The 44,641-nt window shown below is 66.8% G+C and carries 42 protein-coding genes; 13 read left to right on the top strand and 29 right to left on the bottom strand.

The genetic code is table 11. The features are described 5' to 3' along the window. Positions 1–370 precede the first annotated feature (370 nt). Positions 371–814, bottom strand: a complete 444-nt coding sequence (rpmE, locus tag B5F70_RS09910; protein ID WP_087205403.1) for a 50S ribosomal protein L31 — start codon at positions 812–814, stop codon at positions 371–373. Between the two features lie 251 nt (positions 815–1,065). Here rpmE and B5F70_RS09905 point away from each other — a divergent pair, with 251 nt between their 5' ends. The 3 genes from B5F70_RS09905 to B5F70_RS09895 all read left to right on the top strand — a co-directional run bounded on the left by B5F70_RS09905 (position 1,066) and on the right by B5F70_RS09895 (position 3,719). Beyond that, positions 1,066–1,353, top strand: a complete 288-nt coding sequence (locus B5F70_RS09905; RefSeq protein WP_087205402.1) for an ACT domain-containing protein — start codon at positions 1,066–1,068, stop codon at positions 1,351–1,353. Between the two features lie 159 nt (positions 1,354–1,512). Continuing rightward, positions 1,513–2,877, top strand: a complete 1,365-nt coding sequence (locus B5F70_RS09900; protein WP_241145973.1) for a citrate synthase — start codon at positions 1,513–1,515, stop codon at positions 2,875–2,877. 8 nt (positions 2,878–2,885) lie between these two features. Further along, positions 2,886–3,719 (top strand): HAD hydrolase family protein, encoded by an 834-nt coding sequence (locus B5F70_RS09895; protein ID WP_087205400.1) that lies wholly within the window; start codon positions 2,886–2,888, stop codon positions 3,717–3,719. Positions 3,720–3,769: 50 nt separating this feature from the next. Here B5F70_RS09895 and B5F70_RS09890 read toward each other — a convergent pair whose 3' ends face one another. Next, on the bottom strand, positions 3,770–5,602 hold the full coding sequence (locus B5F70_RS09890; protein WP_087205399.1) for an adenine deaminase C-terminal domain-containing protein: 1,833 nt from the start codon (positions 5,600–5,602) through the stop codon (positions 3,770–3,772). A 295-nt stretch (positions 5,603–5,897) separates the two neighbouring features. Between B5F70_RS09890 and B5F70_RS09885 the strand changes: the two genes are divergently transcribed. Continuing rightward, entirely contained in the window at positions 5,898–6,308 is a 411-nt protein-coding gene (locus tag B5F70_RS09885; protein WP_087205398.1) for a hypothetical protein, read from the top strand. Positions 6,309–6,558: 250 nt separating this feature from the next. Here the strand turns inward: B5F70_RS09885 and B5F70_RS09880 are convergent, their stop codons facing one another. Then, positions 6,559–9,675, bottom strand: a complete 3,117-nt coding sequence (locus B5F70_RS09880; protein WP_204557242.1) for a mechanosensitive ion channel domain-containing protein — start codon at positions 9,673–9,675, stop codon at positions 6,559–6,561. A gap of 15 nt (positions 9,676–9,690) precedes the next feature. Beyond that, entirely contained in the window at positions 9,691–10,554 is an 864-nt protein-coding gene (locus B5F70_RS09875) for a transporter substrate-binding domain-containing protein (protein WP_241145972.1), read from the bottom strand. Between the two features lie 163 nt (positions 10,555–10,717). Here B5F70_RS09875 and B5F70_RS09870 point away from each other — a divergent pair, with 163 nt between their 5' ends. The 4 genes from B5F70_RS09870 (at position 10,718) to B5F70_RS09855 (ending at position 15,124) form a co-directional block, all read left to right on the top strand. Then, the gene (locus B5F70_RS09870) at positions 10,718–11,119 is read left to right on the top strand and encodes a hypothetical protein (RefSeq protein ID WP_087205397.1); all 402 of its coding nucleotides are present in this window, start codon (positions 10,718–10,720) and stop codon (positions 11,117–11,119) included. Between the two features lie 135 nt (positions 11,120–11,254). Beyond that, positions 11,255–12,577 carry a putative ABC transporter permease gene (locus B5F70_RS09865; protein WP_087205396.1) on the top strand — a complete coding sequence of 441 codons (1,323 nt, stop codon included), beginning with the start codon at positions 11,255–11,257 and terminating at the stop codon, positions 12,575–12,577. Between the two features lie 15 nt (positions 12,578–12,592). Further along, positions 12,593–13,657: a LysR family transcriptional regulator gene (locus tag B5F70_RS09860; RefSeq protein ID WP_087205395.1), complete on the top strand. Its 1,065-nt coding sequence runs from the start codon at positions 12,593–12,595 to the stop codon at positions 13,655–13,657. Between the two features lie 27 nt (positions 13,658–13,684). Then, complete coding sequence (locus tag B5F70_RS09855) at positions 13,685–15,124, top strand: hypothetical protein (protein ID WP_087205394.1); 1,440 nt, start codon at positions 13,685–13,687, stop codon at positions 15,122–15,124. A 418-nt stretch (positions 15,125–15,542) separates the two neighbouring features. Here the strand turns inward: B5F70_RS09855 and tyrS are convergent, their stop codons facing one another. The 3 genes from tyrS to B5F70_RS09840 form a co-directional block, all read right to left on the bottom strand. Continuing rightward, entirely contained in the window at positions 15,543–16,757 is a 1,215-nt protein-coding gene (gene tyrS / locus B5F70_RS09850; protein WP_164476615.1) for a tyrosine--tRNA ligase, read from the bottom strand. A gap of 510 nt (positions 16,758–17,267) precedes the next feature. Further along, entirely contained in the window at positions 17,268–18,902 is a 1,635-nt protein-coding gene (locus B5F70_RS09845; protein ID WP_087205393.1) for a hypothetical protein, read from the bottom strand. Between the two features lie 9 nt (positions 18,903–18,911). After that, positions 18,912–21,008, bottom strand: a complete 2,097-nt coding sequence (locus B5F70_RS09840; protein WP_158094984.1) for a peptidase U32 family protein — start codon at positions 21,006–21,008, stop codon at positions 18,912–18,914. Positions 21,009–21,174: 166 nt separating this feature from the next. On the opposite strand from B5F70_RS09840, the gene B5F70_RS09835 reads away from it, so the two are divergent. After that, positions 21,175–23,373: a PBP1A family penicillin-binding protein gene (locus tag B5F70_RS09835; protein ID WP_087205391.1), complete on the top strand. Its 2,199-nt coding sequence runs from the start codon at positions 21,175–21,177 to the stop codon at positions 23,371–23,373. A 204-nt stretch (positions 23,374–23,577) separates the two neighbouring features. Here the strand turns inward: B5F70_RS09835 and B5F70_RS09830 are convergent, their stop codons facing one another. The 22 genes from B5F70_RS09830 to rplE form a co-directional block, all read right to left on the bottom strand. Beyond that, the gene (locus B5F70_RS09830) at positions 23,578–24,024 is read right to left on the bottom strand and encodes an ArgR family transcriptional regulator (protein WP_087205390.1); all 447 of its coding nucleotides are present in this window, start codon (positions 24,022–24,024) and stop codon (positions 23,578–23,580) included. A 99-nt stretch (positions 24,025–24,123) separates the two neighbouring features. Beyond that, positions 24,124–25,212: a glycosyltransferase gene (locus tag B5F70_RS09825; RefSeq protein ID WP_087205389.1), complete on the bottom strand. Its 1,089-nt coding sequence runs from the start codon at positions 25,210–25,212 to the stop codon at positions 24,124–24,126. A 119-nt stretch (positions 25,213–25,331) separates the two neighbouring features. Beyond that, the gene (truA, locus tag B5F70_RS09820) at positions 25,332–26,141 is read right to left on the bottom strand and encodes a tRNA pseudouridine(38-40) synthase TruA (protein WP_087205406.1); all 810 of its coding nucleotides are present in this window, start codon (positions 26,139–26,141) and stop codon (positions 25,332–25,334) included. A gap of 86 nt (positions 26,142–26,227) precedes the next feature. After that, complete coding sequence (locus B5F70_RS09815; protein ID WP_158094982.1) at positions 26,228–28,756, bottom strand: energy-coupling factor transporter ATPase; 2,529 nt, start codon at positions 28,754–28,756, stop codon at positions 26,228–26,230. Positions 28,757–28,880: 124 nt separating this feature from the next. Beyond that, positions 28,881–29,375, bottom strand: coding sequence for a 50S ribosomal protein L17 (gene rplQ, locus B5F70_RS09810; RefSeq protein ID WP_087205387.1), 495 nt, complete (start codon positions 29,373–29,375; stop codon positions 28,881–28,883). A gap of 30 nt (positions 29,376–29,405) precedes the next feature. Then, positions 29,406–30,347, bottom strand: a complete 942-nt coding sequence (locus B5F70_RS09805; protein WP_087205386.1) for a DNA-directed RNA polymerase subunit alpha — start codon at positions 30,345–30,347, stop codon at positions 29,406–29,408. Positions 30,348–30,391: 44 nt separating this feature from the next. Beyond that, complete coding sequence (gene rpsD, locus B5F70_RS09800) at positions 30,392–30,988, bottom strand: 30S ribosomal protein S4 (RefSeq protein WP_087205385.1); 597 nt, start codon at positions 30,986–30,988, stop codon at positions 30,392–30,394. Positions 30,989–31,009: 21 nt separating this feature from the next. Beyond that, positions 31,010–31,417, bottom strand: a complete 408-nt coding sequence (rpsK, locus tag B5F70_RS09795; protein ID WP_087205384.1) for a 30S ribosomal protein S11 — start codon at positions 31,415–31,417, stop codon at positions 31,010–31,012. Positions 31,418–31,430: 13 nt separating this feature from the next. Then, a complete protein-coding gene (gene rpsM, locus B5F70_RS09790) occupies positions 31,431–31,805 on the bottom strand; it encodes a 30S ribosomal protein S13 (RefSeq protein ID WP_087205383.1) in 375 nt (124 codons plus the stop codon). Between the two features lie 15 nt (positions 31,806–31,820). Continuing rightward, positions 31,821–31,934, bottom strand: coding sequence for a 50S ribosomal protein L36 (gene rpmJ / locus B5F70_RS09785; RefSeq protein ID WP_006363204.1), 114 nt, complete (start codon positions 31,932–31,934; stop codon positions 31,821–31,823). A gap of 134 nt (positions 31,935–32,068) precedes the next feature. Then, positions 32,069–32,287 carry a translation initiation factor IF-1 gene (infA, locus tag B5F70_RS09780; protein WP_087205405.1) on the bottom strand — a complete coding sequence of 73 codons (219 nt, stop codon included), beginning with the start codon at positions 32,285–32,287 and terminating at the stop codon, positions 32,069–32,071. Between the two features lie 802 nt (positions 32,288–33,089). Then, positions 33,090–33,878 (bottom strand): type I methionyl aminopeptidase, encoded by a 789-nt coding sequence (map, locus tag B5F70_RS09770; RefSeq protein ID WP_087205381.1) that lies wholly within the window; start codon positions 33,876–33,878, stop codon positions 33,090–33,092. Next, positions 33,875–34,501 (bottom strand): adenylate kinase, encoded by a 627-nt coding sequence (locus B5F70_RS09765; RefSeq protein WP_087205380.1) that lies wholly within the window; start codon positions 34,499–34,501, stop codon positions 33,875–33,877. Before B5F70_RS09765 ends, map begins: the two co-directional genes overlap by 4 nt. 25 nt (positions 34,502–34,526) lie before the next feature. After that, positions 34,527–35,810 (bottom strand): preprotein translocase subunit SecY, encoded by a 1,284-nt coding sequence (gene secY, locus B5F70_RS09760; RefSeq protein WP_087205379.1) that lies wholly within the window; start codon positions 35,808–35,810, stop codon positions 34,527–34,529. After that, positions 35,804–36,253: a 50S ribosomal protein L15 gene (gene rplO / locus B5F70_RS09755; RefSeq protein WP_087205378.1), complete on the bottom strand. Its 450-nt coding sequence runs from the start codon at positions 36,251–36,253 to the stop codon at positions 35,804–35,806. Before rplO ends, secY begins: the two co-directional genes overlap by 7 nt. 2 nt (positions 36,254–36,255) lie before the next feature. Then, a complete protein-coding gene (gene rpmD, locus B5F70_RS09750; RefSeq protein ID WP_087205377.1) occupies positions 36,256–36,438 on the bottom strand; it encodes a 50S ribosomal protein L30 in 183 nt (60 codons plus the stop codon). A gap of 2 nt (positions 36,439–36,440) precedes the next feature. Next, positions 36,441–36,971, bottom strand: a complete 531-nt coding sequence (rpsE, locus tag B5F70_RS09745; RefSeq protein ID WP_087205376.1) for a 30S ribosomal protein S5 — start codon at positions 36,969–36,971, stop codon at positions 36,441–36,443. 14 nt (positions 36,972–36,985) lie between these two features. Then, positions 36,986–37,348, bottom strand: coding sequence for a 50S ribosomal protein L18 (rplR, locus tag B5F70_RS09740; protein WP_087205375.1), 363 nt, complete (start codon positions 37,346–37,348; stop codon positions 36,986–36,988). 72 nt (positions 37,349–37,420) lie between these two features. Further along, on the bottom strand, positions 37,421–37,957 hold the full coding sequence (gene rplF, locus B5F70_RS09735) for a 50S ribosomal protein L6 (protein WP_087205374.1): 537 nt from the start codon (positions 37,955–37,957) through the stop codon (positions 37,421–37,423). 32 nt (positions 37,958–37,989) lie between these two features. Then, the gene (gene rpsH / locus B5F70_RS09730) at positions 37,990–38,388 is read right to left on the bottom strand and encodes a 30S ribosomal protein S8 (protein ID WP_087205373.1); all 399 of its coding nucleotides are present in this window, start codon (positions 38,386–38,388) and stop codon (positions 37,990–37,992) included. A 130-nt stretch (positions 38,389–38,518) separates the two neighbouring features. After that, complete coding sequence (locus tag B5F70_RS09725) at positions 38,519–38,704, bottom strand: type Z 30S ribosomal protein S14 (RefSeq protein ID WP_087205372.1); 186 nt, start codon at positions 38,702–38,704, stop codon at positions 38,519–38,521. A gap of 72 nt (positions 38,705–38,776) precedes the next feature. After that, the gene (gene rplE, locus B5F70_RS09720; RefSeq protein ID WP_087205371.1) at positions 38,777–39,334 is read right to left on the bottom strand and encodes a 50S ribosomal protein L5; all 558 of its coding nucleotides are present in this window, start codon (positions 39,332–39,334) and stop codon (positions 38,777–38,779) included. A gap of 418 nt (positions 39,335–39,752) precedes the next feature. Between rplE and B5F70_RS09715 the strand changes: the two genes are divergently transcribed. From B5F70_RS09715 to B5F70_RS09700, 4 genes are all read left to right on the top strand, one after another. Further along, entirely contained in the window at positions 39,753–40,286 is a 534-nt protein-coding gene (locus B5F70_RS09715) for a PTS glucose transporter subunit IIA (RefSeq protein WP_087205370.1), read from the top strand. 183 nt (positions 40,287–40,469) lie between these two features. Next, positions 40,470–43,001 carry a U32 family peptidase gene (locus B5F70_RS09710; RefSeq protein ID WP_241145971.1) on the top strand — a complete coding sequence of 844 codons (2,532 nt, stop codon included), beginning with the start codon at positions 40,470–40,472 and terminating at the stop codon, positions 42,999–43,001. A 2-nt stretch (positions 43,002–43,003) separates the two neighbouring features. Beyond that, positions 43,004–43,720: an RluA family pseudouridine synthase gene (locus B5F70_RS09705; protein ID WP_087205369.1), complete on the top strand. Its 717-nt coding sequence runs from the start codon at positions 43,004–43,006 to the stop codon at positions 43,718–43,720. 122 nt (positions 43,721–43,842) lie between these two features. Then, positions 43,843–44,641: IS3 family transposase (locus tag B5F70_RS09700; RefSeq protein ID WP_143753970.1), on the top strand; the 799-nt coding region annotated here is incomplete at its 3' end.

The raw sequence follows: 44,641 nt of genomic DNA, 5'->3' as shown, positions 1-44,641 counted from the left end.
CGCCAAGCTGCGCGCCTGGCCGGCCGAGGCGACGATGCCGAACGAGATCATCTCCATGCTCTCATTCTCCTCTGCCATATGTTTACCTCCCCTCCGCTGATCACCGCAAACTGCCGCGCGTGCGTACTATTCCCTACTGACAAGGCGCGGTAGAAAGCGCCCTTGCGAAGGGTATACCCGCTTTGCCGCATATCATAGGCACGAACCTACAGATTGATAGTAGGGGGCACGGGATGACCCTGTCCACGGGCAATCGGCTTGGCGGGGCGCATGAGGCCGCAAACGGTCGACACAGCAAGCATCCCTCGGTAGAAAAAAAGACCCCGCCGCTCATGCGACGGGGTCTTCACAAACCTATGAGAGGTGCATGCTACTCGGCAGCGGCCTCGGTCTCGGTGGCAGCCTCAGCGGGGGCCTCAGCAGCAGCCTCCTCCGCAGGAGCCTCAGCGGCCTTCTTAGCGGCCTCGGCAGCGGCCTTCTTCTCGAACTCGGCGGCACGCTTGGCCTTCTCGGCGGCCTTGGCCTCGCGCTCGGCGGCCTTCTTGGCAGCGGCCTCCTCGGCGGCCTTCTGGCGCTCGGCCTTCTTGGCGGCTTCGCGCTCGAGGGCGGCCTGGGCGGCGCCGCCGAACTTGTCGGCGAAGCGCTGAACGCGTCCACCGGTGTCGACGAACTTCTGCTGGCCCGTGTAGAACGGGTGGCACTCGTTGCAGAGCTCGACGCGGATCTCGGGCACGGTCGCACGGGTCACAAAGGTGTTGCCGCAGGAGCAGCGCACCGTGCACTCCATGTACTCGGGATGAATACCAGGCTTCATCAGGGGACTCCTTTCATGTCCGGGGCAGACGCCCGGACGATAAGGCGCCTTGGTTTCCGACCAAGGCAAAACACAACTCGCCTAGGATAGCACATCTGTCCATCGGCGCCGCCCGGGCACCGCGCGCCATGAGACTTCCATGAACGCGGCGGCCCGCGTACACGTGACGGAAATGTATGGCAGGTACAATGGGTAGACTGCACCAATATCGCATCGGCGCGCCAAGGCGCCGCTACCAGAAAGGACCGCTCATGGCAGAGCTCTCCCCCACCCGCGTCGTCATCACCGTTCTCGGCAAGAACCGCCCGGGCATCCTCGCTGCCATCACCGCCGTGCTCGGCGAGACCAACGTTGACATCCGCGACATCACCCAGAGCGTCATCGAGGACATCTTCACCATGACGATGCTCGCCGATACGAGCGCCTGCACCCTCGACTTCACCGGGCTGCAGCAGGAGCTCACCGCCGCGGGCGACGAGATCGGCGTGAGCGTGCAGATGCAGCGCGAGGACGTCTTCAACTTCATGTACCGCCTGTAACGGCACCCTGCCGCCGCGCCGATGCCAAAGGCACCGGGCGGAGGCGGCGCGACGATCCTGCGACAACCGCATCGCCCCCTTAGGGCTCCCGCGACCAATCGGAATGGAGGCACCGTGATCGACCAATATTACGACCATATCGCTCCGACCCAGCGCCATATGCAGAACTTCGCCAAGTCGCGGCGCCTCTCTACCGCCTCCACGCGCCTCTATGCCGGCGCCTCGATGGCCCCCTATCCTGAGGACCTCTACCGGGAGCACGACGTCAAGCGCGGGCTCCGCAACACGGACGGCTCGGGCGTGGTCGCGGGTCTCACGCGCATCGCCGACGTGCACGGCTACCGCAAGGAGGATGGGAAGTTCATCCCGGACGAGGGCAAGCTCACCATCCGCGGTTACGACATCGCCGAGATCATCGACCATGCCCAAGCCGAGGACCGCTTTGGGTACGAGGAGCTCGCCTATCTGCTGCTCGCGGGCGCCCTCCCCCGCGCCGACGAGCTCGAGAGCATCGGCGCGCGCATCGGGAGCCTGCGCCTTCTGGAGGAGGAGTACATCTCCGAGTTCCCGCTCGCCACCAAATCCAACAGCATCATGAACGTGCTGCAGCGCGCCGTCCTCATGCTGTACGCCTTTGACGAGACGCCGGACGACATCACCGCCCCGCACGAGGTGGACGTGGCACTCTCGCTCCTCGCGCGTCTCCCGCGCATCGCCGCCATCGCCCATATCACGCACGAGGCGGAGTCGAGCGGTATCCGCGTACAGGTGCCCGAGCCCAACGCCTCGGCATCGATGGCTGAGGCCATCTTGCAGGTGCTCCGCGGCGGGGACGACTACACGCACGAGGAGGCCATGCTCCTCGACGTCATGCTCATGCTCCACGCCGAGCACGGCGGCGGCAACAACTCCACGTTCACCTGCCGCGTGCTCTCCTCGTCCGCCACGGACGCCTACTCGGCCTACGCCGCGGCCATCGGCTCGCTTAAGGGACCGCGCCACGGCGGCGCCAACGCCAAGGTGACACAGATGCACGCCGACATCCGCGAGCACGTCGCCCATTGGGACGATGACGAGGAGGTCGCCGCCTATCTGGCGAAGATCCTCACGGGCGACGCCTTCGACCACTCCGGCCTCATCTACGGCATGGGTCACGCCATCTACACCATCTCCGACCCGCGCGCCCAGATCTGCAAGCGCTACGCCCGCTCGCTCGCCGACAAGAAGGGGCTGGGCGAGGAGTTTGCCCTGATAGAGCGCATCGAGCGCATCGCGCCGGGCGTCATGCGCGACGTACGCGGCATGACGAAGCCCATCTGCGCCAACATCGACCTCTACACGGGCTTCATCTACAGCATCCTCGGCGTGCCGGAGATTCTCTTCACCCCGCTCTTCGCCGTTGCGCGCATGGCCGGTTGGGCCGCGCACCGCATGGAGGAGCTCTACGGCGCGCACCGCATCATCCGCCCGGCGTACAACGCCGTTCTGGACGACGTCACCTACGTGCCCCTGGCGAAACGCTGAGGCACGCCATGATCTTCTTCTCCGATTTGGACGGCACGTTTCTGGACTCCCGGAAGCACGTGCCCGCGCGCTGCCGGGAGGCGCTCGACGCCATAGCCCGTGCGGGCGACCTCTTTGTTCCGTGCTCCGGCCGACCGCTCGCCGGCATTCCGCATGAGATTCTCGCCCATCCCGCCGTGCGGTTCGCCGTCAGCGCCAACGGGGCCTGCGTCTCCGAGCTCGACCCCGCGCACCCGGGCGCCGCCGCGGCACGCACCCTCCACACGGCGCTCCTCACCCGCGCGCACGCGCTCGCCTGCTGGGAGCTCGCGCGCAACCGCGACGTGACGTTTGACGTCTTTGCAGACGGCACGTGCTACCTGCGCCGCGACCTCTACGAGCGCATCGACGAGTTTGCGGGCGACCCCTACATGGCGCAGTCGATGCGCGACACGCGCACACCGGTGGATGAGGACGCGCCCGCAACGATCGCCCGCGTGCACCAGCTCGAGCGCGTCTCGATGTACTGGCACGACCCGCGCGACCGGGCCGAGCTCACGGAGGCGCTCAGCGCCATGGAGGGTATCGACCTCACCCGCTCCTACCCCATGAACATCGAGGTGATGGAGGCCGGCGCCTCCAAGGGGGCGGCCCTCGCATGGCTGTGCGGGCACCTGGGCATCGCGGTCGAGAACGCCGTGGCCTTTGGCGACAACCTGAACGACCTCTCGATGATTCTCGCCGCCGGCACGGGCGTGGCGGTGGCAAACGCCGAGGCCGAGGTGCGCTCGAGCGCGGACGCGGTCTGCGCGTCCAACGACGAGGCGGGCGTGGGGGCGTTCATCCTAGAGCGCTACGCGTAAGGGCCCGGCGCACGCACCCCGCGCGTAGCCCATCTCGGGCGCGGTGCTCCTCACACGTAGCTCATCGCGCTGACGTCGAAGACGCCCTCCGGACGGATGCGGAGCGCGGGGATGACGGGCAGCGGTAAAAAGATCACGCCCATGATGGGGTCGAGCGGCGGCTGGATGCCCATCTGCCGCGCCGCGGCGACGAAGGCGTCGTGCTCGCGGGCGACCTCCTCCGCCGTCTTATCGCTCATAAGGCCGCCAAGCGGCAGGTCGACCTTGGCCACCACCTCGCCGTCGCGCACCAGTACGTGCCCGCCCTGGCCCACGGCGCGCACCGCAGCGAGCATGTCGGCGGGATTATCGCCCACCACGCAGACGTTATGGGAGTCGTGCCCGATGGTCGAGGCGATGGCGCCGCGCGAGATATCGTATCCGCGCACCCAGCCGCACCCGATATGCCTGCCCGCAAGGCCGAGTCCCGCCGGGCCGTCGCCGTCGGCGCCCGCCGCCTGCGCCGCCGCGCCGCGGCCGTGGCGCTCGATGAGCATGATGCGGCGGAGACCCGCCTCGGTCCGGGGTCGGGCGCATCCGGTGATGGCCTTACCGGGGATGGCGTCGATGACCGCCTCGCCCGGCCGGAAGGGATACGAGAACGCCTCGAGCGAGAGCGCGGGCAGCTTCACGGACCCGCGGAGCTCGTCTGCCAGCGCACGCAGCCGCGCGTCCTCGGGCGCGACGGCGCCCACAAAGCACCCGGCCTCGGCCACCAGGCATCCCGCGGCGTACACGGCGGCGGGCGGCGCGGTAAACGTGAGGTCGTCCCACAGCAGGAGGTCGGCCCGCTTGCCCGGCGCGACGGCGCCGCGGCGCTCAGACGCGGGCGCGTGCCCATGGTCGAACCCGAAGAGCTCCGCCGGCGACAGCGTTGCCATGGCGACCGCCGTGACAGGATCGATCCCCGCCGCGACGGCGCGCCTGAGGGCGTTGTCGATCATGCCCTCGGCAAACGCATCGGAAGGCGCCCGGTCGTCCGTCGCAAAGCAGCAGCGGCGCGCCCGCGCGGGGTCTTCGACCACCAGCGGCGCGAGCACGTCGAGGTCGTGGCTGCACGTCCCCTCGCGGAGCATGAGGTACATGCCGCGGGAGAGCTTGTCGAGCGCCTCGGCGGGATCGGTGCACTCATGGTCGGCGATGATGCCCGCCGCCGCATAGGCGTTGAGGTCGGCGCCCGCCACGAGCGGCGCGTGCCCGTCCACCAGACCGGAGACGGTGTCGCCCGCAGCCGCGATGCGCGCGAGCGTCTCCCCGTCCGCCGCGAAGACGCCGGGGGTGTTCATCATCTCGCCGAGACCGAAGACCTCCCCGGGATGCGCGGCCATGAACGCGCGCATGTCAGCCGCAGAGATCTCGGCGCCCGCCTGCTCGTCCGGCAGCGCCGGCACGCAGGAGGGCATCATGAACTTGATGGCGAGCGGCGCGCGGCGGGCGTCCTCGATCATAAACGAGAGGCCGCCCGTCCCCGCGACGTTGGCGATCTCGTGGCTGTCGGCGATGGCGCACGTCGTACCCCGCGCGAGCGCCATGCGGGCGTACTCGGCGGGCCGGATGTTGGAGCTCTCGATATGGAGGTGCCCGTCGATGAGGCCCGGGGTGAGGTAGCGGCCCGCGCCGTCGACGACCTCGGCTGCCGCGGGGTCGGGCACGGCGGCGTCACGGTCGTCAAAGAGCACGCTCGCGATGCACCCGCCCGCAACGGCCACGCGGCCGCCCACCACGCGGTGGCCGTACACGTCGACGATGCGCACGTTGGTGATGAGCATGTCTGCCGGCGCGCGCCCCTCCGCCACGTCGATGAGGTTCTTGAGGGTATCCGCCAAAGCCGCCGTCTCCGCCATGTAGCGCCTCCTTGTCCTGTTGCCTTGTGTGAGGTGTACCCACCCCGGCGCGGGCCGATGCGCGGGGACGCCGCGGCGGGTCGCGGTCCGGCGGTGACGGGCGCCGCCTGCCCGCTCCCCGCCGGCTTCACCCGTTCGTTGAGGCGGCGCGCGCGCTTTGACGCACGGCAAAACCGGCCCATACAATACTTGTTTGGCACAAACGACGAGGTTGGAGGCCGCACCAGCAATGCCCCGGCCGCGTCGTCCGCATTGCGGGCGGCCCTTGCCGCCCCACGAAGGGAAGGAATCGGCTATGTCCACCAACCATCGCGGTGTCCAGAGCATCGGATTCGTCATTCTGCTCATGGGCATCATCAGCGCCGTCGCCGGCGCTGCCCTGTTCTTCGGCGCCCCGTTTGCCGAGGGCGTCATTGAGGACGGTCCCGCCATCGCCCGGTTGTTCGGCATCATCATCGCCGTCATGGGCGTCTTCCAGCTCATCGCCGGCATCATCGGCATGCGCGCCGCCAAGCGCGACAACCTCCTGAAGCCGTTCACCTATCTGTGCGCCTTCATCATCGTGGTCTGCTTGGCCGAGGTCGGCATGTCCTTCACGTCCGGCGAGGAGATGGGTCCCGTGTGGCCCTACCTCATCTACGCCGCCGTGTGCTTCTCCGGCGTCGTGTTTGCCGGCCGCGCCCTCAAGGAGAACGGCGCCGCGTAATCCACGGCCGATATATGCCGCGCGAGGCGGCAGAGCGTTACCGCAAAGGGGTCCGCACGCAACGTGCGGACCCCCTTTCTTTTACCTCTGCCATAGTGCCGTGGGTACGGTAAGACCCCGAGCGCGTTCCCGTGTGCGGCCCTGCCACTTTTGATCCCCCGCAGGAGCCGGGAAGTGGCAAAACCGCACACGGGAATGCCGGGGGACGGTGCGGGCGGGGCAGCAGCCACAAGACGCCCGCGCGGTGCGGCTAGTGCCGACGGGTGTCGTTGAACTCGTCGAAGTCCTCGTTCTCGTCCGTCATGTTCTTGATGGCTTCCTTCTGCTCGGCGTTGAACTCGCGCGCCGCCGCCTTGTCGGCAAGCGTCGCCTTCTTGAACTCGATGGGCTGGTTCACCACGACCTGCGGATACGGGATGGAGATGTCGTACTTGTCGAACAGGAGCTTCATCTCGCGCATCAGGTCGCTCGTAAGGCCGCCGCGGTTGGACTCGGCGCACTCCGCCACGATCTTGATGTTGACGGCGTTGTCCGCGAGCATCGAGATACCGCGGTAGAAGGGGCCGTCGATGATGGCGGGCAGGCGCTTCTTCATCTCGGGCAGCTCGCGCGAGAGGATCGCCTCCACGCGCTCCAGGCTCTCGCCGTACTCGATGCCCACCTCGACGGCGGCGTAGCTCGTCTCCTTTGTCATGTTGACCACGTTGGAGACGCTCGAGTTACGCAGCACCAAGATGTTGCCCGAGCCGTCGTTGATCTTGGTGGAGCGCACGCCGATCTCGATGACGGTACCCTTGTTGCCGCCCACCTGGATGATGTCGCCCACGCGGAACTCGCCCTCAAAGATGATGAAGAGGCCGGAGATGATATCGGTCACGATGTCCTTGGCACCGAGCGACACCGCAAAGGTGAGCAGGCCCGCGGAGGCGAGCAGCGTCGCCGTGTCCACGCCGAGCAGCGCGAGACACCAGTACAGCATGCCTATCATGGAACCGTACTTGGCCACGCTCGAGACGAGGCGACAGATGGTGAGGCCGCGCGCGTCGAGCACGCGCCCCACGAGCGAGAGCACCTTCTGAACGATGGTGACGACCGTGAGCAGCACGCAGGCGAACATGATCGACGCGGTGATGGCGAAGATGTTGAGGCCATGCGCCCAGCCGCCGCCCAAGATGTAGGCGAACAGTGTCCCGGGCTCGAAGATGGCGTCCTTGCCGATAACCGCGATGGCCACCAAGATGGCGCCGAGCCCCACAAAGCACTTGAGCACGAAGCCGAGCTTCTGCTCGGGCGTCATCTCATCCCAGTGCAGGGAGCGGCTGAGCCAACGGGTCGCGGCGGACTCGGTCCGCACGCGACGGTCGTCGACCGAGACCTCGATCATACGGCGCGACTCGCCGCCGCGCGCACGGGCAGCCTCGGGCGCGGCGCCCGTCTGGGCGGTATCCCACACCATGAGGCCAAAGATCACGGCGAGGCACACAAACGCAATGGCGCCGGTGGTGAGCGTCATGGGGATGCGGTCGCCCATAAGGGCCCCCTCGCTGCCGGCGACAAAGATGTAGTAGTCCGCCGTCTCGATCGCGGAGGCGTAGTACGTCGTGCCGTTCACGGTAATGTAGTCGGAGAACCCGTCGCGCAGCTGGTCCTCGGTAAGGCCGCAGTCGGCGGCCTTCTTGCCGATGGTGTTGGCGTCGGGATAATACGCGAACGTGCCGTCGGCCTTATTGATGGCGAAGGCGAAGCCGTCTGCGCCCACCTTGACGCCGTCGAGCACGTGGTCGATCTGCACGCTCTGGAGCATGCTCTCCAGGCGGTCGGAGCGGATACCCAGCTGCACGAAGCCGGTGAGCTCGCCCGTCCCGTCATGCGTGGTGACGCCGATGTACTGCCTGAACTCGCCCGAGATCTCATCGGGCTGCGGCTCCTGCACGAGCGACTCCACGCCCTGGAGAAGCTTGCGGAACTCGTAGCTCTGATCTTGCGGGTCCTCGGAGAGGGTGAAGTTGGTGTAGCTGGAGTTGGTGGCGGTCATGGTGCCCGCGGCGTCGAACACAAACACCGACTGGACCTCGAGCGCATCGGCGAGCTCCTGCAGCTTCTGCCGGTTGGAAAGCTCGGGGTTGCGCTCGATGATGTAAGCCGCGACCTCGGCTTTCGACAGATAGCGCTCGTTGTACTGCGTGGTAAGGTCGTCTGCCGCCGCCTCGGTGCGCTCGATGGTGTCGGCGATATCGAGGACGCGCTCGTTCATGAGCAGCGATTGCGAGGACAGCGCGAAGAGCGTCTGCATGTAGAACGAGATGACGAGAACCGCAAGGAAGCCCACACCGCAGAGCACCGCGGCGCGCGGGGCGATGCGGCGGTTCAGGCGGAGCGTGCCCTGCGGCTTCTTTGCGGCTCCGTCGCCCGCCCCGGTCGCGCCGTCATGTCCCTCGCTCCGCAGCACGAAGATGCCGTAGAGCGTCACGGCGGCAACAACCACCACAAACACAAAGAGGATGACGCCCACGGTGATGGCGGTCGAGGAGACCATGGACGCCTCGGGCACGGCGCACAGATAGTACGTTCCGTCGATGAGGGTCACCCCGCAGTACAGCTCCTGCCCCGCCACGTTCATCGTCGCGTACGCGCCGTCCTCGAGGTCCGCCACGCTGATGCCGGCGTCGATGGCGTCGGCGCCCACGAGGTTCTCATCCGGGTGATAGGTGATGAGGTAATCCTGCGCGGACACGGCAAACACAAAGCCCGTCTGGCCGAGGGTGATGTTGGAAAGGACGCTCGCCACGGACCCGGACTGCGCGACGAGCTCGCGGAGCTCCGCCGGGTTCTGCTCGATGACGACCATCGTGTCGTCGTCGATACGGCAGGCGTAGTACCGGTCGAGCCACTCCTCTTCCGGCACCTCGATCTCGACCGCCTGGGAGGGCTCGTGCGTGTCGAACGTCTGACGCAGCTGGTTGAAGCGCGCGTAGGAGAACTGGGCCTTCGTGGGCTGCGCGGCGGCGATGACATCGCCCGCGCGGTTCACCACGAGCACGTTGTCGACGCCGAGAAGCTCCTGGTACGCGACCATCTGGGCGTCGGTCGCCTCAAAGCCCGTGCCATTTTGCGCCGCGTAGGCAACCTGCGCCGCCTTGGACTGGTAAATGGCATCGTACTGCTCGGTGTTCTCGACGGTCTCGCTCGCCGCGGCCTCCAGAAGCCCGGGAAGCGCCTCTTGCTCGGCGGCGATCTCGTCGGTATAGCCCGACCGGGAAAGGGTGTTCTGCATGCCGGTTAGCGCCACAGCCATGATTGCGACGCTCACGAGGGCCACGGCCACGAGCGCCGCGATCTTACCCGTCACCTTGCGGGTCATCTTCATGCGTATCGCCTCCCGTTAGTTCCACTTGTCGACGAGGGCATCGATCGTACCGTCGTCGAGCATCGCCTGGACGGCCTCGGCGACACGTGCCGAGAGCTCGGAATCCTTAATGGTGGCGACGCCGTAGGAAACCTCTTCGACGGTGAAGCCCTCGAGGATGGAGCGCTCGTCGTTCATGTAGGTATGGGCGATGGCGCCGTCGAGCACCATGGCGTCGACCTCGCCCACCTCGAGCGCGTCGGAGAGCTCCTGGTAGGAGGCGTACTGCCTGAGGCGCCAGGTATCGAACGTGACGTCGGAGTTGTCCTCGTTGGCCTGAAGCGGCTCTCCCGAGGTGAACCCCTCTTCGTAGAGCTTGACGCTCAGAAGCGGCGCGGCGTTGGACCCCGCCATGGTGCCGAACGTGCGGCCCACCAGGTCCTCGACCGACGCGATGAGCGAGGAGTTCTCCACCACCGCGATGACCGCGTCATCGTAATATGCCGGCGAGAAGTCGAAGTTCTTCAGGCGCGATTCGGCGATGGAGTAGCACGCGACCAGCGCATCGACCTGGCCGTCGAGCAGTATCTCCTTGCGGTCGTCCGGCGTAACGGTCGTGAAGGCCACATCCCGGTAGCCCAGACGCTCCGCGAGCTCGTTCGCGATATCGATCTCGAGGCCGTAATACTTACCGGTCCTCTCGTTGAGATACCCGAAGCCCACCACATCAGCACGCACGCCCACGCGCAGCGTGTCGGCCCCCGCCGCCGGAGCGGCCACCGCGGCCGACCCGCTTCCCGCGCCACTCGTCGCCCGGGGCGTGCAGCCCGCAAGGCCCGCGGGAATCGCGGCGACGAGCGCAGCCAGCGAGACGAAGCGTCTCCTGGAAATCATCTCCATCCCCTATCTCCTTATCATGTCATGAGGAAAAATGGCATACCAATCAAGTATCTGTGCTAGCCCTTGCACCCGCATGGGGTTCAATTTTTTGTTAAAGCCGATTCCGTTTGAGGGCGCGAAACGGTATAGAAGCGGAAGCGTCCCATCCAACGGAAGGTATCTCATGTCGACCAATCGCAAAGTCCTCAAAGTCGTGAGCATCGTACAAATCCTCGTCGCCATCGCGGCGGCCGCGCTCGGCGCCATCGCGCTCGCCGGAGCCCCGCTCGCCGAAGATGAGGCGGGCATCCTCGGCGTACTCGTCGTGAACATCGACGGCATCCTCTACCTCGCCTGCGCCTTCCTCACCTTTATCTGCGCGCTCATGGGCGTCCACGGGGCCAACCAGCCGAGCCGCCTGGGGAGCCATCGGCTCATCGCGATCCTGATCGTTCTTCTCGCCGTCGGCACGGGGGCCTTCGCCGGTCTCGGGCGGGAGATTCCCGTCCTGGCCGCCGTCATCGGCATCGCCGCGCTCTGCGCCGCCATCCTCGATGGCGCGGTGCGCAGGGAGGCCGATCTCTAGCATCCCGACCGCGCGGCCCGACGGGGCGATGCGCAACGCCGGGCATCGCGCGGCGCTGCGTTGCGCTACCATGGCGTTGGTTTTCAATCTTCGCCAGCACGTTCGTGCCTGAAACCGAATGTAGGGGATCTCATTATGGCTGCCACCGAATCGCACCCGGCTCCCACCGCCGCTGAGGCGGGCGGGCGGAACGTCCCGTTCATCTTGAAGGTCTACGGCGCCCTCTGCCTCATCGACGGCGTCGTCACCATCCCCATGGTCGTCCTGTTCGGCGCCATGGTAGCCTGGGCGCTCTCCGTCGACCCGTCGCTCATCACCATCGGCACCGACCCCACGCTCCCCGTGGTGATGACGGCGCTCTCCGTCGTCATCACCCTTGCGAACGCCTTCGCGCTCATCGTCTTCGGCATCTCGCTCATGAGGAGCCGGCGCCGCAACGCCGCCCGCTGGTCCTGGGCGCTCATCGCCGCCTCGGTCGTGCAGCTCATCATCTCCATCATGCTGCAGGGCGTCGGCACCCACCTCATCGCCCCCGCCATACAGCTCGCCATCCTCATCTCCCTCTCCGTCACCGTCGACCCGACGCTGCGCCACGAGCGCCACATGAAGCGGGTCCTGCGCGATGCGGAAGACCGCCAGGCCGCGGCGCGCGGCATGCTCGGGCGCGACCCGGAGGGGCGGGGCTACCTCGAGCTCAACTTCTTCAACCTGTTCTGGGTCTTCGCGGTGTGCTCCGTGCTCGGCCTCCTCATCGAGGTGGCCTACCACATGCTCGTCGTCGACCCGGGCGTCTACCAGGACCGCGCCGGGCTCCTCTTCGGGCCGTTCTCGCCCATCTACGGGTTCGGCGCCGTGCTCATGACCGTCGCGCTCAACCGGTTCTACAAGTCGAGCCCGGTCATCATCTTTGTGGTCTCCGCCGTCATCGGCGGGCTCTTCGAGGCGGCGGTGAGCTGGTTCATGCAGGCCGGCTTTGGCGCTGTGGCCTGGGACTACTCCGGCCAGACGATCCTCGGACTCTTCCCCGACCCCGTCGCGGCACTCATGGGCGGGCGCACCTCGACCCTCTTCATGTGCATGTGGGGCGCGCTCGGGCTCGTCTGGATCCGCCTCTGCCTGCCCCGGCTCCTCGCGCTCGTCAACCTGATCCCTTGGAAGCTCCGCTACTCGCTCACCGCGGTCTGCGCCGTCCTCATGCTCGTCAACGGCGTCATGACGCTCGAGGCGCTGGACTGCTGGTTCGAGCGCGTCTCCGGCGTGCCGGCCACCTCGCCCGTGGAGGAGTTCTACGCCCGATACTTCGATAATGAGTACATGGCGCACCGCTTTGAGAGCATGACCATCACACCGGAAGATTCCACGCGCGTCGATACCGCCGGCGAGCTTGCCGCAGCCGACATCGAGGCGGAAGGGCCGGCCGAACAAGCCGCGGCAGCGCTCGCCGAGGACAGCCTCTAGCGCACGGGAGGCCCGATGGATATTCGTCAGCTGCGCTACCTCTCCTCTGCCGCTCGTTCCGGCTCGCTCACGCACGCGGCCAAGGAGCACCACGTATCGGTGCAGGCGGTCTCCAAGGGCGTCGCCGACCTCGAGCGCGAGGTGGGCACGCCGCTGCTCACGCGCGATAACCGCGGCGTCCGGCCGACGGCGCTCGAGCGCGCGTTTCTCGAGCGCACGCGCGACGTGCTCGAGGGATTCAGCGCGCTCCAGGCGTTTGTCGCCAACATCCCCGGCGCCATGTGCGACGTCGTCGCAGGCGACGCCGCAGGCCGCCTCCTCGTCGCCTTCTGCGCGCCCGCCTTCACCAACGCCGAGCGCATCATGCAGAAGCTCTCGCGGTTCCTCTCGCACGCCACCGGCGTTCGCCTCGAGCTCTTCGTGTCACCGCTCGACGATGCGCTCGCCGCACTCGACGCGGGTGCCGTCGATGCCGTCATCACCATCGGCACCCATCGCTCGGCGCAAACGACCTGCACCGTCATCGGAAGCCTTCCCACGGGCATCGCCGTGCGCGACGACCACCCGCTCACCCGCCAGCGCGCCGTCGCCCTCGCCGACCTCGCCCCCTATCCCGTCATCTGGGCCGAGCCCTTCGACGGCGCCCGGGAATCGGTGCTCGCGCGCTATCTCGCGCAGGGACTCGCCTCCCCCGTGATACATGTCGATACGCCCGCCGTCGGCGCGGGCGGTCGCACGTCGCGCGCCATCGATGAGGGGGAGCGCGCCCGCGCGTACTCCATGATGGTGTACCTGCCGGCGCTCAAACGCCCCTTCCCCGGTTGCCGCGCCCTTCCCATCGCGACGCCCGATCAGATCCCCGTACCCATCTGCCTTGTCGCCAAGACCGACGCCCCGGGGCCCGCGCTCACCGCGTTTACCGAGCGCATCCCCAAGGTGCTCGCGTCCTTCAGCAGAAGCGACGTATCCGACGAGGCGGTGCGCGCCACGGCGCCCGCCGGCGCGCCCGCCGCAGTCGACGGCTCGCCTGCCCCCTCCTCCATCGAGGACCCGACCGCACCCATACCGCCCGCCGCGTAGCGCCCGAGCCGACAGAAACGAGCGACCATGCCCTCTCCCATGCCCTCTGCAACAGACGCCGCAACAGGCAGCGCCCCTACGAGCGACCCCGGCTCTCAGGCGGACACCGCATCGGCGCGCGCGGCAACCGCCCATGGCCGTGCGTCCACCCGGCGGCGCCACCCATGGCGGCGCCGCGTCCTCGTGCTGCTTCTCGCCCTCGCACTCGTCGCCGCAGCGGCGCTCGCGTTCGCCGTTCAGCACCGTCAGGAGCAGGAGCGCCTGGGCCTCGTCGCGGTGAGCGCGCCCGAGGCTCCCCGCACACTCGAGCACTCATCCGGCCGCACGGGCGCCTTCACCGCAGACGTGTCCTTCACCACCATGGCGACGGGGGCGGCGACCGTCACGACGCCCGTCCGATGGGACGACGCCTGGTTCTTCGAGGACCCCACCGCCTACAATCACGATCTCGCCCGCGCATGCGCGGTGCTCTCCGCGGTGGCCAACGCGGAGTCCGCCTACTATCAGGCCGGCTCCACCGCGCCCGCCTATCTGGAGGAGGCGCTGGCCACCCTCGGCTTCGATGACATCTCCACGGCGTCCTACCGCTACCGCAGCGAGATCTTTGACGAGGTGGTCGATTTCATCACCGGCACGGACGACGTCGTCGCCTACTCTGTCGCCACCAAGCGCGTGACGGGCCCTAACGGACAGGAAAAGACCCTCTACCTCGTGTCGGTGCGCGGCAGCTATGGCGCCGAGTGGCTGAGCGACCTCAATATGGGCGACGCGGCGCACTATGAGATGCAGGCCATCGACCACGAGGGCTTCATGCGCGCGGCGAGCGAGATCGTAGACGACCTCGCTCGCCGCATCACCGCCGACGTGCAGGATGCGGGCACTGGCGACGTGGCCCTTCTCTTTTGCGGGCACTCGCGCGGCGCCGCAACGGCAAACCTCGCCGCGAGCTACGCCGACGACATGACGCAGGGCCTGCGCGCCCTCGCCCCGCTGGAGAGCATCTATTGCTACACCTTCGCCACTCCCGAGCTCACCCAGATGGACACGGTAGGCGACGCGCTGTACGACAACATCTTCAATATCCTGAACCCGTCGGACATCGTGCCGCGCATGCCGTTGGCAAGCTGGGGCTATGCTCGCTACGGGCGCGACCTTGCGCTCCCCGGCTTTGGCGACGAGGGGTTCGACGAGCGCTTCGCACGCATGCGCGCGGCGTTTAAGGAGCTGTGCGGCGTCGAGAACCCCTACGTACCCGAGGACCGCGTGCAGGTCGATGCGCTCATCGAGAACATCGGTGCGGCGGTGCCCACCGCAGACGATCTCGCCACCCCGGGCGGCGTCGCGTCCACTGTGGGCAACCTCTTTTCTCAGATCAATCCCCTGCAGGTGCTCTACGGTCACTACCCGAGCGTCTACATCGCCTGGATGTACGCGCTCGATGCCGCGGAGCTCTCCCCGGCATCGTAGGCGGGCCTGCCCGGGTCCTGCGAGCAGGGCGACAGCCGATGCGCAGCACGCCCCCACGAAAAAACGCCGGCCGGCCTTCACCGCGGGTGCTCGCTCCGGCAGCAGACGCGCCAAGGTAAGGAATTCAAGCCCGCCCTCGCTGAAGACGCTTTTGCCGCCAAGGTTTGACCGGCGTTTTTGATGCGACCATCGCCCCGTCTTCCCGCACACCCGCCGCGAATTCCTTACCTTGGCGCAATGCCGAGCGATGCCTGACAAAAAACGCCTGCAACACCGCCGAACAACCCTCCGTGCGGCCTCTTCTGACAGACGAGATGCGCGAACCCGACCGCTCGCGCTGCCCAAAAAAAACGCCCTCGTCCCAATTTGCGGGACGGGGGCGTTCTTGATGCGGGTCAGGCGCCAACCGCGCCAGATCCTACGCCAGGCGCGCGAACTTGCGCTTTCCCACCTGGAGCACGGCGCCTGCATGCAGCAGCGCCGGATCGACGTTGTAGCTCTTGGGGGCGACGGCCTTCTGGTCGATCTTCACGCCGCCGCCGTCGATGAGACGACGCGCCTCGCCCATGCTCGAGGCGAGCCCCGCCGCGTGCAGAACGCCCGCCAGGTACACGAGGCCCTCGTCGTTGGGCGTGAGGTCGACCTCGACCTCAGCGATGTCCTCGGGCAGCTGGCTCTCCTTGAAGACGCGGTCGAACGCCGCCTCGGCCTCCTCGCCCGCGCCGGCACCGTGGTAGGTGTCGCACAGGTCGCGGCCGAGCGCGCGCTTGAGCTCGTAAGGGTCGGCAGAACCGTCGGCGAGCGCCGCCTCGATCGCGTCGACCTCGTCCGGGGTCTTGGAGCTCGCGAGACGGTAGTACTTGCCGATCATCTCGTCCGGAATGGACATCGTCTTGCCAAACATGTCGGCCGGCTCATCAGTGAGGCCGATGTAGTTGCCGTACGACTTGCTCATCTTTCGCACGCCGTCGGTGCCCTCGAGCAGCGGCATCGTGAGCGCCACCTGCGGCTCGAGCCCCATCTTCTCCATGAGCTCGCGGCCGGCGAGCAGGTTGAAGAGCTGGTCGGTGCCGCCCATCTCCACATCGGCGCGGATCTGAACCGAGTCGAAGGCCTGCATCACGGGGTAGAGGAACTCGTGGAGCGCGATGGGGGTCTGGCTCTGGTAGCGCTTGGTGAAGTCGTCGCGCTCCAGGATGCGCGCCACGGTGAACTTGCTGCAGAGCTCGAGCATGCCCTTCAGGTCGAGCGAGAGGATCCAGTCGCCGTTGTGCACGATGGTGGTCTTCTCGGGATCGAGAATCTTCATGGCCTGCGCCACGTAGGTGGCGGCGTTGGCCTCGACCTCCTCCTGCGTGAGCTGCGGGCGCGTGGTGTTCTTACCCGAGGGGTCGCCGATCATCGCCGTGCCGTTGCCGATGATGAGGGTGACCTTGTGGCCGAGGTCCTGGAACTGGCGCATCTTGCGCAGCGGCACCGCGTGACCCAGGTGCAGGTCGGGCGAGGTGGGATCGACGCCGAGCTTGATGTTCAGCGGGACACCGCGCTCCAGCTTCTTTTTGAGATCGGCCTCGGGCACGATCTGCGCGGCGCCCGAGGTGATGATACGCATCTGCTCGTCGACAGAGAGCATAGGTTCCTCCTGCGTTCTAGCACCCTCGCCCTCGCAGGGGCGGCCGGCGGCATCACGCGCGGGCGCCCGGGGCGGTGCTGGGTCTTTGCGTACAACGTTTCTAGTGTAGCGGAGGTCTGGCGCGTGGGGCAGAAAAAGCACGGGTATTTCCAACGCGCGGGCGCGGTGCCCGCAGGCGGCGCCGCCCCTCTCGTTGCGGTCGCTTTCGCATGCCGGGGGTGCGCGTCGCGAACTATGTGCCGCACCGGACCATGCGCTGCACACTACCAAGCAATTTGCCAAGTGCTCGGTACATAATCGCGTGCAATGAACCCGATATTGTACAAACAGGGTGTTTTTCTAGCCCCGGGTTCATTACAAGCGTTTTTGTAACGCCATCTAGCTGGGGTTCTTCTGCGCGTAGATTTCCGAGTACATTATCGGGTTCATTGCCGGCGAAAAGGTACCGCGGGCGCGAGCGCGGCGGCTCGGGCGCGGGCGCGGCGGGCGTTCCACCGGCGTGGCCCGCCGCTACAGTGCGGCGTGGTACCCGATGATGGAGTCCTTGCCATACCACTGCGCCAGGCGGAAGTTGATGTAGTTCGCCATGTTGTCGCGGATGTCGCCCATAAAGAGCACCTTGGGCGCCGTCGTGATGAACGGCACCTCCACCTCGGCGGCATCCGACTCCTCGATGAGCGCGATGCGGTCGCGAATCTGCGCGTCGTAGGCCGCCGCCTCGCCGCTCGCAAGCGAGCGCGCCGCCGACACCGCCACGAGGTCGTCCGCATGGCGCTCGTCGAGCGCGAGCGCGCCCACCCCGAACGCGAGCACGACGAGCAGCGCCACCGTAAGGGCGCAGCGCGGGGCCGGCGCGCAGGCGTGCGAGACGTCCGAAGACGGCGCGGCGGCAGGTGCCGTGTGAGCGCCCGGCGGAGCGGCGGCAGCCTCGCGGCGGCGGACCCACCAGCCGCCCACCCAGGTGGCGCAGATCACCACGAGCGTCACGAAGAGGTCGTAGCGGATGTTCTGCACGCGCCCCGGGCCGACCGTCCCCATCGAGAAGAACGTGGGCGTAAAGCTCGCGGCGAACAGGGCGAAGGCCGCAACGATACCCGCGCCGGGCAGGCGAAACGACAGGCTTGAGCGCGCCGCCGCGCGCACGAGCGGCGGCAGCACCAGGGCGAGCATGAGGACGAGAAGCCCATTGGTCCAAAGGACGAGGTACTCGCCCGCCGCAAACCCGCTGCGCAGCAAGGTGGACAGCACGCCGAGGCCATCGCCTGCAAACTGCGTCGCCTGCCGGGCGGCATTACCCGGCGCCGCCACCGAGGCGGTGAACCCCAGCGCGAAGGCGACGAGGGCCGGTACGATGAGCAGATGGCGCCGCGTGGCGCCCTGGGGGCCCAGCGCCGCGCACAGCCACGCGCCCGCAAGCGCGAGGGCGGCCACGAGCGCGGTCACGAAGTTGCCGCCGGCCACGACGGCGGCGAGGGCGGCGAGCGCCACCGCACGCACGGCCGTGCCGCCCGGGGTGTAGGCGCCCCGGCGCGAACCGCCGCGCAGCATGCGCACGGCAAGCCCCATCATCACCAGAAGCAGCGCATGGTAGAACGTATAGTAGATGGCCGAGTTATACCACCAGATGCCCTCTACCGGGCTCGGCATGAGCTGCGTCTCGAGCAGCAGCACCCCCGCCGTGACGCTCACCCACACCGCGCGCCCCGCCCCGAGCACGTCCCGCACCAGCACGCTCGCCGCGTAGGCCGTCGCGGCGATGAGTGTCGCCATGATGCCGACGGCGCCCGCGCCATAGAGCTCCTCGGAGAACACGCCCGGCTGCAGCGCCATGAGAAAGATAGCGGAATAGGTGCCCTGCCAGGTAAAGAAGGCGTCGATGACCTCGGCGACCGCGGCGGAGAGCGCCGAGGCGGCGCCACCGCCCGCCGCGAGCGCGAGGTGCACGTTGACGCTGTAGTGCCAGTCGTCCGCGTAGCTGTGGTCGTACGCGGAGATGGCGACCATCGGCACGAGCGCCGCAGCCAAGAGCGCGACGAGCGCGACGGCGAGCACCCGCTCGGAGCGCACGCGTTCGAGCCGCCGCACCGCGGCGAGGGTGCGCGCGGCAAGAGGACGCAGGACGGAGGAGAGCAGACGGTCGGACATGTTCCTCCTTTACCGGGCGGGCCGGCCGAGCGGGCGGGGCGAATCGGCGGGTAGGGCGGGCGCGAAGATGCGGGAGCGGCCGAGGGCGTCGGTCGCAACGGCATAGCGCGCGCCGTCGGCGCCCACAAGGAAGCGCTCCTCGGCGCGGCGCCGGCACGTCGCGCACGCTTGGTCGCACGGGCCCTCTGCCGTAAGGACGCAGTGCTCCATCACCATGAGCTCGGCCGCGGGGAGCGCGAGGCGGCCCACGGGCGCCAACGGGGCGACCGCGGCGGCGAGGCCCGCCGCCTCCGCCGCGGAGAGCTCGTCCGAAAGCCAGATGCGCGCCGCCCCCGCGCGGACGAGCACGCCCACGGCCGCCTCGTTCTCTGCATACACGGGCGCCGCCACGTCGAAGCGCACGCCCTCCGCCCGGCAGAGGGCTACCTCGCCGAGGTTGCGGCAGATGACGCGGCGCGCCGTGCGCACCAAGCTCCGGCAACGCCCCTCGTCCCCTTCGCGAAACACCGCGTCGAGAAGGACCGTCAGCCGCGGCAACATAGGCTCCCAGGCGGAAGCGCCGTCCATAAGGCGCCACGCCTCGACCGCGACCTCGGCAGTGCCCGCCTCCAGAAGGCGCGCCGCGGCGGCAGCGGTTCGCGTAAAGCGGGGACTCACCGCCAGCGGCACGCGGCCCGCGCGCACCTCACCGGCAGCGCCCGTGCCCTCCGGCGCCGCGGCGGGCGCTTCCGGCAGCTCGGGAACGGCGGGCACGGCGAGAGCCGCGGCCTCGGCCGCCAAACGTGCGAGGGCGGCATCACTTCGCGCGCGCACGGCGGCGCTCGCCGTCAGGTAGACGGCGCTTCCCGGCGCAACGCGACGCTTGCAGGCGACCTCGACCCGCTCGCCCGCCCGGGCGTCGACCGTACAGGGCACCAGCGGCCAGCGGCGCGGCACGTCCGCCGCGGCGTCTGCGGGGAGCACCGTATGGATCTCGAGCGTATCGCCCGCCGCGACGTCCGCCGTAAGCTCGACCGTCACCTGCCGGTGCCCGCGCGCGACGACCGTTCCCACCGGCACGCCCTGGTTGCACGAGCGCTCGAAGCTCATGAGGGCGCGCCCCGTGCCCGCCCGGTCCCCGCGCGGGTAGGCGTCCGTAAACCCGCGGTTGAACGAACGCCCCACCCGCTCGATAAGCGCGTCGACGGGGATCTCCTCCCCCGCCGCGAGCGCGTCGAGCGCCGCACGGTAGGCGCCCACCACGTTGTAGACGTAATCCGGGTTCTTCATGCGGCCCTCGATCTTGAGGGCGCCCACCCCCGCCCGCACGAGCGCGGGCAGCGCGCGCAGGCCGAGGTAGTCCTTTGGGCAGAGGAGCTTATCGCCCGCCGTGCGCGCACACGGGGCACCCGAGGCGTCCGTAAGCGCCCACGGCTGCCGGCAGGGCTGCGTGCAGTCGCCCCGCATCGCCGAGCGGCCGCGGGCATGGGCCGAGAGGCCGCACGCGCCTGAGTAGCAGATGCAGATGGCCCCGTGGCAGAAGGCCTCGACCTCCACGCCCGTAGCGCACGCCCGGGCGATCTCTGCCACCGAGAGCTCGCGCGCCACCGTCACGCGGGAGCAGCCGAGCTCCTGTGCCGCCCACGCCACCGCCGGCGCGGCCTGAGCCCCCGCCTGCGTGGAGAGGTGGAGCTCGGCGGCGGGGAGGTCGCACGCGAGGCGGGAAGCGAGGCCGAGGTCTGCCACGATGAAGGCGTCCGCCCCGGCGGTCATGGCCGCGCGCGCGCAGGCGACGGCGCGGTCGAGCTCGGCGGTGTAGACGAGGGCGTTCAGCGTCACGTACACGCGGGCGCCCCGCGCATGGGCGAGCGCGCACGCGCGGGCGAGCTCGGCGGCGGTGAGGCCCGGCGCGGCGGCGCGCGCGTCAAGGCCGGGCGCGGCGAGGCCCGCATACACGGCATCGGCTCCCGCGGCAAGCGCCGCGAGCAGCGCCTCGAAGGAGCCCGCCGGGGCCAGGAGCTCCGGCAGGCGCGCGACCCCGGCGGCACGGGCCCCCGCGCCGGAAGGCGCCTGCGGCCGCCCTGCGGGCAACTCGGCACCCTGTCCCCTATGCTCGCAGCTCGCCACCGACATCACCTCCATATGCACGCGGTCTGGAAAATACCTGCCAGAAGAATACACGAGACCACGTGTCCGCGCGTTGCGCTATTGTGTTCAGTACATATGCACGCAGCAATCCTCGACGCCGTGCTCACCGTGCGGGCCGTCGACGGAAACCTACGGGAGGTCTCTTATGGGTCCACGCGAGCGTCAACTTCGGGCAAACGCCAAGACGCATCTCGTCCCTGCCATCGTGGCGTCGTTCTTCGGCTTTCTCCTCATCACGGGCATCGCCTTCGGCATCGGCATGCTCGGCAACGTGAGCCGCTGGCTGGAGGACCTGCCCGACTACACCAACACCGACCTCTACCTCACGAGCGAGCCCACCACGATTCTCGACGCGCAGGGCAACACCATCGCGACGCTCTACACGCAGAACCGCACCTCGGTCACCATCGACCAGGTGTCGCCGTACGTGCTCGACGGCACGGTCGCCACCGAGGACGAGCGCTTCTACCAGCACAACGGCGTCGACCTCATGGGCATCGCGCGCGCCGTGGTGGTGCAGCTCACCGGTGGCCACGAGGGCGCCTCGACCATCACCCAGCAGCTCGTGCGCAACACGATCCTTTCCGACGAGCAGTTTGACGACACGCTCGAGCGCAAGGTGCGCGAGGCCTACCTCGCCCTCAAGATGGAGGAGATCTACTCCAAAGAAGAGATCCTCATGATGTATCTCAACACCATCTACTACGGCCATGGCGCCTACGGCATCCAGGCGGCGGCGGAGACGTACTTCTCCAAGAACGCCACCGACCTCACGCTCGCCGAGGCCGCGCTTCTGGTCGGTCTCCCCAACTCGCCGTCGATGTACGACCCCACCGTCAACATGGACCTCGCCACCCAGCGCCGCAACACCGTCCTCGACCGCATGCTCTCCAACGGCAAGATCACCCAGGAGGAGCATGACGCCGCGCAGGCGGAGCCCGTCACCCTCGCCGTCACCGAGAACTCCTCCACCGGCGTCGAGGTGTACGCGCAGCCTTACTTTGTTGACTACGTGCGGGCGCTTTTGAACGAGCAGTTCAGCTACGACACCATCTTCTCCGGCGGCCTCACCGTCTACACCACCATCGACCCCACCGTTCAGTCCGCTGCCGAAAGCGCCGTCGTGAGCCAGCTCGACCAGTACGGCATCGAGGGGCTCGACGCCGGCATGACGGTGCTCGAGAACAACACGGGCTACATCCGCGCCATGGTGGGCGGACGCAACTACTACGCTGACGACGACCATACCAACCATGCGACCTCGGCGCGTCAGGTGGGCTCTTCGTTCAAGGCCTTCACGCTCGCCACGGCGCTCAAGCAGGGTATGAACCCCAATATCCGCATCAACTGCGGCTCCCCCATGACGTTCAACAAGAACTCGGCCCAGCCGGCGCGCATCGAGAACTACGGCAACCAGAGCTACGGCACCATCTCCCTTGCGCGGGCGACCGAGCTCTCCTCCAACACCGGCTACGTGCAGGTCGAGCTGGCCGTGGGCATCGATAACGTCATCAGCACGGCGCGCGACCTCGGCATCTCCGCTCAGATGGACCCCGTGCTCTCCCTCACGCTCGGCGTGCCGAGCATCTCCACGCTCGAGATGGCCGAGGCGTACTCCACGTTCGCCACGGGCGGCTACCACCGCGAGGCCGTCGCCATCACCAAGATCGAGAACCGCGAGGGCGAGGTGGTGTACGAGCATCAGGACGCGCCCGAGCAGGTGCTCGACACGAGCGTGACCCAGGCGCTGACCGAAGTGCTCGAGGGCGTCATCAACCACAGCGGCGCTACGGGCACGGCCGCGCAGCTTTCGGTCGACCAGCCGCTCGCCGGCAAGACCGGCACGACGGACAACACGGCCGACCTGTGGTTCTGCGGCTACACCCCGCAGTACACGGTGTCGGTGTGGACGGGCTACACGCAGGGCTCCGTCCCCATCTACGTCTACGGTCGCGAGGCTCTCGGCAGCGACTTCACGCTGCCCATGGCGCGCAACACCCTGAACGCCATCCTCGCGGGCGTGCCGCGGGCCGAGTTCCCCACGAGCGACACGTCCATCAGCTATAAGGACGACTCTGTCTGGGAGGTCGAGGGCAACTCGCTCGTCGGTCGCAAGCAGGAGGCGGACACCTCCGAGGCGGACACCTCCGAGGCCGAGAGCCCCGACAGTCCCACGACGCCCACCGACCCCTCCAGCCCGACGAGCCCCTCGACGCCGCCGGCGCCTACCACCCCGACTGACCCCACGACGCCCACCGACCCAACCACACCCACCGACCCCGATCCGGAACCGGAGCCGGGGCCCGAACCCGAACCGGAGCCCGACCCGGGACCTGCGGCGTAACGCCGGCCGCGGGCGTCTCTGCCGCACCGGCGCGCACCTTTTACCAGCAACGGGGCCCCGCGGGGCCCCGTTTTTCTATACCTCTGTTTGGCCGGCGTGGAACTCAGTGCTTGCGCGTATGCAGGTAGTAATAGACGAGCAGCGCCACCAAGGCGATGGGTAGCAAGAGCAGCAGGGCAAAGAGCCCTATGTGCAGCGCGGCGATCATGCGGCATCCTCCCCTCGCACCAAGAGCTCGCGGAGCGCTGTCTCGACGCGCGCGCCGCCCTCCTCCCCGTCGGCAATCACAAGCACGGTATCGTCACCCGCAATAGAGCCGAGGATATCGGGCAGGTCGGCCGCGTCCACCGCGGCGGCGATACCCGATGCGAGCCCCGGCTGCGCCTTGATGAGGACGAGATTCCCCGTCCGCACCACCTCGGTTACCATGTCGGCCACCATGCGCTTCAGGTGCAGGTCCTCCGGCAGCGCGTACACGCCGTTGGGCATCTTCCTCAGTCCCATGTCCGCCACATCGCGCGAGACGGTTGCCTGCGTGCAGTCAAAATCCCGGGCACGCAGCTCGGTCACGAGCGCACGCTGCGTGCGCACGGAGCCGGTGCGCACGATCTCGCGAATGGCATCGCGGCGGCTGTTGCGCGTCCTCGCCATAGATAACTCCCCTCGTTCTGCATCAACATTCTCATATTATGCATAAAACGAGGTAATACTAACAGATTACTGAATATTTTACGAATCGCAACACAGCGACTAGGCTACCGCCGCGCGCCGTCGCGCGAACAGCTCCTGCGGGGCGCCCATCCAGGCGGCCACCCGTGCCGAGAGGCAGCAGGCGAGCGCGTTCTGGCGCACGATGGGCCCGTACATGAGGCCCATGGCGCGGCGCGCCTCCCCATCTGCGTTGAGAGCGGCAACCGCCTCGCGGGTGTCCCGAGCCTTCAGGATGTCGCGCACGCGCGCACAGCGCTCGATAGACGAGATCGCGCGGCGCGCGCACACCTCGTTGATGCAGGCGATCACCTGGTGAAGATGGTGCCGATTGACGGCAAGCATCGCCTCATCCCCGGCGCCCCAGCGGTGCATGAGGTCGAGCAGCAGCGCGCGCTCGCGCCCACACGCCTCGATGCCGGCCTGTTCGGCTCGAACCGCCTCCGCACCGCCGCTTGCATGGAAGCGTGCGGCGGGCACCCAGGCGGCGCGCTCGCACCCCTCGAGATACGCCGCCATATAGGCGCTCGGATCCGGTTTGAGGTTCATGCGCAGCGCCAAATCCTCGATGCGCGACCGGCTGAGCAGCCGCCCGGTCACCGCATCGAAGGCACCCGCCTCGACCCATGTGGCAGCGGCGGAGCTCACCTCTGACGCGGTGCGGTACAGCCGCGCGTCCGTATCTTCGGCAAGCGCGGCCGGCATCCCCAACGCATCCCCCACCCAAAGCGGCAGGGCGAAGTCGAGGTCACCCTCCTCCGTCACCTTAAGCAATGTCTCCAAGGCTCGGGGGCCAAACCAGTCATCCGCATGCATGAACAGCACGTAATCGCCGCGAGCCACGGCAAGCCCCGCATCGAAAGCGGCTGCCGCGTGTACATCGTCCACATCGACGAGCTCGATGCGAATGTTGCGCTCCGCGGCTCGCTCGGCGATGGCTCGTGTGCGATCGGCAGAAGGCATAAGGGCGATAACGAGCTGCAAGCGATCGAACCGTTGGCCCAGCACGCTCTCAAGCGCGCGCATGAGCGTCTCCTCACCGTCGCGCGCTGCGAGTATGACCGATAATCGGGCGCGCTGTGATGCTCGGATCTCCACGCCTGAGCCTCCCGGTTGCCATATGCCTTCCATACTTTGGCTTATGGTATCACCGGGGGCGGACACGCAATTTAACCCCGCTCTCCTGCACGCCGCGCACAAATGTTCATCACGCCGACACCACACTTCGGTATCGGAGCGGCTGGCAGGTCTTACACCACGGGCGTGAGCTGCCCGGCGTCATACACCACATCGGAAAACACGAGACCGTCGGCGGGCGCCGTGGGGCCGGCCGCCGTGCGGTCGCAGCGAGCGAGCACCTCGCCCACCCACGCCGGGTCCCGCCGGTGAGCGCCCACCTCCACCAGCGTGCCCACAATGGTGCGCACCATAGAGTGGAGAAACGCGTTGCCGGTGATGGTGAAGGCGAGCACCTCCTCACCCAGCTCGGACGCGCGCGCAAACGAGGTGTGCATGACGTTGCGGCACGTAGGTTTGCCCACAGCAGAGGCGACCTTGCAGAAGCTCTTGAAATCGTGCTCACCGATGAGATGGGCCGCACCTGCGGCCATCGCCTCCTCATCGAGCGGATAGCGGTGCCACCACACATGCGGTCGGGTGAGCACCGGACGGTCCGGACGGTCGGCGATACGATAGATGTAGGTGCGGGCGCGCGCATCGAAACGTGCCGAGAAGCCCGCCGGAGCGGTGTAGACGGCGCGCACGGCGATGTCGCGCGGCAACAGGGCATCCATAGCGCGCAGCCAGCGCCGCTGGGTGAGCGCGAGCTCGGAAGGGTCCTCCACCGGAAAGCTCACGTACTGGCTGAGCGCATGCACGCCGGCGTCGGTGCGGCCGGCGCACGTCAGGTCGACCTCGCGGCGGAGCAACGTCTCCACCGCCCGCCGCAGCTCGCCGGCAACCGTCACCTGGTCGCGCTGCTCGGCAAACCCGGCGTAAGCGGCCCCGTCGTAGGCGACGCGCAGCACCAGCGTGCCGAGCGCCCCGTCTGCCGCCCGCATCCCGTGCGCTCCCCCGTCATGCGTAAGGCGGGACTGCCCGGCCTGCGCCGCATCCTGCATCCTGTCCATAGGGTCCCTTCTATCTGCTACGAGCAAAGATACGATACCGCAACGAGCGCCGCTATGCCGGCAAGTCCCCCGGCGAGCGCCAGCCGGTCGAGGCACGCAAGCGGCCGCGGGTCGCGCGGGGCGCGGCGGCTCTCGTGATAGCAGCGCGCATCCATGGCGGCCCCCAGACGGTCGGCGCGGCGGAAGAGGCCCACCATCACGGGCACGAGGACCGTCTTCCACACCTGTATGCGAGCGACGAGCCCTCCCTCGTCAAACCGCACGCCGCGCGAGCGCTGGGCGAGCTCCACCCGATGCACCTCCTCGGTAACCAGCGGTATGAAGCGCAGGGCGAGGGACAGCACCATGCCCAGCTCCTCCACGGGCACGCCCCACCGGGCGAGCGGCGCGCCCAGCCGCACGACGGCATCCGCCACCGCCACCGGTGTGGTTGTCGCCGTGACCATCAGCGATGAGACGAGCATGAGCGCGATGCGCGCAACCGCCACCGCGGCGCGCAGGCCACCCGCGATCGACAGGCCCCATGTGCCCGCAAGCGCCACGTCCGCCGTCCCGTCGCACGAGACGAGGTTGGCGGCCACGATAATCGCCATGAGGACCGCCGCGCGCCGCACCGCGCGCAAGAGGGCCCGCGCGCCCATGCCCGCGCGCAGGGCGAGGGCGCCCGCTGCGACCGCCCAGAGGGCGAGTACCGCGAGATTCCCCGTCAGGAAGACGCCCGCGATACCCACCAGGAGCAAGATGATCTTCACGCGCGCATCGAGCCTCCCGCGAGGCTCTTCGGGCATCAGGTCCCGCTGCTCGCGCTGCGGGGCCCCAGAGGGCTTCTCAGGGCCCCTCGTCGCATGGCTGGAAGCTCCCTCTCCCGACATCTCCGCGACGGGCTCCTCCCCTGCAGGCGGAGCCGACATGAGCGCTCTCAGGCGCCAGGCCTCGGGCGCGGCCAGCCCCGCGCGCGCAAACGCCTCATCGAGATGCACGGGGCCTCCTCTTGGAACCGCCCGCACGCCACCGCCCTCCATCAGAAGGAGCTCGTCGGCCACCTCGAGCCATTCCTCCAAGTCATGGCTTATGACGAGCACGGCGCGCCCTTCCCGGGCGAGCCCGCGCACCACCGCATGCAGACGGCGGCGCGAGGCCGCGTCGAGGCCCGCCGTCGGCTCGTCGAGAATCACCACCGGCGCATCGAGCGCCAGCACGGCCGCAAGCGCCGCGCGGCGCGCCTGCCCGCCCGAGAGCGAGAACGGGTCGCGCGCAAGAAGCGAGGTGTCGATCCCCAATGCCTCGGCCGCAAGCGCCGCGCGCCGGTCGACCTCCTCCGCCGCACAACCCAGGTGCTCCGGACCAAACCGCAGCTCCGCCTCGACGCTATCCAAAAACAGCTGCCCCTCGGGGTGCTGAAACGCCAGGGCCACGTCGCCCGGGGCAACCGGCCCCTCATGCGCACCGCAGGGCGCCTCATCTGGCTGGAGGAGCGCAACCGCGCCCTCCTGCGGCTCGCGCAAGCCCGCGAGCACGGTGGCGAGCGTTGACTTGCCCGACCCGGAAGCGCCAGCGAGAAGCGCGACCCGGCCCTCCCTCAGGATGACGTCGGCCCCGCGCAGCACCGGACGCGCGTCATAGCTCGCCAAAACGCCCTCAGCGCGAAGGCGCACGGGTGCATCCGCGCACGGCGCTTCCGCCGCATGTTCGGGCGCAAGCGCACGCTCGACCGCTTGCTGCGCCGCCACCCCCGCGGTCCTGAGCCACGCGGCCACCGCTTCGGGCTCCACCCCGGACGAAAGCCGGTATCCGGCGTCAAAGGCGGCAGCGAGCCCCCGTGCATAGCCGCTCTCGAGCATCAGCGCCTGGAACCGCGCGCGCTCCCTGCCCACAAGCTCATCCGGCGTGCCGGTCCACACCGTACGGCCCGCCTCGAGCACCACCACCCGTGTTGCCGCCAACGCCTCGAGCGGGTCGTGCGTGATGGTCATGAGGCCCATGTTTCTCTTGGCAACCAAGTGACGCATAAGGCGCCGCAGGGCCGGCCGCTCAGCGCTGTCGACCATCGAGGACGCCTCATCGAGCACCAGGTAGGACGGCTCCATCGCAAGGACGCCCGCGATGGCCAAGCGCTGCTGCTCCCCGCCTGACAGCGCGTTGACATCGCGGTCCTCATAACCCGCGAGCCCGACGGCGGCGAGAGCCGTGTGCACGCGACGCCTCAACTCATCGCCGCGAACGCCGAGGTTCTGCGGTCCAAAAGCCACCTCATCCGCCACCACAGTCGACACGATCTGGTCCACAGGGTTCTGCATGATGAGGCCGACCCGACGGCGCACCTCGTCGCGGGCGCCCACGTCATGCGGGTCGATTCCGTCAACGCGCACCGTACCCGCATCGGGCATCAGCGCGCCGGCAGCCAGACGTCCCACCGTGGACTTCCCCGACCCGTTACCGCCAATGAGGGCGACGATCTCGCCGGGCGCGACCGTTAGGGAGACGTCTGCCACGGCGGGCCCTTGCCCCTCATACCCAAAGCACACCTGGTCCAGCTGAAGCATCATCTCCCCCTCCCTGCCATCATGCGTGCTCCGCATCAAACACAGAGCGTATCCACCCGTGCATGATACACAAAAGAGGGGCGCCCGCAGGCACCCCTCTCAAACAGAGCATATGGCTTCCGAGCAGTTACTCGGCGGCGTTCTCCTCCGTCGCAGCCTCGGCAGCCGCGGGCTCCTCAACCGGAGCCTCCTCGGCCTTCTCGACCTTGGCCGGCGCGGCCTTCTTGGCGGGAGCGGCCTTGGGGGCCTTCTTCACCACGGGCTCCGACACGATCTCGATGATGACCATCGGCGCGTTGTCGCCCTTGCGGGGGCCGAGCTTCATGATGCGGGTGTAACCGCCGTTGCGGTCGGCCCACATGCCCTGCGCGGCCTTGTCGAAGAGCTCGGCAACGAGGTTCTTATCGCCGAGCTTGGCGATGGCGAGACGACGGGAGTGAAGGTCGCCCTTCTTCGCCCAGGTGATGATCGGCTCCACGTAGCCGCGCAGCGCCTTGGCGCGCGTCTCGGTGGTCTTGATGCGATCGTTCTCGAAGAGCGCCTTGGCGAGGCTCTTCTTCATCGCACGGGTGTGCGCGGCGTCGGTGCCGAGCTTCAGACCCTTCTTCTTGTTGTGACGCATGGTCCGTTTCTCCTCTGATACGCGATAGCGTTAGTCCTTGAGGCTGAGCCCCATGGACTGAAGCTTGTCCTTAACTTCCTCAATCGACTTCACACCGAAGTTACGGATGTTCAGCAGGTCGTTCTCGGAGAACTCGACGAGCTGGCGCACCGAATGGATGCTCGCGCGCTTGAGGCAGTTGTAGGAGCGGACGGAGAGGTCCAGGTCCTCGATCTGCTTATCAAGCTCAGCGTTATCGCTGGTCACCTCGGGGGCGAAAATCGAAACCTCCTCCTCGACCTCAGGGGTCTCGGCAAGGTTCATGAAGGCGGTCATATGCTGGTTGATGATGTTGGCGGCCTGCACCACCGCGTCACGCGGGCTGATCGCGCCGTTGGTCTCGATCTCCAAGACCAGACGGTCGTAGTCGGTGTGCTGACCGACGCGGCACGCCTCGACAAGCTTGGCGCAGCGACGAACCGGCGAGAACAGGGAATCAACGTGAATAACGCCGATGGGGTCGTTGTCACGCTTGTTGTTCTCGTAGGACACGTAGCCGCGGCCGTAGCCGATGCGCATGCTCATCGTCAGGTGACCGCCCTCGGTGAGGGTGGCGATGTGATGGTCGGGGTTCACGAGCTCGAAGTCAGAAGGCAGGGCAAAATCGCCGCCGACGACCTCGCAGGGACCGTCGACCGAGATGGTCGCGGTGCCCTCCTCGGTGGTGCCGAGAGCCTCGAACACCAGGCCCTTCACGTTCAGGACGATATCGGTGACATCCTCGACCATGTTGGGGATGGTCGTAAACTCGTGCTGAGCGCCATCGATCTGGATGGCCTCCACCGCAGCGCCCTCGAGCGACGACAGAAGCACACGACGCAGCGAGTTACCGAGCGTGTCACCGTAGCCGCGCTCGAGCGGCTCGACGGAAACGCGCGCGGAGGTCTCGTTGATCTCCTCGACCTGAACCTGAGGCCTAATGAATTCTGACATGTACTAACCTCCAGCCTCAGCAGCCTAATCGATACGGGACTAGACTACTTAGAGTAGAGCTCGACGATGAGCTGCTCTTGGATATCGGTGCTGATCTGCTCACGCGTGGGCAGGGAGAGCACATTGCCAGAGAGCTTCTCGATATCAACCTCGAGCCAGCCGGGCACCTCGAAGCGCTCGGACTGGATGAGAGCCTCCTTGATGGGAAGCAGGTCGCGGTACTTCTCGCCCACGGCCACGACGTCGCCGGGCTTGACGAGGAAGGACGGGATGTCGACACGACGGCCGTTCACGGTGAAGTGGCCGTGACGGACGGTCTGGCGAGCCTCCTTGCGGGTGCGGGCGAAGCCGAGACGGAACACCACGTTGTCGAGGCGACGCTCGAGCAGCGTCATGAGGTTCTCACCCGTGACGCCCTCCATACGCAGAGCGCGCTCGTAGTAGTGGTGGAACTGCTTCTCGAGCACACCGTAGATGAACTTAGCCTTCTGCTTCTCGCGCAGCTGCATGCCGTACTCGGATTCCTTGCGACGGCGCTTGGGCTGGCGAATCGATTCCTTCTTGCTGCTGTAACCGAGCTCAACGGGATCGATCCCGAGCTGGCGGCAGCGCTTGATAACAGGAGTCCTGTCAATTGCCATGGTAAAGCGATCCTTTCAGAGTTACACGCGGCGACGCTTCTTGGGGCGGCAGCCGTTGTGCGGAATGGGCGTCTTGTCCTGAATGCTCGAAACCTCGAGGCCGGCGGCCTGAAGCGAGCGGATGGCGGTCTCGCGACCCGAGCCGGGGCCCTTCACGAACACGGCGACCTTGTGCATACCGTGCTCCATAGCGGCCTTGGCGCAGGCCTCGGCAGCCATCTGGGCGGCAAACGGGGTGCTCTTGCGCGAGCCCTTGAAGCCAACCTGACCAGCGGACTTCCAGGCAATGACGTTGCCCTGGGGATCGGTGATCGAAACGATCGTGTTGTTGAAGGTGGAACGGATGTGAGCCTGCCCCACCGAGATGTTCTTGCGGTCGGCGCGCTTGATGCGGGTCTGCGCGGCGCGCTTGTTCTTTGCAGTAGCCATCTAAGCGCTCTCCTTATTTCTTCTTCTTGGCACCGATCTGACGCTTCGGACCCTTGCGGGTACGAGCGTTGGTGTGGGTGCGCTGACCGCGGACCGGCAGGCCCTTGCGGTGACGCAGGCCACGGTTGCAGCCGATGTCCATGAGGCGCTTGATGTTCTGGTTGTGCTCACGACGCAGGTCGCCCTCGATCATGAGACCGGCCTCATCGATGTACTTACGGATGGTGTCAACTTCCTCCTCGGTGAGGTCCTTGACACGCGTATCCGGGTTGATCTTCGTCTCCGCGCAGATCTTGCTGGCGGTGGTGCGGCCGATGCCGTAAATGTAGGTCAGACCGATCTCGATGCGCTTCTCGCGCGGGAGATCGACACCGCTAATACGGGCCAACGTAGTCTCCTCTCTTTAACCCTGACGCTGCTTGTGGCGCGGGTTCTCGCAGATAACGAGCACCTTGCCGTGGCGCCTAATGATCTTGCACTTGTCGCACATCTTCTTGACGGAAGGACGTACCTTCATGATGCGATCCTCTCAGTTGTGCTCAAACGTATACCTACTATCTACTCGTCCAGCCGCAGACGTGAATAACCGGCTGATGAGCGCACCGAACGGCTCGGGGCTTGAGCGCTCCCCTCCCCATCCGATACGGGCTGCTATTTGTAGCGATAGGTGATGCGCCCGCGCGTGAGGTCGTAGGGAGAGATCTCCACAACCACACGGTCGCCGGGAAGGATGCGGATGTAGTTCATGCGAATCTTGCCCGAGATGGAGCACAGGACCGAGGCCCCGTTCTCAAGCTCGACGCGGAACATGGCATTGGGGAGCGGCTCGGTTACCGTGCCCTCAAGCTCGATGGCATCTTCCTTCTTCACAAGCACATCTTTCTCTCGCGAAACATACAGCAACAGCGTATGATAGCGCACTACTGCACGCTATCGTGGATTTTTCGTATCGACTCCACAATTTTCTTCGCTCGCAACGTCTCCTATACTGATAGGCGTTCCCGAAGAACACTGGAAGCCGCTTCATCTGTGTCGATTGGACCACAATGCACCGACTGGACTTCGACGAGCTCACGCGTCAGCTGGCCAATCTCTACGACTTCTTCGAAACGAGCGACCCGGAAGACGCCGCTCTAACAGCCTGCTCCTTAAACATGTACAGGCAGAATGCCTTGTATGCTGTCAGCAACGATGCGCACCATCTATCCATAGCCGACATGAAGCTGCATCTATTTGTTTTCTCCCACTCTGAGAGGAATTCAGCAATCTACCGTGACACAAGTTCCGGAGACCTTCAGAAGGTTTTTCTCATTGTGGAGGCCAACACGTGTTACATCGCCTCTAACTGCAACCGCCTCTATCTGGAGGCTCGTCTGCTCCTTGGAGTAGATGAGCACGATGTGCAGAAGCGCACGCTGTTATACCTTGACTATCAATGTTGTAAGAAATGGTATAGGGAACATTACGACGAAAGCGGGATAGGAATTCTTCGCGACAACGGACGATGATCTAATGGGCGTTCTTCTTTCGGGCAATGTGAAATATATTGCACATTGCTAAAACCTCGCATAAGCGAAGGAGGCCCAGCAGGGCCTCCTTTCAGATTGAGCCATATAAGCCTCAGCGCTTACGGATATTCACCGTTACCCGCCGGCCAAGCCAAGCGATGGCGTTACATCACACCGCCCTGCATGGAGCACCAGGCGCCCTGGGCGTCCTGCGTGAGGATGACCGGGCCGTCATTGGTGATAGCAATGGTGTTCTCGTAGTGCGCGGCGGGCAGACCGTCGTCGGTGGTGACAAGCCAGCCGTCCGGCCCCACGCTCACATGGTAGGTACCGAGCGTGATCATGGGCTCGATGGCAATGACCATACCGGCCTCGAGCTTCACGCCGCGACCTTTCTTGCCCCAGTTGGGAACGTTGGGGTCCTCGTGCATGACACGTCCTACCCCGTGACCCACGTACTCGCGGAGCACGCCATAGCCGTGACGCTCGGCCAGGCTCTGGATGGCATGGCCGATGTCGCCGATGCGGTTACCCGGAACAGCCTGGGCAATGCCCTCCTTCAGACAGTCGAGCGTGACCTCGCACAGGGCCTTGACTTCCTGCGAGGGGTTGCCGACGTAGAACGTCCAAGCGTTATCCCCCACCCAGCCGTCAACGGTGGCCCCGGTGTCGATCGAGATGATGTCGCCGTCGCGCAGGATGATATCGGGGTTGGGTATACCGTGCACCACAGCGTCGTTCAAGGACGCGCAGATGGAACCCGGGAATCCGCCGTACCCCTTAAACGTGGGAATACCGCCATGCATGCGGATGATTTGCTCAGCGAGCTGATCGAGCTCGAACGTCGAGACGCCAGGGCGCACCATGGCACCAACGTGCCGGAGCGCCATCTTAGACAGCGCCCCGGCTTTCTTCATCTGCTCGATCTCTTGTGCAGACTTAATTTTGATCATAGACCAAGCGCTTCCTTAACGCGCTCATGCACCTCAGCGATCGTACCGACGCCGTTGACGACGTCGAGACGCCCTTGCCCGCGGTAGTACTCGACGAGCGGGCTGGTGTTCTTCTCGTACACATCGAGACGGTTGGCAATCGTCTCCGGCTTGTCATCGTCGCGCTGATACATCTCGCCGGCGCACTTGGGGCACACCTCGTCGGCAGCAGTGCCGGTGTAGCCGCAGGCGCGGCAGGTGCGACGGTTGGACAGGCGCTCGATGATCACCTTGGGCTCGACATCGATCAGCAGCGCCGCATCGAGCGGGTTGCCCATCGCACCGAGCTCAGAATCGAGCGTGACCGCCTGCATGGTGTTGCGCGGGAAGCCATCGAGGATGAAGCCCTTCTGAGCATCATCGGCGGCCAGGCGCTCCTTCACCAGGTCGATAACGAGCTGGTCGGGAACGAGCTCGCCGGCGTCCATGTAGCTTTTGGCCTTGACGCCGAGCTCACTGCCGCTCTTTACGGCAGCGCGGAGCAGGTCGCCCGTAGAGATGTGGGCAAAGCCAAAGTCCTCTACGAGTTCTTGAGCTACGGTGCCCTTACCGGCGCCCGGAGCCCCGAGCAAAACGATGTTCATGGCTGACTCCTCTCAAGCCTGATGCCTACTTGAAGAACCCGTCATAATCATACATCTTGAGCTGGCTCTCGACCTTGGCAAGCGTATCGAGAACCACGCCGACCATGATGAGGACCGAGGTGCCGCCAAACGACTGGATGAGCTGGTTGCCCGTGAACGAGAACACGATGGACGGCACGATGGCGATAAGCGCCAGGAAGATCGCGCTGGGCAGGGTGATCTTGTTGAGGGCGTTCTTGATGTAGGCGGCCGTGGCCTTGCCGGGGCGCACGCCCGGGATGAAGCCGCCCTGCTTCTTCAGGTTGTCAGCCGTCTCATCGGGGTTGAACACCATGCTCGTATAGAAGTAGGCGAAGAACACGATGAGAACGACGTTCAAGATCCAGTTGATCCAACCGCTCGCCAGCGCGCCCGCGACCGCCTGGACCCAGCCGATGCCCGGGAAGAACACGGCGAGCTGAGCCGGGAAGTACAGAAGCGCACTCGCGAAGATGATCGGCACGACGCCCGCGGTGTTGACCTTGATGGGCAGGTAGGTGGACTGACCGCCCATCATGCGGCGGCCCACAACGCGCTTGGCGTACTGGACCGGGATGCGGCGCTGACCGCGCTCGAGATAGACGATAAGCGGAATCACGCAGAGGATGACCACGAAGATCACCGCGGTGATGACGATGCCCACCGTGCCCTCGGCCGCGGAGGAAACGATGGCCGCCGGCAGCCCCGCCATGATGTTGGCGAAGATGATGAGCGACATGCCGTTGCCGATACCGCGCTGGGTGATGAGCTCACCGATCCACATGATGAGCATGGCACCGGCGGTGAGCGTACCGACGATCAGGATATCGAAGATGATCTCCGGAGCGCCGGCCCCGTTGAAGTTGATGCCGTACCCCTTGAAGAGGAAGAGATAGCCGATCGAGTTGAGCAGCGCAAGCGCCAGCGTCAGATAGCGAGAATACTGGGTGATCTTGGTCTGACCGACCTCGCCCTCACGGGCAAGCTCGTGCAGACTCGGCACCACGCTCTGGAGCATCTGAAGGATGATCGAGCTCGTGATGTAGGGCATGATGCCAAGCGAGAACACCGACACATAGCTGAGCGCGCCGCCCGAGAAAAGATTCAGGAGCGACATAGCGCCAGCGGCGACAGAGTTGTCGCCGCTGAACAAGTCCACCATCTCCCCGAAGGGGATGCCGGGCACAGGCACGTGGGCACCGATGCGGTACACCACGAGCATCGCTATGGTGAAGAGAATCTTTTCGCGCAGATCTTTAATGCGGAAAGCGTTCTTCAGGCCAGTTAGCACGGGAGCTCGACCGACCCTCCAGCCGCCTCGATCTTGGCCTTGGCCGCAGCCGAAACCTTGTCGACCTTGACGGTGAACTTCTTGGTGGTCTCGCCCTCACCAAGAACCTTAACGGGCTCGAACTCCTTCTTGATGATGCCGGCTGCCTTGAGCGCGGCACCATCGATCACCGCACCGTCCTCGAACTTCTCATCGAGACGAGCGATGTTGACGCCCTTGTACTCGATGCGACGGGGGTTGCGGAAACCGGGGAGCTTGGGCAGGCGCATCGCAAGCGGGGTCTGGCCACCCTCGAAACCGGCGCCCTTGCCGCCACCGGAGCGGGAGAGCTGGCCCTTCTGGCCGCGACCAGCGGTGGTGCCGTGACCGGAGGAGTTACCGCGGCCGATGCGCTTACGGCGATGGGTGGAACCCGGTGCGGGAGTAAGATCGTGAAGCTGCATTGCTACTCCTCTACAATCTCGACAAGGTGCTTGACCTTGAAGATCATGCCGCGCACCGACTCGTTGTCGGCGATCTCGCGCGTATGGTTGATCTTCTTGAGGCCGAGCGCGTGAACGGTCCTAACCTGGTCCTTCTTGCAGCCGTTGGTGCTGCGGACCTGCTTGATCTTAATGGTGTCAGCCATCGTTACTGCTCCTTACCACCGACGAACATCTGAGCGACGGTGAGGCCGCGGCGCTCCGCAACCTCCTCGGGGCTCGAGAGCTCCTTCAGGCCCTCGGCAGCGGCCTTGATGATGTTGAGGCCGTTGTCGGTGCCGAGCGACTTGGAGAGGACGTTCTTGATGCCGGCGAGCTCGAAGAGGGGGCGCACAGCGCCGCCGGCGATCACGCCGGTACCCTCGATAGCGGGCTTGATGATGATCTTGCCAGCGCCAAAGTGACCCTCGACCTCGTGCGGGATGGTGCCGGTCTCGGTCACGGGCACGTGGAACATGTGCTTCTTGGCGTCGAGCGAGGCCTTGGAGATGGCCAGCGGCACCTCGGCCGACTTGCCCATGCCCAGGCCGACGTTGCCCTTGCCGTCACCGACGACGACGAGCGCGACGAGCGACATGCGACGGCCGCCCTTGACGGTCTTGGAAACACGGTTGATGAAAACGACGCGCTCCTCGAACTCGGAGGCCTCGCGCTGCTTGTTATCTCGATTACGAGCCATGTGCTACTAACCTCCTAGAACTCGAGACCGGCGGCGCGGGCACCGTCGGCGAGAGCCTTCACGCGGCCGTGGTAGATGCGGCCACCGCGGTCGAAACGGACCTGCTTGATGCCGGCCTCGATGGCGCGCTTGCCAACGAGCTCGCCGACCTTCTGGGCGGCCTCCTTGTTGGAGGTGTGGGTGCCCTTGAACTCAGCCTCGAGCGTGGAGGCGGAGACGAGGGTGTTGCCCTTGGTGTCGTCGACGATCATGGCATAGATGTTGGCGTTGGTGCGCACCACGCGCAGACGCGGACGCTCGGGCGTGCCGAAGATCTTGCCGCGCACGCGACGCTGACGGCGCTTAAGGCCCGCGAGCTTCGCTTTGTTCTTATCCATCGTTCAATCTCCTTCAACAGGATCGTGCCGGCACCTGACGGGGTACCGGTCTTATCTGATAGCGCGCGGAGGCTACTTGGCAGCCTTACCGAGCTTGCGGCGGATGTGCTCACCCACGTAGTGGATGCCCTTGCCCTTGTAGGGCTCGGGGGGACGCTTACCGCGAATCTCAGCGGCGACCTGGCCGACCTGCTGCTTGTCGATGCCCTTGACGTTGATGTGCGTGTTGTCGGGCACCTCGAAGGTGATGCCCTCGGGGGCGTTGTAGATCACGGGGTGCGAGTAACCGAGGGAAAGCTCGAGGTCCTTGCCCTTGAGCTGGACACGGTAGCCGACGCCCGCGAGCTCGAGACCGCGGGTGTAGCCCTCGGACACGCCCGTCACCATGTTCTGGATGAGGGCGCGGGTGAGGCCGTGGCGGGCGCGGGTCTCGCGCTCGTCATCGGGGCGCACCACGGTGAGGACGTTGTCCTCGATCTCAATGGTGAGCTTCTCGTACACATCGAGCTCGAGGGTGCCCTTCGAGCCCTTGACGGTGATGTGGTTACCGTCGACTGCCACTTCGACTCCGGCGGGAATCTGGACAGGCTTCTTACCGATACGGGACACGGTGTCTCCTTTCCTTCTACGCGCCGAATCGTTTACCAGACGTAAGCGACGATCTCGCCGCCCACGCCCTTCTTACGGCAGTCACGATCGCACATGACGCCGCTCGAGGTGGAAACGATGGCAGTACCAAGACCGCCGCGGACGCGGGGAAGGTCGGCCACACCGGCGTACTTGCGCAGACCCGGCTTGGAGATACGACGGATGCCGTTGATGACCTTCTGCTTCTTGGGACCGTACTTAAGGGTGATGGTGAGGGTCTTGGCGGGCTCGGTATCCTCAACCGTGTAGCCCTCGATGTAACCCTCCTCGTAGATGACGCGGGCGATCTCGACGAGCTTCTTGCTGCTCGGCATCGAGACCGTGGCCTTGTTCGCAGAGTTCGCGTTACGAATACGCGTGAGCATGTCTGCGATCGGGTCAGTGAGGTTCATGCAGATTCTCCTTCGTTCTTGATGAACTCGCGCGCACGGTTCTCTGAAGCCCATGACCTCAGAGCCTGAATGACGCGCGCTCTTCCCTGCCTGCCGTGCTCATGGTCGCACACAGGCGCTGGCACGTGACCTACCAGCTGGCCTTCTTGATGCCGGGAAGCTCGCCCTTGAGCGCAAGCTCGCGGAAGCAGACACGGCACAGGCCGAACTTACGGTAGACGGAGTGCGGACGGCCGCAACGCTGGCAACGCGTGTACTCGCGCGTCGAGAACTTCTGCTTACGCTGCTGCTTGACGATCATCGATGTCTTAGCCACTGATTACCTCCTAACGGTGTATACCATGCATCCGGCCCCGCCGCGCGAAGCGACGGGACCGGTTGCGTTTGACTACTTCTTGAACGGGAAACCGAAGGCGTCGAGGAGGGCCTTAGCCTCTTCGTCGGTCTTCGCGGTGGTGACGATGGTGATGTCCATACCACGGGTGTGGTCGACGGAGTCAAAGTCGATCTCCGGGAAGATGAGCTGCTCGGTCACGCCCATGGAGAAGTTGCCACGGCCGTCGAAGCTCTTGGGGGAGATGCCGCGGAAGTCGCGGATACGGGGGATGGCGACGGCGGTGAGGCGGTCGAAGAACTCCCACATGCGGTCGCCGCGCAGGGTCACCTTGGCGCCGATGGGCATACCGGCACGCAGGCGGAAGGACGCGATGGACTTGCGGGCGCGGGTCACCATGGGCTGCTGACCGGTGATGGCGCGCAGGTCGCGCACGGCACCGTCGATAGCCTTGGAGTCCGTGGCGGCCTCGCCGACGCCCATGTTCACGACGATCTTCTCGAACTTGGGGATCTCCATGACGTTCTTGTACTGGAACTTCTCCTGCATGAGCGGCTTTACCTCGTTGAGGTACTTCGTCTTCAGGCGCGGAACGTACTTCTCTTCAGCCATCTTTAAACTCCTTCTGGGGTTTTACGCACGGGGCTTGGCCACATTGCCGAGACTGCAGGCCCATCCTGCCGCTCAGCACGGGTTGTCCTCGTGCCTCCTGCCTCAACGGGCACGCGAGGAGTCACTCGCGGCACGCCGAATGGCCGGCAGGAGCCGGGCAATACGAGTCGGTATGATACGCGCATCCGGCGCCATTTGCCAGAAAAAGCCCATTTGTGGCCGATTTCCATAATTTCGCTGCCTGAGGGTTCCCGCTGTGTCCGCGCCGGCGGGCCGCGCATCGGCACAAGGCCACCGTCCGCCGAGAGTCTCGCATCGCCGGCCCTGCCCTTTGGAATCCACTTTGACAAACGGGATATAATAGCGAACCATCAGTTGGGACAATGCCCCGTCGCATCGTTTTGTAAAGGAGATCCCCATGGGCCTGTTCGACCTGTTCAAGAAGAAGGAGCCGGCCGCTCCCGCCACGCCGTCCGGCGTTGCCGCCCAGGAGGCCGCAGACACCCTCTGCGCCCCGGTGAACGGCCGCGTCATCGCCATGAAGGACGTGCCCGATCCGGTCTTCTCCGGCGAGGTGCTCGGTAAGGGCTGCGCCGTCTGGCCCGAGGGCGAGATCGTCTACGCGCCCGTTTCCGGTACCGTCACCGTCACCATGGGCCACGCCGTGGGTCTCTCCACCGACGACGGCATCGAGGTGCTCGTGCACATCGGCGTCGACACGGTCAACATGCAGGGCAAGGGCTTCACCGGCTATGTCAAGCAGGGCGATACGGTCAAGGCCGGCGATCCCGTCATCAAGATGGACCGCGCCGCCATCAAGGAGGGCGGCTACCCCGACTGCGTCGTGCTCGCCGTGTCCAACACCGCCGAGTTCGCCGACATCGAGCTCGTGGCCGATGCCGAGTCCACCGTCTCGGCCGGCACCCCCGTGGTGAAGGTCGTCCGCAAGTAACGCTTCTCCCCAACGGAGCCTAAAAGCGCCTCCCCTCCTGCCGGGGAGGCGTTTTTATGCTCGGTCAACCCATGGGGAGGCGTCCGCCATCTGTGGTTTCCGGCAGCCGACCTCCCCTTGCGCTACAAAACGCTACGAAGCTGGTAGCATGGGCCTGAACGTTGCAACCGTTAGGAAACCGCATTGACCATACTGTCTTCAGCCACCCTGCTCGACGCACGTCCCACCCATGAGCTTCTCTCCCCCGCCGGGGGCCCTGAGGCGTTCCGGGCCGCCCTCGCCGCCGGCGCCGACGCCATCTATTGCGGCATGGGCTCCTTCAACGCCCGCCGCAAAGCGACTAACTTCACCGACGACGCCTTTGAGACCGCCTGCCGCGAAGCCCACCTCGCCGGCGCGCGCGTCTACGTCACCGTCAACATCGTTATCAAGGAATCCGAGCTTCCCCGCGCGCTCGCCCTCATCGAGCGCTGCACCGTCCTCGGCGCTGACGCCTTCATCATCCAGGACTGGGGGCTCTTCGCCGCCGTGCGCGCGCTCATGCCCACGGTCGAGACGCATATCTCCACCCAAGCGAACATCCACGATGCCCGCGGAACGCGCTGGTGCCGCGACGCCGGCGCCGACCGCGTGACGCTCTCCCGCGAGCTCTCGGTAGCCGAGATCGCCCAGATCCACGAGGCGGTGCCCGACGTGGACCTCGAGGTCTTCGCCCACGGCTCCATCTGCTTCTCCTACTCGGGCATCTGCCTGCTCTCGAGCTTCGCCTGCGCGGGGCGCTCCGCCAACCGCGGCATGTGCGCGCAGCCGTGCCGGCTTCCCTATGAGCTGGTAGACGAGAACACGGGCCGGGTGCTCACCCCTGCGGGCCGCGAGCGCGCCCTCTGCCCGCGCGACACCAATACCTCCGAGATGCTGGAGGCGCTGCTGGGCGCCGGTGCCCACGCACTCAAGCTCGAGGGCCGCATGAAGGCGCCCGATTACGTCTTTGCCGTTACCGACGCCTACCGCCGCTCGCTCGATGACGCCGAAGCGGGGCGCCAACCCGCCGCCACCGAGCGCGCCGCGCGGGCGCGGCAGCTCAAGCGCTGCTTTAACCGTGACTTCACCCACGCCTATCAAGATGGTCGCTCGGATGACGACATGATGAGCTACGAGCGCTCCAACAACCGCGGGCAGACGGTCGGCGAGGTCATGGGCTTCGCACCGCGCCGCGCCCGTACCAAGGGCGAGTCGATGCGCGACGCCGCCCGCGGGGCCAAGGGCCTTGCCCGCATTCGGCTTGACGAGCCCGTTGGCGCAGGCGACCTGCTGGAACTCAGGCACGACCGCGAACCCGACCGCTTCCTCACCGGCCTGGTGCGCGCCGACGCGCCCGCCGGCTCGACCATCGAGGTGGAGGTCGCGCGTCCGATGCCCGTCGGCTGCACCGTCCGCCTCATCCGCAGCCAGCACGCGCTTGACGTGGCGGCGGCCGCGCTCAAGCGTCCCGTCGCGCGCAAACGCGCGGTCGACGTGACGGTTACCGCCCGTCTGGGCAAGCCCTTTACCGTTACGCTCACGTGTGCCGACGATCCCGCGCTGACAGCCACTGCCACGGGCTTTGTGGTCGAGGCCGCCCGCAGCCGCGCCGTCACCGCCGACGACCTTGTCGAGCATGTGGGCCGCATGGGCAGCTCCCCCTTTGAGGCGGCGTCGTTCGACATCGCGCTCGACGAGGGCGCGGGCATGGGATTCTCCGCCGTCCACCGTGTGCGCGCCGACGCCTGTGCCGCCCTCGAGGAGGCCGTCCTCGCGCCGCATCGCGCGCGCGCCGCGGCTCTCGACGGGCTCGACATCGATGGGGGGCTCGCGGCCATGCGTCTCGCACAGCGCCCCGGCGCCTGTACCGTAGGCGGCACGGACCCCGTCATCTGCGCGCTCGCAACCACCCTCGAGGCGGCCGAGGCCGCACGTGCCGCCGGTGCGACCCGCCTGTACCTCCCCACCGACGTGCTGGACGAGGCGGGTGTCACACCCGATGAGGCGCAACGGCGCGGGCTTATCCCCGTGCTCGACGAGGTGTCACGCGCCTGCGACCTCCCCCGACTCGACCGCTGGGTGCTGCCCGGCGCTCCCGTCGCCGTCGGCACGATCTCCGAGCTCGCCCTCGCGGCTGAGCGCGGCGCCGCGGCTGAGCTCCGCTCCTGCATCCCTGTTCACAACACGCTTGCGCGCGACTTCCTCGCCGCTCAGGGGGCGCGCGGCGCCTGGCTCTCGCCCGAGCTCACCCTCGCCGAGCTGGAGGAGATACTGCCCGCATCCCCCTTGGTGCCGGGCATCATGGTGTACGGCCGCCCCCGCGTCATGACGAGCGAGCACTGCATCCTGCAGGTCGCCGACGCATGCTGCCACAACTGCGCCCGCTGCGCCCTGCGCCGCCACGAACTCTCCCTCCGCAACATCGACGGCAAGCGCTTCCCGGTGCGGACCGACGCGCACGGGCGCTCACGGCTCTACACCGACCGCCCCGTCGACCTCACTCCGCAGCTGCCGCAGCTCATCGGCGTCGGTGTCGAGCGCCTCCTCGTCGACGGCACCCTTCTCTCTGCCGAGGAGCTCGGCGGAGAGGTCGCCCGCGTGCGACGCGCACTCGACGCCCCCCGTCGCGGCCAGCGCCCGGGCCCCCGTGAGCCGGGCTCGTTTGCCGGCTGCCTCTTTGTGGGGGTCGACTGACCGTGTCATCCCCTTCTGGAGCCTCACCGCTCCCCGTTCTCTTCCAAAGCGATACGCTTCTCGCCGTCGATAAGCCTGCGGGCATCATCGTCCACGGCGACGGCACCGGCATCGCGACCCTCACCGACGCGGTGCGGGCCCTCGTCGCTGGCGGGCACTCGTTCCCTGAGGGCGCCGCGTGCGATCTCCAGGCGCTCCAGAGACTCGACCGCGACACCTCGGGCATCGTGCTGTTCTCGCTCTCAAAGCAGACGCAGCCCTCCTACGACCGCCTCATCGCCGAGCACCGCCTGACCAAGCGCTATCTCGCCATCGCTACGGGGCGCGCGCCGTGGGAGGAACGCGTCTTCACTTGGCCCATCGGTCGCGATCGTCACGACGCTCGGCGCATGCGCGTCAGCAAGACGGGCAAGCCCGCCCTCACCCGTGCCCGGGTGCTCGCCCGCGCGCGCTGGCAGGGCGGCCCCGTCACGCTGCTCGCCGTCGAGATCGAGACGGGGCGCAAGCACCAGATTCGCGTCCACCTTGCGCACGCGGGCCTGCCCCTTCTCGGTGACGCCCTCTACGGGCGCGGCGGTAAGGCCGGCCTCATGCTCCACGCCGCCGAGCTCTCGTTTATCGACCCGGTTGCCGGGTCCCCCGTGCAGATCACCTCGCCGGCGCCACAGCGTTTCCGCACGCTTTTCCCGGCCTGCGCCAGCCTGCGGCCTTCCCGCTAACGGGCGGCCCCCGCTACCCGCCTCTCCGAGAATTCCCGTGTGCGGGAATGCCACTTTTGCCCCTCCCAAGGGGATGCGGACAAAAGGTTGGACGCCCGCGGGTGTCCGGATCGGAGGTCCGCATGTACGACGACGATACGAGGGCGCTGGCCGTCGAGGCCGTCGGCGCCGGGTTCACCATGAGGGAGGCCGCGGAGCTCGCCGGCTGCTCGGCGAGCGCCGTGTCGGCCTGGTGCAGGTCCGCCGGCCTGCGGCCCAAGTCCAAACCTCGGGTATACTTGCCCTTCGAGGAGAAGATGGGGCTCGTCGCCCGCTACGAGGCGGGCGAGCGCGCCGCCGACCTCGCCGCCGAGGCCGGCGTGACCGGGCCGGCGGTGACCTGGTGGGCGCGCAGGCTCCGCGAGGAGGGGGCGCTGGCGCTGATGACCGACGACGAGGCGATGGCGCTGGCCCCGGAGCCCGCCGAGCCGCCCTCGGAGCTGGAGGCCCTCAGGGCCCGCTGCGAGGAGCTGGAGCTGGAGAACGCGATACTGGCCGGCACGGTCGAGATACTAAAAAAAGACCCCGGCGCCGACCCGGCCGACCTGACGGCGGCGGAGCGGGCGGCGCTGGCTGAGTCGCTCAGAGGCCGCTTCGGGCTGCCGCGCGTCCTCGCGGCGCTCTCGCTGCCCAGGAGCACCTTCTACCACCGGCTCTCGCGCGCCGCGGCGGACCGCGACGCCGGCATCAGGGCCCTCGTCGCCGAGGAGTTCCGGGCCTCCGGGGGCCGCTACGGCTACCGGCGCGTGCACGCCGCGCTGCGGGCCCGCGGCGTCGTCGCCTCCGAGAAGCGCGTGAGGCGCGTCATGCGCGAGGAGGGGCTCGAGGCCGCGAGGCCCCGCCGCCGGCGCTACAGCTCCTACGCCGGCGAGGAGGGGCGCG

Source organism: Collinsella sp. An268 (genome assembly GCF_002159765.1).
In the GTDB taxonomy this organism is placed as follows: domain Bacteria; phylum Actinomycetota; class Coriobacteriia; order Coriobacteriales; family Coriobacteriaceae; genus Coprousia.
Note: the sequence above shows the minus strand (reverse complement) of the source record. Positions and strands in the feature narration are given on the sequence as shown.

Bases quoted from the DNA above. Each gene is read 5' to 3' on its own strand.
- rpmE (WP_087205403.1), bottom strand. From the start codon at position 814: ATGAAGCCTGGTATTCATCCCGAGTACATGGAGTGCACGGTGCGCTGC.
- B5F70_RS09905 (WP_087205402.1), top strand. From the start codon at position 1,066: ATGGCAGAGCTCTCCCCCACCCGCGTCGTCATCACCGTTCTCGGCAAG.
- B5F70_RS09900 (WP_241145973.1), top strand. From the start codon at position 1,513: ATGCAGAACTTCGCCAAGTCGCGGCGCCTCTCTACCGCCTCCACGCGC.
- B5F70_RS09895 (WP_087205400.1), top strand. From the start codon at position 2,886: ATGATCTTCTTCTCCGATTTGGACGGCACGTTTCTGGACTCCCGGAAG.
- B5F70_RS09890 (WP_087205399.1), bottom strand. From the start codon at position 5,602: ATGGCGGAGACGGCGGCTTTGGCGGATACCCTCAAGAACCTCATCGAC.
- B5F70_RS09885 (WP_087205398.1), top strand. From the start codon at position 5,898: ATGTCCACCAACCATCGCGGTGTCCAGAGCATCGGATTCGTCATTCTG.
- B5F70_RS09880 (WP_204557242.1), bottom strand. From the start codon at position 9,675: ATGAAGATGACCCGCAAGGTGACGGGTAAGATCGCGGCGCTCGTGGCC.
- B5F70_RS09875 (WP_241145972.1), bottom strand. From the start codon at position 10,554: ATGGAGATGATTTCCAGGAGACGCTTCGTCTCGCTGGCTGCGCTCGTC.
- B5F70_RS09870 (WP_087205397.1), top strand. From the start codon at position 10,718: ATGTCGACCAATCGCAAAGTCCTCAAAGTCGTGAGCATCGTACAAATC.
- B5F70_RS09865 (WP_087205396.1), top strand. From the start codon at position 11,255: ATGGCTGCCACCGAATCGCACCCGGCTCCCACCGCCGCTGAGGCGGGC.
- B5F70_RS09860 (WP_087205395.1), top strand. From the start codon at position 12,593: ATGGATATTCGTCAGCTGCGCTACCTCTCCTCTGCCGCTCGTTCCGGC.
- B5F70_RS09855 (WP_087205394.1), top strand. From the start codon at position 13,685: ATGCCCTCTCCCATGCCCTCTGCAACAGACGCCGCAACAGGCAGCGCC.
- tyrS (WP_164476615.1), bottom strand. From the start codon at position 16,757: ATGCTCTCTGTCGACGAGCAGATGCGTATCATCACCTCGGGCGCCGCG.
- B5F70_RS09845 (WP_087205393.1), bottom strand. From the start codon at position 18,902: ATGTCCGACCGTCTGCTCTCCTCCGTCCTGCGTCCTCTTGCCGCGCGC.
- B5F70_RS09835 (WP_087205391.1), top strand. From the start codon at position 21,175: ATGGGTCCACGCGAGCGTCAACTTCGGGCAAACGCCAAGACGCATCTC.
- B5F70_RS09830 (WP_087205390.1), bottom strand. From the start codon at position 24,024: ATGGCGAGGACGCGCAACAGCCGCCGCGATGCCATTCGCGAGATCGTG.
- B5F70_RS09825 (WP_087205389.1), bottom strand. From the start codon at position 25,212: ATGGAAGGCATATGGCAACCGGGAGGCTCAGGCGTGGAGATCCGAGCA.
- truA (WP_087205406.1), bottom strand. From the start codon at position 26,141: ATGCGGGCGGCAGACGGGGCGCTCGGCACGCTGGTGCTGCGCGTCGCC.
- B5F70_RS09815 (WP_158094982.1), bottom strand. From the start codon at position 28,756: ATGATGCTTCAGCTGGACCAGGTGTGCTTTGGGTATGAGGGGCAAGGG.
- rplQ (WP_087205387.1), bottom strand. From the start codon at position 29,375: ATGCGTCACAACAAGAAGAAGGGTCTGAAGCTCGGCACCGACGCCGCG.
- B5F70_RS09805 (WP_087205386.1), bottom strand. From the start codon at position 30,347: ATGTCAGAATTCATTAGGCCTCAGGTTCAGGTCGAGGAGATCAACGAG.
- rpsD (WP_087205385.1), bottom strand. From the start codon at position 30,988: ATGGCAATTGACAGGACTCCTGTTATCAAGCGCTGCCGCCAGCTCGGG.
- rpsK (WP_087205384.1), bottom strand. From the start codon at position 31,417: ATGGCTACTGCAAAGAACAAGCGCGCCGCGCAGACCCGCATCAAGCGC.
- rpmJ (WP_006363204.1), bottom strand. From the start codon at position 31,934: ATGAAGGTACGTCCTTCCGTCAAGAAGATGTGCGACAAGTGCAAGATC.
- map (WP_087205381.1), bottom strand. From the start codon at position 33,878: ATGATCAAAATTAAGTCTGCACAAGAGATCGAGCAGATGAAGAAAGCC.
- B5F70_RS09765 (WP_087205380.1), bottom strand. From the start codon at position 34,501: ATGAACATCGTTTTGCTCGGGGCTCCGGGCGCCGGTAAGGGCACCGTA.
- rplO (WP_087205378.1), bottom strand. From the start codon at position 36,253: ATGCAGCTTCACGATCTTACTCCCGCACCGGGTTCCACCCATCGCCGT.
- rpmD (WP_087205377.1), bottom strand. From the start codon at position 36,438: ATGGCTGACACCATTAAGATCAAGCAGGTCCGCAGCACCAACGGCTGC.
- rpsE (WP_087205376.1), bottom strand. From the start codon at position 36,971: ATGGCTCGTAATCGAGATAACAAGCAGCGCGAGGCCTCCGAGTTCGAG.
- rplR (WP_087205375.1), bottom strand. From the start codon at position 37,348: ATGGATAAGAACAAAGCGAAGCTCGCGGGCCTTAAGCGCCGTCAGCGT.
- rpsH (WP_087205373.1), bottom strand. From the start codon at position 38,388: ATGAACCTCACTGACCCGATCGCAGACATGCTCACGCGTATTCGTAAC.
- rplE (WP_087205371.1), bottom strand. From the start codon at position 39,334: ATGGCTGAAGAGAAGTACGTTCCGCGCCTGAAGACGAAGTACCTCAAC.
- B5F70_RS09715 (WP_087205370.1), top strand. From the start codon at position 39,753: ATGGGCCTGTTCGACCTGTTCAAGAAGAAGGAGCCGGCCGCTCCCGCC.